Below are 57671 nucleotides of genomic sequence, written 5' to 3'. Positions count from 1 at the left end.
CAACTTGGAGTTGACAAACTTTTCAACCATTTCACTTTTCTTTTTATTCAGCGCCATCTGCTTGATTCTGCTGAAGTCTGTTTCCAGGGTAATCTGGTGAGAAGGAATCACATCTTCCACTTTGATGATCTTGATTTGTTTTCTCTTGTTCTCTTCATCTTCAAAAGCAGTAGTGATATCGCCTTTGTTTAATCCTGCCAATTCGTAGCTGATTGTTCCAGGGATACTTTCTCTTTCAATTTTATCAGAACCATCAGCTCCGGGAATGATCCCCGCGTTGAATTTTGTTCTTTTATCATCTGAGAATTTAAAAGCCGCATCTTTGAATGTTATTTTGCCATCCATAATAAGCCCTCTGATACTGTCTAATTTTGCTTTTGCAGTTTTGATCTCATCATCAGTAGGAACAGCTTTCAACAAGATATGTCTTGCATCATATACTTTACCAGATCTTTTTACCAACTGAATAATGTGGAATCCGAATTCAGATTCAACAGGATCTGAGATTTCATTTTCCTGAAGGTTCAATGCAGCAGCTTCGAATGGCTTCACCATCTGCCCTTTATTGATATTCTTATATAATCCCCCGTTGGCCGCTGATCCTTCATCTTCAGAATAGATTCTTGCCTGGCTTTCAAAAGTTTCCCCTCCGATAATATCCTGCTTGATTTTTTTCAATCTGTTGATAAGGTCTTGCTTGTGAGCTTCTGTAAGTGACGGATAAATCATAATCTGAGCTAAAGTAACCTCATCTTTCACCTGTGGCAGCTGTGTTTTATACATATTGTAGAAATCAGTTACCTCATTTGGGGTTACGTCTGCTTTATCAGTAACTCTCTGGTATTTTGCCTGTCCGTAATACTGGTCTGTATCTATTTTCTCAATAGCATTTTTCAGTTCATAAGCATTTCTGAACTTATAGGCTGCAAGCATTGTTTTTTCATCCGGAAACTGAGAAAGCATCTGACGGTATTTTGCATTAGCCTGTTCTTTGATGGCTGCAGAACGGTTCTCAATTAAGGTGTCCTTTTTTGCTTCGTATACAAGAAGCTTATTGCTGATAAGGTTTTCCAGGAACTCACATTTATCCGTGTTGGCAGCTCCCTGCTGTTTACCATAATTCATCTGCTCGATTACATCAGATTCCAATACAATCTCATCCCCGATAACAGCTGCAATACCATCCACCAAATCTCCTTGTTTTAGCTGGGCATTCATCATATTTGAAGAGAATATCATGATGAAAATCCCAAGAAGAAAAGTGATTTTTAGTTTATTTGTCATTTTACTATTTTAACAAGTTGCAAATTTAGAATTCTTAACGAATTTCCTTCAATTTTTTATTATAAATATTTCTTAAAAAGACTTATTTATTGCAGTTCAACATCAAATGTTGTTAATTCTTTGAATTGTCTCAATCTGCTGAACATATCCGCTTCGTTTACTTCTTCTATTCTTTCTGTTCCGAATTTTTCTACGGTGAATGAAGCCATTGCAGATCCTACGATAAGGGCAGACTTCATCGTTTCGAAATCAATTTTCCCTTTTTTAGCAAGATAGGCCGCGAAACCTCCTGCGAAAGTATCTCCGGCTCCGGTAGGGTCGAAAACATCTTCTAACGGAAGTGCCGGGATAGCAAATACTTTATTGTCATGGAAAAGTAAAGCTCCGTGTTCTCCTTTTTTAATAATTACATATTCAGGACCCATTGTGTGGATCTTTTTCGCCGCTTTTACCAAAGAATATTCTCCTGAAAGCTGTCTTGCTTCTTCATCATTGATGGTAATTACATCTGTTTTTGCAATCATATCCATCAAAATATCCCAAGCAGAATCCATCCAGAAGTTCATGGTATCAAGGATAACCAGTTTAGGACGGTTGTTCATTTTTTCAAGTACAGATAACTGAACTCCAGGGTGTAGGTTTCCAAGTAACAAAATTTCGGCATCCTGCATTGAATCCGGGATTTTCGGATCAAAGTTTTCCAGTACATTTACTTCTGTAGCCAGAGTATCTCTTGTATTCAGATCGTTGTGGTATTTTCCGGACCAGAAGAATGTTTTTCCTTCTTTCACGATTTCAATTCCTTCGATGTTTACACCTCTGTTTGTGAACATGTCAAGATGTTCCTGTGGAAAGTCTCCTCCTACTACAGAAACAATTCCGGATTTAACGCCTAAAATTGATGAAGTGATTCCGATATAAGTGGCTGCACCTCCTAAAATTTTGTCCGTTTTACCAAATGGTGTTTCAATTGCATCAAATGCAACACTTCCTACAACTAAAAGTTTCATATATTTTTCAATGTATATTAAAAGTAATTATTTTTTCCATTCAAAAGTGTCCAGCAGATGTTTCATATCATTTTTGATATAATTTACTGCGGGGGCAAGAGAGTCCGGTTTCGGTCTCGTATTAAAGTATAAATAAGCAGTCACGAAGTGTTTCGTACTGTCTGTAACGTAAAACTGAAGATTGGAAGCGCTTTGCCCTTTCAGCTCATAGAAGTTCCCGTATACTTTTTTTTCAGGGTACTCGAAGGATTTTGTATCTATGGAACTGGCTTTAATGGTATGCTCATATACCATTTTCTCGGCTTCCTTGATATGGTCAGCAAAGTCGTTCTGTATCGGATAATAGGTAACGAATAGCTTAGCTTTCATTTTAGGATAATTCAGATAGAACCAGCAAGGTTTTTTGGCTGGTGCAATTGAAGCAAAGTCCGAATACTCAAAGGTATAGGCGCAATTGTTTTCAAACTTCTGGTATTTCGGTGCAGGATATTCAAGACGCAGTTCTCCATAAGGTTTTGGTGAAGGGTCTTTTCCACATGAAATCAAAAGCAGCGATACAAAAATAAAAATGACTTTTTTAATCATTTTGCAAAAGTACAAATTAGATTTCAGATTTCAGAAGACAAATTTCAGTCTTTCAGAGCGTTTTGAATGTAAATTTCCAAAGGCTTCGGAAAGGATTTTTCATGAGAGCCTTCAAGATCTGTAATCAGGTATTGATTTTCAGCAATAAAATCATTCCATTGTTTTTCTGAAGTAACCTCAACATTCCAAATCTCAATGCTTAAATTCTTATGAGTCAGTTTATGGGTAACCGTTTTTGAACCTGTAATGAAGGATTCCATATCCGAAGGAATAGCTGTCGGAAATTCAAATAATTTCTTCCAGATGAAGTCATCTGCTCTCTGACGGATCAGAAAATGTCCGTTTTTGTGAACAAAATAATAGGTTAAAGCAAGATCTTCTGCTTTTACTTTTTTGGTTTTTACAGGATAATCTGAAATTTTCTGCATAGAAAATGCCAGGCAGTCTTCATTTAAAGGGCATTCTCCACATAATGGATTTTTGGGCTTACAGATTTCCGAGCCGATATCCATCATAGCCTGATTAAAATCTCCTACATTCTCCGGCATCACCAAGGCGGCCAATTCAGAAAAATAGGTAAATGCTCTTGAATTTGAAATATCAAAATCATCCGCAAAAAGACGGCTCAGAACACGGTAGAAATTCCCGTCAACAGCAGGCATTTTTCCACCGAAGCAGATGCTTGAAACAGCTGCAGCTGTATATTTTCCTACTCCTTTCAGTTTTAAAATCTCTTCGTATTGGTGAGGAAAGACACCCTGATAATCATTCATGATCTGTTGGGCGGCTTTATGTATATTAATAGCTCTGGAATAATAACCTAACCCTTTCCAATACAATAAAACTTCGTTTTCTTCAGCCTCTGCCAGCGTTTTTACATCGGGAAATCTTTTAATGAAATTATTATAATGATTCAATCCCTGGTTGATTCTCGTCTGCTGAAATACAATTTCACAGATCCAGATTTTGTACGGATCTTTTGTCTGTCTGAAAGGCAGATCTCTTGCATTATTTTTATACCATTTCAGGATTTTGCTGCCAACGTATAGAAATTCCGAAGCTGTTTTATTTTTTTCCAAAAATCAATCTTATTTTAAATCACTGAAGAGATGATTTTCTCTTCATCCTGAACATTATTTTCAATGCTGCAAAGATAGGTTTATTTTATTTTTTACCTGTTTTGATTTTGAAAGAGATTTTTTGTTTCTGTTACATGAAAAATAGATTTATGGAGAAAATGTTCTGACTATGAATCCGTTATTGTATAAATTTATTTTTTTTACTCTTATCTCTTCCTAATTACTTGAATATATATGATCATAAAGTTAAAAAAGATTCATCAGTTGCTAATCATATTTTATGTATTATAAATTATTTTTTCTTTAGTTCCTGCTGTTCCGAAGAAATATCCCAGGTAGTATTAGAATTAAGCTTATATTTATTTATATTAACATGACAACATCCTATAATACTTTGTGTTGTAATTGTTTTGTTTGTTACATCAATATTTTCTGCTAAAATTCCATGTTGTAAAGGGAAAGATGCTAAAGCAGAAAAATTTCCATTTTTATCTTGAAGATAATATTCATATAACTTTTCGACACCTCCCTGATCCCAAACAATTGCAAAATCTTCTAAACCGTCAAAATTAAAATCTTTTACAAAAAAGTTGTTACACGGCAAATCACTATAAGTTGTCCATGAATTTGGTTCATAATGAATCTCCTGCAATTTTCCATTCTTTTTATTTGTTATAATAATCCACGCGGAAGTTCGATATTTTTGTTCCTTCTCATTTTTATATTCTTCGGCTTCTAAAATAAATTTATACTTATTTGACAGGTTTTTAAACTCACATGATTTAGCGTCTGGCTGACAGGTTTTATTTATGGGTTTTCCTTTTTGTTTTGAAAAATGAATGCTTTTATTATTATTCAGAACATTTTATGAGGCTTGCTGGAACATTATGTTCTTTAATGAAAGGATTTTCGGTTTGTATATTTTTTTTAGCTTTTTTACTATAAAAGCCAAACCATGTTAAGTTTATTTTAGATTCATCAATTATTTGAATATGACCAACGGCCTTTTTATTGTCTAAATTTTCCCAGTTTTGCATTTCATCGGGAAGTGGGATGATTGAAGGAAAGTCGGTAAAGTAAAATTCATATTTATTATTACTCACTTTTTTTAATTGAGCATTCATTGAAAACCTTCCAGGTATTGTAAATTGTATATTGTTAATTTTTGTTTTAATACTAATGAATTTATCAGCTTTGCAGTCAGTTGACCAAATGGAAGATTTAGGAATTGTTATAGAATCTTTTATTACTGTTGATGGTTGATTTTCAATTTGATGAATAAGATCTGGAAAGTTTTTTATGAAAAAATTATTATCTGCAAAAGGTGGTAAAATTGATACTTTCAGACTTTTTAAAAAATCCCATTTCTTTGTTTTTAAATTATAAAGGTATAAGTCAGCAATACTTTCTTCTTTTATATTAATACTTTCTTCTGTGCAGCCCGAAGATGTATCTAAGTATTTTTTTGTTATTTGAAAACAAAAAATATTATATAATTCATACTTACCATTTAAAAGCTTAGAAACAATTTTATTTTCAGTTTCCCAATCATCATATTCATATTTGTTTTCCTTAAAATATTGATCTTTCCAAAAAGAAATGAGTGTTTTATCCTTGGGAATGAAATGAACAGAGAAATAACCTTCTTTTTCACAATCTAAATAATTGTAATGAGGATGGTGAGCTGGTGTTGATTCATCAACAGACATTGAATATCTTTTGAAATATTTCTTATTAAGAAAATCAACCTGAGTGATTTCTTTATTAATGACTTTGGTCGTTATATTTTTTTCTTTTGCATCATTTCTACATGATACTAATAAACATAAAAAACTTATTATTGTTACTATACTATTTAATCGGATTACCATTTTTATCAAATTTTGTTTTCATATAATCTTCTGCTTTTACTCTGTATGAGCCTAGGTCACGGAAATTATGGTATCCATCACCTTTTGTTGCTGCTTCAATGTGACAATGCCAGTATTTCTTGTTAATTCCCGAGCCATTTACTCCATTTAGAAATTCACTGCTTGAAGCATTTCCTGTCGATCCTGATTGGGCTATTTTTTGGCCATGTTTTACTTTTTCCCCTTTTTTAACATATATTTTATTAAGATGACAATATAAGATAAATACAGTTTTCCCATCTTTATCTTTAGATTTTACCATTAAAGTATTACCTAAACTTTTATATCTATATTCGTTCGTCTTAAAAGTATTTACTATAGCTGTAACTTCGCCACACATTAGAGAATGTACATCTTTATATGTTGGACCTGAAAGAATATCTATTCCTTTATGCCCCCTTGCAGAATTATATCCAAATCTATTATTATTTTTTCCTCCATTATCTGAACTTATCTCGGGATTTTCCCATACATCAGCATAATGAAAACATTGTGAACAATCTTCTGGACATTCATTTTTGGATTGAGCTTCTTTATTATCATTTGATTCACAACATCCATATCCAAATTCTTTTAAAAAACCTTTTTTTAAATGTAATTCTTTACTTGGTTCAATTAGTTCTTCTTTAAGGTTTTTCTGGTAAATAGCCTTTACCATATCAAAAGTATATGATGAACTTTGTTGCCCATAGGGGGAGTCTGGTAAACTTGCCCAACATAAACTAGAAATAAGAGCAGCTTTTTCAATATCATTATCAATAATCATTTGGATGATATCTCCTTGTTTTCCTTTAAATCTTCTTCTCCATTCTTTTAATTTTTCTTCTTTTATTGTATCACGAATCTTCTTTTTCTTATCTTTCCATACAACAGGATTATAGAAGCTATCCGAACGGTCCTGGATATAATTGTGCTTCATAATTACTAAGCAGAATTTATCTTGAGATTCTTGATCAAAGCTAGTGATATTATATTTTTTTGAATAGTCCAACTTTTCAGAATAATGCCAGTTTTTATTTTTGTCCTGATAATATCCTGTCAAATTTTTCCATGTATCCGTCATTATTTGATATGCACCTGCAGCTGAAGATGAATATTTACCAGATGTAATTACTTCTTCAGGATGTTTGCTTAGATCTGAGAACTGTTTCCCACTATATTGAGTTGTGTAACCATTTTCTGTATCTGTACCTTCTTTTACTCTTAACATTCTGATAAATGCTCTTACTCTTGCTTCGCATTCACATACTTTTTCGTCTTTTGAATTGTTGGGCTCCGGCTGCTTCTCCACCCCCACCGCACTCTTCACCTTCTCCACCTGCATCAAACCTTCCGAATTTACACCAAATTTCTGAGATTCCGCAGAAAGATCTTTGGAGATAATTTCGATGAAATAATTTTGTTTATCCGAATCCGAATTGCCTATAGGAGAGCCTGTTCCTTTTTGAAAAATATCTTTGGTAATGAAAAATCCTGAAGTGTCGCATATATCTGCGGGTATTTTAATCATTCTGCTTCGGTAAACCTCATCTTGGAATACCGGGTCAGATTCCCAGATGACATATTGGATGTGTTTTCCCACCATGTTTTTGGAGTGAATTCTTACCCTCACTTTATCTCCTACCACTACTTTGGAAAGCTCTTTTCCGGTATCATCTATGAAAACGGCTTCTATAATATTGCCTTTAGGATCAGGTTGTTTGGGCGCGTCTCCTTGTCCGACCGGGAATTTTGGCGTGTGCTTCTCAGGCTGCGGCTTAGGTTGGGGCTGGTTTTGAGGCAGTCCTTTATAATCCGGATTGGCTACATCTACATTCACCTGGCTGGCTCCCTGAATTTTCCCGGAGTAATTGGCCGTAACATAATACTCGTGATTCGCGCCTTCATTTCTGTCATCTTTCATCAGAAACTGATTGGCGATCTGACGAAGGATTTTTTCATCAGACATCAGAGGAATGGAGACTTCCGCAATCCCTTTTTCATTGACGTGAGCCTTATAGCTGCGTGTGTGACGGTTGTTTTTGTTAATATTGGCATCGTGGCCTTTTCCAGGAGCGTCATCTTCCCAAAGGTGAAACTCAATCTCTTTATTAAACATCGCAATACAATGAGCCTGCGCAATAAGAGTATCATAATAACTGGCTTTATTAAAGTCTTTTGCTCCTCTGTTGAAGAGTACTACTTTATCAATCTTCGGGACTTTGTTACTGGCAGGAATAATGGTAAGACTTCCAGCCAGTTCTCTGGTATCAGGAAGTCCCGGTAAAACACCTTTTTTAATCTCATAGACTTTCATTTGAAATTCTATTCCCAGTGCTATTTCTCCAAACTTGTAGGTTACTTTTTCACCAGTTTTAGGTGTCCCGGTGATATCTTTCCAGCTTCTGTTCTTTTGTCTCTTATAAATATACCATTCATATTCACCCTTCAGTCCGAATGAAAGACCGGAAGGTTTAACTTCGTAGGAGTATGTTGTTCCTACCTGAGGATTTTGCTCCCCGGTAATATTTCCTGTCATGGTTACTATAATTTATAAATAACTTCAGGCTGGAAACTATTTTGACAGATATTACTTTTCTGATCTAATTGTAGGAGAGAATGAAGGGATATACCCTCATATAGGATTACATTTTTTTTCATCGTGTTTTTGTGTTGGTTCAAAAACAAAAATAAAAAAAATCATGATAGAGTGATATAAAAAGAATTGAATTTAACGTTAATTTATCTCAACAGAATACACCGGAGCCGCTTTTAACCATTGGTATTTAAGGTTCCTGTCTTTGGCTATAAAACGGTATCCTTCAAGTTTCTTCAGATAAACATACATAGAATCCGTGTTCTTTATTTTTAATTTGTATTGAGATAAAAACAGCATTGGCATTTCTACTGTAGAATCTCTTACCGTTTTCAATACTTTTCCAGATTTTACTTTATAGAGAAAGAATGATTTTCCACGGCCTTTTGAACTGTCTGAAAGTATTACATCTGAACTTGCAATAACGAGTTCACTGCCATCAAAACACTCATCTCTATTCATGATGTATGCTTTTCCTTCCTGGTGTTCGTCAGCAAAAAGATCATTTTCATAATGACCCGGACTTTGGTATTTTTTTTCACAGCTTATCAAAAGGATGATCAACATGATAGGCAATCCAATAATAAGTGTTTTATTCATATTCAATTTCATAGGTGTTGGTTGAAAAAAAACCGATGTAAAATTGCATCGGTTTTTGTTATGTAAAGTGTGTTGATGTTACTCCTGAGTATATTCTGCATCCCATTCGTTGCCATCATCTCCTTTGTGTCCGTCCAATTTAATAACGAAACTTTTTGTAGGGAAATAAGGCGTCATACGGATATCCAGCCATACTCTGTCTTTGTTCACTCTATCCTGCTCAAAACGAACAATTTTGAATTTCTCGATCAATTTGTCCGGCCCTTTGATGTTATCCAGGAATGTTACAATCTGTCTTCTCAAATCATCCTCGTTCTTAGCATTCCAGTTTTCGAAGGCTCTTCTGTTAAGGAAATCAAGCAATACCTTTGTTACATAGTCGAATACACGCACTACGGAATACGTCTGAAGACCAATATTGTCTCCTGTAAATAAGGTCTTCGCAGAGAAAGCCATAATCTTTCCGTATTCGTTGACCATTGGTACAAGGCCCATTTTTTCCAACTGAGAAATCTCACTTTTCTTCAATTCGAATTTTACAGCATCTACTTCATTGATATTACCGTGCTTTTTACCTGCTGCTACCTGAGACATCAGTGTTTTGTGGATTTTCCCTGCTAATGAAGTGGAAGGTGGAAGCTCTACGTTTTCCTCTTCCCCTACTTCTTCTGCTTTACCGCGTCCTACCAGCCAGTTACACGTCATAATCACGTTACTTCTGTGAAGTTCGCCTCCGGTAAGGTTGGCAGAGTGGAATAAATCTACAACATCATCCGGCTTATCAAGGTTGGCGAAGTCTGTAACCATCATTACTTTGTTTTCGTTACAGATTTTTGCCCATTTCTCAATGACCTTGTTTGACCCTAAATATCCTGGAATTGCAAGGATTGAGTAGTTATCTCTAAGGTCAAGGCGGTCATAATAGTTCTTGAACTCTTCTGCAATAGCATCAATGAACAAAGGATTATCCAGATCGGATACCTGTTCAAGGCTTGCATTGACGATGCTTACGTTATCCACCTTATCCAATTCTGTATTTTTGTAGAATTGAGCTACTGTTCTGTAGTTGGTTTCCAGCAGACGAACGGCATCCAGCGTATTTTTTAAGTTTGTTTTTAAGTTCTGATCGGCCTGTTGTGCTTTACTTTTGCACGTATCGGCCATTTTATCTGCAGATTCATTCCCCTCTAAAAGGTTTATCCAAAGATTGATCTTCTGAAGAAGTTCTTTTCTTTCGTCTGCTTTATTACTGTCATTCAGGAAGATTTCTTTTCTTGCCTTTCTTGTTGGGTTCATATTGGCGATACCGTCTACAACGGATTCAACAAAGCCAAAACCTCCTATTTTATTAAGCTCTGCAAGCGGGTTGCCTTTCGGCTGCCCTGAGTGCTGCTGCCCCTGCTGCTGGCTTTCTTGTGCCTGTAATTTGCTATCCATGATTTAATGTAGTCTTTAATTATTTTTCAAGTTCCTGTGCCACTTCTTTCAATACTTCCACGAACGCAGCTCTTGTCTGATCGTTCTCCAGCATGTTGCGTAGAATTTTGTTGGTTTTCAGCTGACGTACTATTTTGTTGTACTGCTCCTGTTCCATGCTCAGCTGCTGCAGATAATCTGATTTCTGAGTAAGGCTTTTAGGGGTAAAGTCTCCAAGGTTTTGAAAACGGAATTCCTCTTCTATCACTCCACCGTCTTCTGCTTCATGCTGTACAGATATTGCAGGCTGAAAATGTTTGAAAACATCTTCCACGGTTTTTAATCCTGTTACAATTTCAGGGGTATAAGACTCTTCTGTTGTAAGTTGGCTTACTATCAGTGATTTATTTTCCTGTATTTCCTGAATAGCTTCATTAGCGTCTACTTTTACCTCGTTTCCGCCAACACCATAATTAAACATTGCCATATTATTGTTATTTTGAGATTTATTAATTTGGTTTGGATTTGTCTTTGAATAATTTACTGATGAATCAAATAAATTACCAATCCAATGTTTAAATTTAAAAAAAAACTGTAACATAAAAAATTTTACTAAGATTTTTCCTGGATCATCAAATTTATTTTGCATTTATTCAACATAAAATCAACACATTACGATATCACTAAGCTATGAAAAAATAAATAAAGTCTTCCAAGAAAAATAAAATAAAATTTTTGTTTGTTTTACTCTTTCACAAACATGCCTAATGAATATTAAAATAAGAATTTCTCTCACTTTGCAAAAAATATTTTTTATATTTAAACAAAGTGAACAGTGTCATGAAAGATGTAAAAATAGCGTTCAGAAAACCCATATTTCCAGTTTCGGAAGCGTTACAGCAGTATTTGGAAAAATATAACAGAACCACCAAGATCAAGTTTCTGTATGAAGACCTTTTAAGGTTTAGTGACAGTGTGAGAATTCTGGATAAAGAAGGCAAAGATACTTTGTGGCTTGGGGTGCTGTATTCTGAATATGAGTTTAAAGAAATAGAGGCCAATTTAAATAAAATTTATACCCTCCTTCATTCTGATGGAGATACGGCTACTTTACCTTATCTGAAAGTTGACACGATCGATTTTTGTACTTTCGGGAATTCTAAACCTTTCCGGATCCGGGTAAGAAATGTACTTAATGATAATTATACTTATTTTTATATTAAACAGGCTGATGCCTCACGAATATTCGGATTGGAGCTTGAAGACCTGCTTTCTCCCAACCGGATTAATTTTCTGGTTTATAAAAACACTTTGATTGAAGAACATATTTTAGGAATTCCCGGAGATGTTTTTATCCAGAAGCACCTTGCCAACTGTACAGAACTGGAAAAAGCACAGATCTCCAAGGAATTTGTGAAGTTTAATGAACGCTGCCTTATCGGGCTTCTTGGTGACATGCGTTCTTATAATTATGTTGTAATTCCCATCCATGATTTCGACCAGGTTATTTACAGAATCCGCCCTATCGATTTTGATCAGCAAACGTATGAGGGAAATCTGAAAGTATATCTTCCCCAATATTTTAAAGAAAACAATCAGATGGTGAATATGGTTTTGGAAAAACTCAAACCAAGTTCTATAGAACAGTACCGTAAGGAAGTACGTTCGCAGATCGTAAAAAGAGTTACAAGCAGCCAAAACAGATTTGATGAACTGATTTCTATTATGAAAAAAGACAATATAGCACCGGAAGCCAATGTTATAGAACTAAGAACTGCTTTACAAAAACTCACCTACGATGTCAATTTCAAGTATTGTAAAACCATGGGAGATATTATGGAAACCGGAATAAAGTTTGTGCTCCGGAATTATAAGAAAGAATATTAAAAAGAGAATCCGCTTCGTATTGAAGCAGATTCTTTCTTTTCTAACAATTTAAGGTAAAATTACCAGATTTTTATTCTGTCCTGAGGAGCTTTATACATTTTGTCTCCCGGTTTGATATCAAATGCTTTGATGAATGAGTCCTGATTTACCAATGGCCCAAAAGCTCTGAACATTCCCGGAGAATGCGGATCGGTCTTCACCTGATTAATCATATACTGATCGGTAGCTTTAGTTCTCCAGACCGTAGCCCAGCTCATAAAGAATCTCTGATCCTGAGTGAATCCGCTGATCTTACCTGGGTTTCCTTTATCTTTTAAATACATCTGAAGGGCATCATAAGCCACCGCTACTCCACCTAAGTCACCAATGTTTTCACCGCTTGTGAATTTACCGTTTACGAAGCTTCCTTTTACAGGTTCGTAAGCACTGTACTGAGCGGCTAACTGACCTACTTTTGCATCGAAGTTTTTACGGTCTGCATCCGTCCACCAGTTATTCAGGTTACCATCTCCATCGAAACGCGAACCGCTGTCGTCAAATCCGTGAGAAATTTCGTGACCGATAACGGCTCCGATTCCTCCGAAGTTCACCGCGGCATCAGCTTTAGGATTGTAGAAAGGCGGCTGAAGAATAGCTGCAGGGAATACAATTTCGTTGTTTGATCCGCTGTAGTATGCATTTACCGTTTGCGGAGACATTCCCCATTCTGTTTTGTCAACAGGTTTTCCAACTTTATCCAAACTTCTCTGATACTGCCATGCTGCAACATTCTGAAGGTTAGAATAAAGGGTAGCCCCTTCTTTTGGAGATTCTACTTTCAATTGGGTATAATCTTTCCATTTATCAGGGTAAGCAATTTTCACCGTAAACTTGGATAGTTTTTCCTGAGCTTTTACTTTCGTTTCAGGAGACATCCAGTCTATATTGGCGATATGTGTTTTGAATGATTTTAAAAGGTAATCAATATACGTTTCCATCTGCTTTTTAGCTTCAGGAGTGAAATATTTGTCTACATACAGTTTTCCGAAAGCTTCTCCAAGAACACCATTGACAAGGGAAAGCCCTCTTTTGTTCATTGGACGCTGTTCTTTCTGACCCTGTAAATATTTAGCATAGAAATCGAATCTGATCTGCTCTAAACTGTCATCAAGATTGCTTGCATTTCCGTTGATGATGTGATATTTCAGATAGTCTTTCAGCAGAGGAAGGTTTTTCTGCGTAATGAACTGATCCATATTCTGGTAATATTTCAGTTCTCCGATAATTACCCTGTCTGTATTTACGCCCGCATCTTTCAGGTATTTGGCAAGATCAACGTTTTTTACAAGCCCTGACAATTCTGATACGTTTTTAGGATTGTATCTTAAATTGGCATCTCTGTTCTGCTCAAGAGTCAATAAATAATTGGCAAGCTGTTTTTCAAAATCTACCACATTCTGTGCAGCCTGAGGAGAATTTTTATATCCCAAAACCCCGAATAGCTTTCCAACGTAGGTTTGATATTCTGCTAATGTTTTAGTATTGGCATCGTTTACTTTTTGATAGTAATCTCTTCCTAATCCCAGATCAGGACCGCCAAGATATACCGCATTCATGTTGGAATTCTTCATATCAGCACCTACTCTCCATCCATAGAAAGAGTTGTCTCCTAATTTTGTAGCATCCAAAAGGTATTTCTGAAGATCACCAAGACTTTTAATAGCATCTACTTTGGCAAGATCAGCTTTGATAGGTGCCAGACCTTCTGCATTTCTCTTATTGGTATCCATAAAAGAAGCATACAGATTCTGGATTTTCTGTCCTTCTGACCCAGCAGGATATGATTCGGTAAGAATTTTGTTTAAGATATCTAATGAAGCATCATCTACATTTTCTCTCAACGCATTGAAAGAACCCCAGCTGGCTTTATCGGAAGGAATCTGAGTAGTTTTCACCCAGTTTCCGTTCACATAGCTAAAAAAGTCATCCTGCGGGCGGACACTGGTATCCATATACGATAAATTAATTCCCTCTTCTTTTGCTTCTTCTTTTACCGGTTCAGCTACTTTTGCTGCAGCTTCAGTTTTATTCTCAGTTCCTGCAGTCTTTGCTGCGCCACACGAGTTAAGAAATACAATACCTGAAAGGGCAAGTATCCCAATATTTAGCTTTTTCATTAAAGATAATTTTTGATTTTACACAAACTTATCAAATATACAAACTTTAATGATATGTAATGAATGATATTTATATATGGGTGGAGGATTTGGATTAAAAGTTTAGAGTTTAGAGTTTATCACCTCGTCAAAAATTCAAAGAATTTTTGACACCCCTCCAGAGGATGGGAATAATGGAAGCCACTACGACAAATATATATCATTCGATTCCCTAATCCCTAATCCCAAAATCCTATCATCTGCTACCCATCACCTGCCACCTAAAAAAAACCGCCCATTGCTGAGCGGTTGTTATTGTTACCAGATTTTAATTCTTTCTTCCGGAGCTTTGTATAATTTGTCTCCTTTTTTCACATCGAATGCTTTATAGAAGGCATCAACGTTGATAAGCGGACCGAAGCTTCTGAAATATCCTGGAGAGTGCGGGTCAGTTTTCACCTGATTCACCATATATTTCTCACTTGATAATGTTCTCCAAACCGTTGCCCAGCTTAGGAAGAATCTCTGATCCTGAGTGAATCCACTGATCTTCCCTGGGTTTCCTTTGTCTTTTAAATACATTTGAAGAGCATCATAAGCGATATTTACACCACCTAAGTCAGCGATATTTTCACCGTTTGTGAAAGTACCGTTTACAAAAGTTCCTTTTACAGGCTCGTATTTGTCATACTGAGAAGCAAGAGCTTTTGTTGCTTTTTCGAAGTTTGCTTTATCTTCCGGAGTCCACCAGTCTACTAAGTTACCGTCTGCATCGAACTGTGCACCTGAATCATCAAATCCGTGGCTCATTTCGTGACCGATAACGGCTCCGATTCCTCCGAAGTTTACCGCAGCATCAGCTTTAGGATTAAAGAATGGCGGCTGAAGGATGGCTGCAGGGAATACAATCTCATTGTTTACCGGATTGTAATATGCATTTACAGTTTGTGGCGTCATTCCCCATTCTGTTTTATCTACCGGCTTCCCAATTTTAGCCAAATCTTTGTTATACTGCCATTCACCGATGTTCTGAAGGTTCTGATATAGATTTCCTCCTTTAGCTTCAGAAACGATATTTAATTTTGAATAATCTTTCCATTTGTCCGGATAAGCTACTTTTACAGTAAACTTGTTCAGTTTCTGCATTGCTTTTTCCTTAGTGGTAGAAGACATCCACGCTAAGTTGTTGATGTGAACAGCGAAACTTTTCTTTAAATAGTCAATCAATTCCACCATCTGAGCTTTTGCTTCAGCAGGGAAATATTTCTCAACATATAGTTTTCCGAAAGCTTCTCCCAAAGTACCGTTGATCAATTCAAATCCTCTCTTGTTAAGAGCTCTTTGTTCCTGCTGTCCTCTCAGATATTTACCATAGAAAGCAAACTTCATGTTTCCTAAGTTTTCGCTTAAGTAAGAAGCACTTCCGTGGATCATGTGAAATTTCAGATAATCCTTGATCACAGGAAGATTCTGAGCGTTTACCAATTTATCAAAGTTCTTATAGAATCCTAATTCACTGATAATTACTTTGTCAGAATTTACGCCTACTTTTTTAAGGTAACCTGGAAGGTCAACATTTTTTACTAAAGCAGAAAGTTCAGCCATCGTTTTAGGATTGTACTGAAGGGTGTTATCACGGCTCTGCTCGTTTGTCAGGTAAGTATTTGCGATGCTTTTTTCATAATTAACAATACCTTTTGCTGCTTCATCAGCATTTTTGTATCCTAATTCTTTTAGCATTGAAGCTACATATTTCTGATATTCAGCAATTGCTTCTGTATTTTTCTCGTTTACTTTCTGATAGTAATCTCTTCCTAAACCTAATGAAGCGTTTCCTAGATAAACGGCATTCATTTTAGAATCTTTAAGGTCTGCATCCACTCCCCATCCGTAGAAAACGTTTTCCCCTTCTTTGGTTACAGAAGTAAGGTAGTTCTGAAGATCGGCCATGTTTTTAATAGCATCAATCTTGTTCAGGTTTTCCTGGATAGGTTTAATGCCGTCTGCATTTCTCTTTTGCATATTCATATAAGTGGCATACAGATCCTGAATTTTCTTTCCTTCACTTCCGTCAGCAAATTTATCTTTCAGAAGAGAGTTCAGGATGGTCATGGAATTGTTATCCGTATCCTCAGCCAGTTTGTTGAAGCTTCCCCATGTTGGTTTGTCAGATGGAATTTTGGCTGTTTTCATCCAGGTTCCACTTACATAGTTGTAAAAATCATCCTGAGGACGCACCGAAGTGTCCATCAAGCTAAGGTCTAAGCCTTTATCTGTGTTATTCACTGCTACTTTAGCAGCTTTAGCTTGTGCGCTCATCGTAGTCTGAGTACAGATCCCTGCTATTAAAAACAAAGAAAGCGTTATTTTTTTCATTATGATAACAATTTTTAGAATAGGTATAATTTATTTCGGATTTGTTACTTTTCAACGAAAAAAATTTAAACAAATAACATGAAAGCATCCTAAATGGGAAGTTGGGAGCAGGAAGCTGGAAGTTATGAAAGTCATAACACAAACTTCAGCTTCCTGAATAATAACATCCAGCCTCATTCTTCCTGCTTCCAGCCTTTATTAGTTATCATGAAGTTGCTATCTCTTTTACATTTCCGGTTCTTTTCAGAAATCCCCAGGACTGCATTTCGCCTTTCAGTGCTTTTCTTAAACTTTTAAACAATACAATATACATCAGCCATCTATACCCGAATCTCTGTGGAATAATATACAGCAGATTAATCAGCTTTTCACGCTGCACGATGAATGCAATTAAAGCTAGTGAAGCATCCACCAAAAGGAAGATCAGATAATAGGTGAATATTTTGTCTCCGTTTCCGGAAAGAATTCCAAAGAACATTATCACGTCTGCCAATGGTGAGAAAAATGGTATAATATATTGGAATAATAAAATATTCGGCATTGCCCAAAGTCCCAATCCTTTATATTTAGGGTTAAGGAAAGTCTGTCTCTGTTTCCAGAACATCTGCATGATTCCGTAGGTCCATCGGAAACGTTGTTTTAAAAACTGTTTCACGGTTTCCGGAGCTTCTGTGACAGCAACGGCTCTGTTTTCATTAGCAACCGTATATCCTGCTTTTAATATTTTTACGGTAATATCACAATCTTCTGCCAAGGTATCGGATGAATAGCCTCCTGCTTCAATGATCACGGATCTTTTAAATGCTCCGATAGCTCCCGGAATAACGGTAATCGCATTGATGTGAGCATATGCCAGCCTGTCAAAATTCTGACTTGTTGTATATTCTATAGCCTGCCATCTGGTAAGCCAGTTGACTCTGTTTCCTACTTTCACATTTCCTGCTACCGCTGCTATTTTTTCTTCCGGATCTGAATTTAAAAATCTTGCAATAAGATATTTCACTGCATCCTGCTGTAATTTGGTATCAGCATCAATACATACTACATATTCAGCATCCGTCTGTGCTATTCCGAAATTTAAAGCGGTTGCTTTTCCACCGTTTCTTTTAGTAAAAATTTTCAGCTTCGGATGTTCAGGAAATGCAGTTTTTGCTTTTTCATAAGTAGAATCCTTACTTCCGTCATCTACCATAATGATATTAAAATTAGGGTAAGTCTGTTTCAGCAAATTCTGCAGGGAAGAAACAATATTCACTTCTTCATTATAAGCAGGAACTATGATGGAAACCTTCGGATAAGATTTCAGAACCGGAAACTCACCCAGTTTTTTTTCTTTGCTTCTTTCTTTAAAAGCCCAGTATGCCATCAGCAATAATCTGATTAATCCTAATAGAATGAAAATAGTAAATAATGCCACGAGAAAATGACTTACTCCATAGATAACGGTAGCCAAAACAAGGTTCAGCTGCATGATGTAATATGATCTCGTTTTAGGAACTTCAGGCATCAACTCGTTTCTGCTTTTGTGCAGAATATTCGTTAGATTGGTAAAATGATAGCCTTGTTTCTGAAGTGTCGGAATCAGAATCTTTAAAGCTTTTACCGTTTCTTCTCTGGTATCTCCTCCTGCATCGTGAAGAAGAATGATATTTCCTCTCTGCTGCTTGATTCCAGCCATTACACGTTTTACAATTTCATCTGCTTTTATCCCTGGCTGCCAGTCTTCAGGATCTATATTTTCTCCGATATCAAGATAATTCTGCTGTCTGGCCAAAGCTACCGGAATAATCTCTTCCGAAGTGGTAGGCTCAGAGTCTGCATTATATGGCGCTCTGAAGAGAATTGTACTATGGCCTGTGATACATTCAATCAGCAGTCTTGTCAGTTTCATTTCCAGCAAAGCCCTTTCCGGGCTTACTTTTGCTACATTCTCGTGGGTAAATGTGTGATTGCCTATCTCATGTCCTTCGCGGTAAATCCTTTTCACAAGCGGAAGGTTTTTTTCGGCATTCAATCCTACCAGAAAGAAGGCTGCCGGAACATGATATTTGGACAATACATCCAAAACCTGCGGCGTATAGGTTTCATCCGGACCGTCATCAAAAGTGAGGACAAGCTCTTTCTGAGGAGCGCTTCCATATTTTTTTACTTCATAAGAACTTGGATAGGTAATATAATTTTCGTCTGTGATAATTTTCTCTTTCGGATCAATTTCCAGTGCAATTTTTCCGTCATGAGGCGTATTCAGAACATCTAATACTTCTCCGTCTCCGATGTAATCCACCATGGTCTGCCCTTTTACATTTTCAAGTGTTTTTAAATTCAGCTTGGAGAGGCCAGCGAACGTAAGGTCTTTATCATAGAAATTCCAGACTCTGCTGTCTTCACTTCCGAGTCTCCAGAGTGCGGTTCCAGCCAAAGGATACTCTGAGGAGAAACGCATTGTATTGAAAATAGAAGCTGCATCATTGAAAAATACGGTGTGGGTTAAATTTTTAGAATCGGTATAAGAATAATTTAAATTAAACGTATTGTCATTAAAATCAATAACGGCTTTACTTGCACTGGCTTTGGTAATCGCCTGCATGTAAGTAACGGAGGTATTGTCATCCTTATTGGAACTCCAGTCATATCCATAAGCTCCCAATCCCAAAATGATCTTTTGCGGAGAAACTTGTTTCACGATTTTTCCAGTCTGTTCTTCAATCCATTTTTGAGAAGAAACCGGACCTGCATCACTTCCTGCAGAATATTCGTCATAAGCCATCAGCACAAAATAATCTACATAAGGATTCAGTCTTGGGATATTGTAATCATCGTTATCCGTCATAATATCCATGGTAACCAGCAACTGATTCTTTTTGAAAGTTTCTGAAAGTTCTTTCATAAAGGCAATCAAATTCTCATCAGAATTCAGATTCATATCTTCAAAGTCGATATTAATTCCTTTGAAGTGATATTTTTTACATTGCTGGGTGATCTTTTGAATCAGGTGAGTTCTTTTCTGTGGATCATTCAGAACTTTTACCAGACCTTCTGAACGGAATTCTCTGTCAGAGTTATTACTCAGCATCGGCATCGCAGCAACACCTGTTCTTTTAATTACTTTGTATCCTTCCGGATCCACATTGGTTTTCAAATCTCCTGTTTTGGGATCAAGGAAAAACCATTCCGGGAAAACAAGATTGACGTGTCTGATATTTCTTTTCAGAGACATCAACGACTGGGGATCCCATGCCACATAAAATGCAGACCGGATTCCCCCCGGAAACTGAGCCCAGTTTCGGTTCTGATTTTTGTATCTTTCAGCTCTTGCTTTCTCAATTTTATCGAGACTGGTATGGATTGTTTTTTCAGAAATAAAGCTTCTGAACCCATTATATTCTTTGGAAATTTTATTCTCCTGAAGATAAGGCTTATTGGCTGTAATAACAGCTTTATAGTCTTCTTTAAAAGGAATTTTAGGACTTCTGTCCAGAGTCATCATCAGACCTAAAGCAAGCAGAAGCAGTATTCCTATAAAGATAAAAACACGGCTTCCCCATTGTACACTTTTCCAGCGTTTTTTGCTGCTGGTCTGAAAAATCTGTTTGGAATTTTCCACGATTTTTGAAATTTATTGTAGGGCTTTCAAAAAGCGTGAAAAACCGTATAAAAATTAATTAAAAAAAAATTAAAAAATATACTCGTATTTAACTGTTTACAAGAAGACTTACCAAATCCTGAATTACCTTTTGGGAAACAAAATCCATAAAGTCTACTCTTTCCAGATGAGGCATGTATAATTTGGAGGTTACTTCCTGATCATTGATTCTGATCGTGTAATAAACCGTTCCTATATCTTTACCATCTTCTCCTTTTCCTGGGCCTGCAACGCCTGTTGTAGAAAGGGAAATATGAGTTTCAAACAATTGCTGGCAGCCTTTGGCCATTTCCTTTGCCACCTGTTCGCTTACTACGGTAAACTCATCCACGGTTTCTTGGGAAACATTTAAAATTTTAATCTTTTTCTCTGTGGCATACGCTACCATTCCACCCAGAAAATATTTTGAACTGCCGGAAACTGAAGTGATCATTTTTGCCAGTTCACCTCCGGTACAACTCTCTGCCGTTGAAATCGTCAGATTCCTTTCGGTAAGCATTTCGGCCAGAATATTTTCAATTTTATCTTCAGTTACAGCAATAACGTGGCCTTCTACCAGAGGAAGCAGTTTTTGTATTTCTTCTTCTGTTCTTTGTTTCAGCTGTTCTTCATTATCACCGGAAGCAGTCAGACGAAGCTTCACCCGTGTTCCTACCGGAAGATAAGACAGTGCAATATTTTCAGGAAGTGCCAGTTCCCAGTCTTCAATTTTGTCTGCAAGAATACTCTCAGGAATTCCCACTACAGAAACAATTCTGGTGTGAATATAATGTAGGCTGAACCTTTGCTGCAAATAAGGAATAATCTGATCTTTGATGAGCGGTTTTACTTCGTAAGGAACCCCCGGAAGGCTGTAACACAATTTTCCGTCCTGCTCCATCATCATGCATGGTGCGGTTCCGTAATGGTTTTGAAAAACAATAGATTTCGTAGGGACAAAAGCCTGTTCTTTGTTTCTTTCGAGAATATCAGCTCGTCCTCTTCTTTCCATGTAGCCTTTAAGGTGGTTGAAAGTCGCCTCATCCAAAGCAATTTCATCATTAAAATACTCTGCAAGCGCCTTTTTGGTTTTATCATCTCTGGTTGGCCCCAGCCCTCCTGTTGTAATGACTAAATCCCCGATTTCAAAGGCTGTGCTTAATGCATTCTTAATGGTTTCAATTTCATCTGAGATCGTAAGAATCTGAATAACTTTTATTCCAATATTTTTAAGTTCAGTTGCAATAAAATTAGAATTGGTATCTACCGTATTTCCGGAAAGAATTTCATCCCCGATAGTAATCAGAACAGCTTTTTCCATATGTTTTTTTGTTGAAAAAAATTCTATGCAAATGACGGAAAATTCTGTGGCAGCGGCAATATAAATTGATTTTTTCTATTTTTGACGAAATTATCTAAAACTACAAGAAGAATTATGTCTAAATATGATGATGCTTCATGGCATTATGGCGGTGATTTTCCGGAAGGACTTCCTCAGAAAAACGGGGCTACACATACAGGAATGTTCCTGAACTGGTGTATTCATAACAATCTGATCTCCGATGAACTTAAAGAAGATGCTGCAGAAGAAATAGAAAAGGTAAAACGAAGAGAAATTACCGGTGCAGAATTTGTTATGGATTCCTGCGATGGAAAATTTTCCGAATATGATCTGAATGAACTGGGGAATCTTTTTGCAAAAGATTATTATGCTGATGATACCGATTTTGGAAACAGATACAGTTCATTTGCTGATGATTACGTGAATATTTTTGATGCCAAAGCAGAGGAAAGCAACTATGAATACGAAACATTCTATCACATAGAGGATACCTACGAAAACTATGATCTGATGAAACAGGTTATTGATCATCGTTTTGAGGAATGGAAGGAATATATAAACAGCTAAAAACTTAGAATGAAGAAAACAGAGAGCAAATTAGTTGATGAACCTCATCTGTTTTCTTCGTTTTTTTATTGGTTATGCTTCACCCAGATCAGTTCATCGGTATTATAGCCGATTTTTTTTGCTTTCTGAATGAAACGCTGGCGGATACTTTCCGGAATGCTGGTGGTACGGGAAAGTATCCATAAATATTTTAAGCTGCTTCCTGCTACCAGCGCATACTGATAGTCTTCATCAATATCTATCACATTATAACCAGCCCATATCGGTTTAAAAAATGAAACTTTGAGGCGGGCTTCTGTCGGGTCTTTTACAAATTTTGCTTCTCCGATGGATTCATTCCATACTTTTTTACTATAATCGTAACCTTTATTTTTTACCTGTACTGTTCCATCCGGATTCTCCGTGTACTCTGCGGTAACATTATCCATATTTTTTTCGAACCTGTAATCAAAACGGGCTATTTCATACCATCTGCCAAGGTATTTTTTAAGATCAAAATTCTTTACTGCAGCTGCTCCTCTTGGAATTCTTACAGAATAGGAATTGAAAACGATAAGCCCCAATGCTCCTAACGAAACGGGAAGTATAATTTTATGAATAGTTTTCATGACAGAAATATTTTGTGTGGTTGTTATAAAAACGTCAAAAATAATGCCTTAAGTCTGTTAAAGGTACAATAAATTCTATGAAAATACCTTCAGGAAATTATCTTTAAAGCTTCCTGAAACCTCAATTTCCGTATCATCAGACAACATAACCGTTCCGCTTTTATGATAGGATTTTACGAAACCTGTATTGATAATATGAGAACGGTGAACCCTTACAAACGGATTTTCCAAAAGGTCATCAAAGTGTTTCAGAAAACGGCATACCATCTTCTTCGAGCCGTCTGTAAGATATACCTGAGTAAAATTTCCATCCGCCTGAAGCCTGACAATATCTTCGGTCTTTACAACATCAAATCCTTGTAAAGTTGGTAAAATCAACTGCTGCTTTTCAGATTTTAATTTCAGGTTTTCAAGAAGAATCTTATTCCGGTTGAGCTCATCTTTTTTCTCAAGGCTCTCCGCCACTTTATTGACGGCCAGAATCAGTTCCTGAATATCAATGGGTTTTAAAATATAATAGCTTGCCGATTTATTTAAAGCCTGTAAAGAATATTGTGAAAATGCGGTAATGAAAATGGTTTCGTAGGAGAAATCTCTGGTGGCTTCCAGAACATCAAAGGCATTTCCAAAAGGCATTTCTACATCCAGAAAGACCAGCTGTGGCTGTTTTTCAGCAATTAACGGAACAGCTTCTTTGATATTTTCAGCTTCACCCAAAATTTCTACCTGCGGACAGTATTTGGTAAGATAGCTTCGTAAAACTTCCCTTGCTATGAGTTCATCATCTACAATGACTGCTTTTATTTTCATTTGAACAGATTTTAGGTGGCTGATAATAGGTTGCAGATGCAAATTAGTGATATTTAACCAATCATACAATCCGCCTTAATTCCGGTTAGGCAAGATTCATTCGGATGGTTACCAAAACACCATTGTTGTTTTCCTTATCCTTTACCGAGCAGGTGATGTCTTTTTTGTACAGATCATTCAGCAGCTGGATTCTTTCCAGTGTATTTTTCATTCCTCTGCCCTCTCTGGTCTTTTGGTGCTGGGTTTTCTGCTTCTTACTTTCTTCAATCCCAATTCCGTTGTCTTCAATAATGATTTTCAGATGAGATCCACTTTTCTCAAAGCTCAATTTTAGAAATCCCTTGTCTGCTCTGTAACGGAGTCCGTGCCATACGGCATTTTCCAGAAATGGCTGTATCAGCATTCCCGGAACCTGCAGGTTTTGCATATTCAGGCTTTCATCTACATCAATTTCATAATCGAACTTATCTGCAAAACGTGTTTTTTCTAAAGCAAGATAATTTTGAAGAAGATCCAGCTCCTGCTGAAAAGGAATAAAATCTTCAGTAGAGTTTTCCATTACACCGCGCATCAGTTTGGAAAATTTTGTAAGATACTGATTCGCTTCCAGCTCATTGTTGGTTGCGATGAAGTGATTGACACTATTTAAACTGTTAAAGATAAAATGCGGATTCATTTCTCTACGCAAAGATTGCAAGGCAATTTTCTTATTTTTGATCTGAACTTTTTTAAGCGTTCTGAAAATAAAAACAATCAATCCGGTTAAAAGAATTAAAGCTCCAATCAGACCATAATTAAAGAGATTTTTCTTTCTGATAAGCTCGTCTTTCAGCTCTTTTTCTTTTTCCAGCTGTGAGATTCGCTGTTCTGTATCTTCGAGAATCTTATTATCAACAAGGCTTCTGTCTTTGGAAACGAGATTCGGAAGTTTTCCCAAAAAGTCTCTGTAAAGCTGAACGGAAGCATCTAGATTTCCTGAAATGGCATAAAGGCTGTCCAGTTTTTTCACACTTCTCTGTGCTTCCAGCGTATGACCTTTGTCTAAAGCAATTCCATAGGCATTTTTCAACAGGTCCACCGCTTCTTTAGGATCATTTTTCTTAATATAGATATCTGCCAGCTCCTGAATCTGATTGACTTTTTCCTGTGAGTTCTCTTTCACGAAATCTTCCTTCAGCACTTTCTTTTTAGCTTCAATAGCTTTATCATAGTTTTTGTTTTCCACATAAAGATCTGCCAGTTTCTGATTGATTGCCAATGCCTGTTGAGGAGCTTCTTTTTTAGAAATTTGATAGGCGGTATTCAGATTTTCTTCAGCACTGGATACGTCTTTCTGTCTGAGATTAACATCTGCCAGCTGACTGTAGCTTTCTGCAAGATCGCCTTGCTCATTTTCTTTTTTAGTAAGATTGATATTATTCTGAATAGCCTCTGCTTTAAGCTCCGGTGTAGGAGAAGAAAGCCTTGCCACATCATTAGAATTGACAGCTTTACTTTTTTCGCTGTAACTCATCTGTGCAGCCATGCTGTAATTGCTGATGGCAGGCGTTATTTTATTCTGTTTTTCCTGTGACTGGGCTAATCTCCGGGTAGCTTTTTCAATATTGGGTTTGTCATTGAGTTTTTCATACAGTTTTTTGGCTTTTGTATAATATTCTTCACTTTTCGGAAAGTTTCCGCCATTGAAAAATGTTTCCCCGATATTATAATAAGAATCTGCCTGGGCAGGTTCGTTTTTACTGTCCATTGCTTTTTTCAGCTTCTTCGTTTCTACCTGCACTTCTTCTACAGCGGTACTACTGTTATTGGTGGTTTGGGAAGATATTGTATTTCCCCAAAGCATCAGTAAAAAGAAAGTAAAAAGTGTAAGCATTTTCATAAAACAAAGATATACATATATATAGTGCACTCAAAAATTATTCACCAAGTGAAAGCTCCATTTCACCAAGTCTCCCGGATTCAGGTTTCTGATCTGAGTAATTTTACATCAGAATTAAAAATTTAAAAACAGGAAATTATGAAATTGAAACATTTTTTATTAATCGGAATTTTAACCCTTGGAAGCTTTGTAAATGCTCAGGAAGTAAAGAAAAACGTCATTGAAGTAACAGGCGTTGCCGAAATGGAAGTAGAACCGGATGAAATTATCTTCAGCATAGGGATCAAAGCTGATAATAAAAACGATCTGGCAGATAATGAAAAGAAGCTATTTGATATTTTAAAAAACGCAGGAGTAAAGAACGAGGATATCAAGTTCAAAGCCATGTACCAGAATATCTATTCTAAAACAGCCAGGTTTTCCAAAAATTATCAGTTCAAAGCCGGCACAAAATCAAGCCTTAGCAAGATCTTTGAAGATCTGAACCAAAAGTGGGTAAGCAGCCTGAACATTGCAGAGGTAAAGAATACCAAAATTGCGGATTTCAGAAAAGCCGTTAAGATCAATGCTCTAAAGGCAGCCAAAGAAAAAGCTGACTACTTATTGGAAAGCATGGGTAAAAAAACAGGAAACGCTCTTGAAATTGTAGAAATAGAAGATTACACCAGCGATATGATTATGCCAGTAGCTTACAAAGGAAGAGCAAGCAATATTCAGTTGGAAATGGCGGATTCTCCGATAGATTTTTCATTTGATAATATTGAAAACATCAAGCTGAAATACAGCATTAAAACAAAATACGAGATCCTTTAAAAATAACAGATTTGAAAAGACAGTTCCTCCTGAGCTGTCTTTATTTTTTGCTTGTTGCCAGGTTCACCAAGTCAAACTACTCATTCACCAAGTCTCGTAATTCCAAATCTTAAATAGGGATAATTTTACTTTAGAAATTCAAAATAATAAACGACGAAACGCTATTTCCTAATTATAACTTATAAAAAAATAACAATATGACAACTTTAAAAATCTTAGCACTTGCAGCAGGTACGGCTTTATTAAGCTCCGGAAATCTTCCTGATAACCGTTATGCAAAAAGTAATGAAAATCATAATTTTCAGGTTCAAAATAACGTACTGATTCCCGTAAACTCCATCACAAAAGAAAACAAAATTCAGGTTGCTCTTCTTCTGGATACTTCCAATAGTATGGACGGACTGATTGATCAGGCAAAATCCAGATTATGGAATATCGTAAATACACTGACTACTCTTAGATACAACGGAAAAGCTCCCGAGATAGAAATTGCACTGTATGAATACGGTAATGACGGAATCCGTGATGAAAATTACATCCGTCAGGTTACTCCTCTCACTCAGGATCTTGATCTGGTTTCTGAAAAATTATTTGCATTAAGAACCAATGGCGGCAGTGAATACTGTGGCGCTGTGATTCGTGACGCTTCAGCCAATCTGAACTGGGACAGCAATGAAAAAAGCATGAAACTGATTTATATTGCTGGTAACGAATCATTTGATCAGGGAAAAATAAATTATAAAGAGGTTGTTTCAAAATCAAAAGGTAAAAATATTTACACCAATACCATTTTCTGTGGAAGCCGGGAAGAAGGAATCCAGACTTTCTGGCAAAACGGAGCTTTATTAGGAGGTGGAAAGTATTTCAATATTGATAGCGACAGAAAAGTACTCTATATTGAAACACCTTATGACATCAGAATTTCTGAATGCAATGCAAAGTTGAATGATACATATATCTATTACGGAAATCATGGCTCAGAATACAGGCTTAAGCAGATCACACAGGATAAAAATGCAGAAGCCCAATCGGCATCCAACTTAGTGGAAAGAGCGGTTGCCAAATCTAAAAAGAATGCTTATAAAAATGATCACTGGGATCTTGTGGATAAAGCTGAAAAAGATGCAGGATTTATCGCCAATGTAAAAGAAAGTGAACTTCCTGCAGAATTGAAAGGAAAAAGCAAGGAAGAAATTCAAAAGACAATTGCTATAAAATCAGCAGCTCGGGAAAAAATTCAAAAGGAAATTGAGGAACTTTCCAGAAAACGTCAGACTTATATAGATTCCGAAATGAAAAAACGGGGTACTGATGATTCTGACGATTTGGGAAAAGCGATTGAGAGTTCTATTCTTGAACTGGCTAAGAAGAATGGGTATAGTTTGTAGTGTAAGCGGGTTGAGGCCCGCTTTTTTGATGCTGGATAATGAATAAAACCACCCCGTCAAAAATTCTTTGAATTTTCGACACCCCTCCGGAGGAGGGGAATTAAGGTCTTTCTATCGGGCTATTTGTCAAAGCATCATCTTCCAAACTTAAAATACCTTGATAACGGATGCTTTTTACCTTTCATAAACAAAGAAGCCATTTTCATTCCCGTTACCGAAAAAGTAATTCCATTTCCACCGAAACCTAGCACAAAATAGGAGTTCTTAAATTTCTCATGTTCGCTGATGTAAGGTAAACCATCTTTAGTTTCACCAAAAGTACCAGCCCATACAAAATCAGGATAAAAGTGGTAATCCGGCTTTATTTTCTTTAGATTTTTCAGAATCTCTTTTTCTTTTTTATGGAGTATGGCGTCACGCTTTTCTGCGTCATAAAAATCTTCATCTCCTCCTCCAATCAGAAGCCTTCCGTCATCAGTAGTTCTCATATAGAGATACGGGTCGTCGGTATTCCATACTAAAGTGCTGCTTATGTTTTTAAACTTGTCTTTATCTATTTCGGAAACTACCGCATAGGTACTTTTCAGGTTAACAAAATTTTCTTTTAACAGGTTTTTACTTTCGTAACCAATACAGTAAATGATTTTTTTTGCTTTGATCTCAAATCCACTGTCAACGGTAACCAGATTAAACCCTTTGTGTTCTTTTACTTTTACCATTTCAGTCTTATCAAATATCTTAAGCCCTTTCTTTACATTATGTATACATAACTCATGAGCAAACTGAAAAGCATCAATACTTGCTCCTTGTTTTGATAAAATTCCGCCATAGGTATTGTCATATTCAAATTGTTCTAAAACCTGTTCTGCTTCCAGCCATTGTACTTCAAATCCGTTTTGTTTCCGCGCCTGGTATTCTTTCTTCAGCCATTGGAGGTCTTTCTTTTTTGAAGCAAAATACAGTGATTTTTTTCTTTTGAAACCTGCATTTGACTTGGTTAATTTTGAAAGCTTTTCTATCCTATCAATAGCATCACTACAAGCTTTATAACTTAAGATCGCGCCCTTTTCTCCTATTTTTTCTATCAGTTCATAGAGTGGAACATCTATTTCGTACTGGAGCATTGAAGTTGTAGCAGAAGTACTTCCGTTACAAAGTTCTCTCTTATCAATAAGAATCGTACTATATCCGTCTTCTATCATCTGATGGGCAATCAGACTTCCCGTAATACCTCCGCCCACGATGAGAACATCACATTCTTCGTTTGATTTTAAAGATGGGTAAGATGCTAATAATCCGTTTTTTAAAAGCCAGAAAGGTTCATTTGATTTTAAATCCATATTGATATTTTACATTTAAAATATCAATATTTATACCTTTTTTAACAATTATACATCAAATAATGGTGTAATTATTGTTATTTTTTTAAACTAAACCACCAAAAAATATTTATTATGATAACAATTATTCCAGAAGCTCCGGAGAATGTTGCAGCATTTAATGCAACGGGAGAAGTAACGAAAGAGGATTTTGAAAGACTGGTAATTCCGCGTGTTAAAGAGAAGGTAGAGCAATTCGGTGAACTCAACTATTTATTGTATTTGGATACCGATCTGGATAATTTTACCGTAGGAGCATGGCTTGAAGATTTGCTGTTAGGGTTCAAGAACCTTGCCCATTGGAATCGTGCAGCCATTGTAACAGACAAAGCAGGAATACAGAATTTCACCAGTATTTTCAGTGTCCTGATGCCGGGAGAATTTAAATCCTTTCCTAAAGAAAATTTATATAATGCTCTGTATTGGTGTAAAAACGGAGATGAAGTAGAGGCATAAAACTTATCTTATAAAAAATCGCCTGTTTCTCACTGAAACAGGCGATTTTATTTTTAACTATAACTCTTTATTTATCACATGATACACATTCCGCAGCCACTTCTTCTTCATTTTGAGTTTTTGAGCCGTACAGATACATATACCTTATACTTATAACTACTCCAATCAATGTCATTCCCACTCCTACCAATGACGGATAATTGAATGAATAGCCATATTCCAAAGGAATACCACCAAGAAAAGCACCCATTGCATTGGCAATATTAAAACCAGCCTGCATAAAAGCGGCAGCCATCATTTCACTTTTCGGGGCCGCTTTCATCATCATAATATTGATAGGCGATGCAATAGACATGGACAAAGCACCACACATAAATGTCAATACCAGAGCAATATTTTTATATTCCGCAAGGAAGAAAACACCACCAAGAGAAATCATCATCAGGAAGATCAAAAGAGAACAGGTTTTTTCCGGACCCAATTTATCTGAAACAATACCTCCAACCAGATTTCCTACTACCATTCCTGCTCCGGCAAGAACCATTACATAAGCCATCTGGCTGCTTTTGATTCCGGCAACAATGGTCATTAAAGGGGTGATATAGCTTAACCATGTGAACAATCCTCCAAATCCTATCGCTGTAATGGCCAATACCAGCCAAGACTGTTTATTTTTAAGGAATTTCAACTCTTCCATGAAATGAGTATTCTGGTTGGATTCCATTGCGGGAAGCCAGAGTTTTAAAAATAAGATAGCAAAAAGTCCAATAACTGCTACAATAGCAAAGTACAGTCTCCAGTGGAAAGTGTGTCCTATATAGGTGACCAGAGGTACCATTGCCAGATTGGCGACCGTAAGACCTGTAAACATCATGGATATATAAAAGGCTTCTTTTCCTTTTCCTGCCATTCTTGAAGCCACCACTGTTCCTACTCCGAAGAATGCTCCATGAGGAAGTCCGGACATAAAACGGATAACCAGCATACTGTTGTATCCAGGAGCAACAGCCGAAAGACCATTAAATAATGTAAAAAGGATCATGAAAGCCATCAGAACTTTTTTGGGTGGAAATTTCACAGAATATCCAATCAAAATCGGAGCTCCGATAACTACACCCATGGCGTAAGCTGAAATCAAATGTCCGGCTTGCGGAATGGTGATCTGCAATGTTTTGGCAATATCCGGCAAAAGTCCCATGACCGTAAATTCTGTAGTTCCTATCCCTAAACCACCTATGGCCAGTGGTATTATTCTTTTATCAATCTTCATTGTATCTAAATCTTTTTCTGAATTAATTCTTTTCAAATTAAATGACTCACTGAGTATCTTTATTTTGAAAGTGCAAAAATCGACAGAAAGTTTGAATTTCACACCTCTTTGAATGATAAAAATTTGCTCCATATTAACCTTTTTATTTAAATTTAAATTCAGAAACAATCAAATCAGAACAAAATGAAAATCCAGAAAGAAATTATTGAGTTTGAAAAAGGAAAATCATTCAAGCTGTTTGCTCCTTCTCTGAAAAACTGTTTTTTCTGGCATTATCATCCGGAAATTGAACTGGTATATGTAGAAGCTATGAATGGAATCCGTCACGTTGGAAAAAATATTTCAGGCTTTACAGACAGTGATCTTTTACTGATTGGTTCCAATGTACCTCATCTTAATTTTGATTACGGTATTCAGACCGAATGTAAACAGCTTGTACTGCAGATGAGAGAAAGCTTCCTTCAGGATATTATTCTTCCTGTTCCTGAATTTGAAAATATTAAAAACCTTTTAGAACGGTCATACCTCGGACTATCATTTTCCGGAGAAACGAAAAATACAGTTGTTGAAAAACTGCAGATTATTAAAGATAAAAACTCTTTTGAATCTTTAGTTGGGTTAATTGAAATTCTGCAAATCCTCGCCGATTCTACTGAAGTAAAGGAACTCAATAAAGAAGATACAAGAATCAAATGGTTTCTGAATGATAAAATCAGAATGGGAACTATCTATGATTACATTCATGAAAATTACGACCGAAAGCCTAATGTGAATGAAGTGGCCAAGGTAGTGAGCCTGAGCACTCCTGCTTTCTGCCGGTATTTCAAAAAGCAGACAAATATGACCTTTACAGATTTTGTCAACAATTACAGAATCAATCAGGCTAAAATATTCCTGCTGAAAGATCATTCTGTGACGGAGGTTTGTTTTCAGGTGGGCTTTGAAAGCCTTTCTTATTTTAATAAATTATTCAAGCAGCATACAGGAGAAACGCCTTCGGAATTTAAGAAAAAACATTTCAGACCTATTGAAATCAATGGAAGAATTGGAGTGATTAAGAAGGATACGACTTGTTAAGTAATTTTTAACTAAAGTCCGCTGCTGTGGATGCTTTTGTGAGTTTTGTATGAACCACCCCGTCAAAAATTCTTTGAATTTTTGCCACCCCTCCAAAGGATGGGAATGATGGCAGCCATTATTGTAAAGATTGCCACATTCATTAGCTAATCCGTAACACCTGATACCTGCAACCTATCACCAATAATCTGCTACCTGATCCCTGCTACCTAAAAAAACAAAAAAACCGTTCATTGCTGAACGGTCTGTATTTTAATGAATATGTTTTTCTGCGTGGTAAGAACTTCTTACAAGAGGAGAACTTTCAACGTGTCTGAAACCTAAGCTTCTTGCAAAATCTCCGAACTCATCAAATTCTTCAGGCGTGATAAATTTCTTTACCGGAAGATGTTTTTTAGTTGGCTGCAGATATTGTCCAAGAGTGATTACGTCTACGTTGGCGTTTCTGATATCTTCGATCGTCTGGAAAACCTCATCTTTAGTTTCCCCTAATCCAAGCATAACCCCTGTTTTTGTTCTTCTTTGGCCGGCCTCTTTCAGATATCTTAATACTTCAAGGCTTCTTTCATATTTTGCCTGGATTCTTACTTCTCTGGTCAGACGTTTTACCGTTTCCATGTTGTGAGAGATCACTTCAGGAGCTACATCTACCAATCTGTCCAGGTGTTTTGTAATTCCCTGGAAATCCGGAATAAGTGTTTCCATTGTAGTTCCCGGAGAAATTCTTCTTACAGCATTCACTGTTTCTCCCCAAAGAATAGATCCCATATCTTTCAGATCATCGCGGTCTACAGAAGTAAGAACGGCATGTTTGATCTTCATTAATTTGATGGATCTTGCTACTTTTTCAGGCTCATCCCAGTTTACATCAAGCGGTTTTCCTGTTTTTACGCCACAGAATCCACAGCTTCTTGTACAGATATTTCCTAAAATCATGAAAGTAGCTGTACCTTCGCCCCAACATTCTCCCATGTTCGGGCAGCTTCCGCTTTGGCAAATGGTATTTAATTTATATTTATCAACCAAAGTTCTCAGCTCTCTGTAATTCTTTCCGGTAGGAAGTTTTACGCGGATCCATTTTGGTTTTTGAACGGTAGTGTCTTGAACTGAATTTTCCATTTCTAAAATTGAAGTTCAAAGTTAAGGATTTTTTAATGGAAACCATCAACCGGATCTATTGATGAAATTGATCATTCAAATTTCATTTGTATATTTATCTCTCCAAAATATTCTTATGAAAAAATATTCTTCCTTCTTTTTCTTCCTAAAACAAAAGAAGAGGTTTATTTCTAAATAAAAGTTGTGATATTTAAGTTTTGGCTAAATCCAATTTTGAATTTATATTTTTAGTAAACAGGCTTCTATTGAATAGATTGATTTTTCTGAGCTTAATGATCATCAAACTCATTATTTTTCAATAGCTCGGCTAAGACTTTTTTGGCACGCATTACCCTTACCTTAGTATTGGCAACTGAAATTCCCAGTTCTTCAGCAATTTCCTTGATGCTTTTTTCTTCAAAAAATCTCAGCTTGATAATGTCCTGGTAGTTCGCATCCAGAGATTCTATGGTTTTGATGATTTTCTTTTGTTCTTCTTCAGAAATGAGAAGTTCTTCCGGTGATTTGGCATATTGATTTTTTACCTCTTCAAGATTTTCAACGGCGTCTTCGTTATCCCGGTTCTTTTTTCTCCAAAAATCGATTACCGTATTCTGGGCAATAGTTAATATCCAGGTTTTAAACTGAAAATGGGGATCGAACATATCCAGTTTCGACAATACTTTTGAAAAAACATTTACGGTAATTTCATCGGCATCATTTTCATCTCTCACCTTTTTCATGACAAAAGAGAAAACGTCCACCCAAAAAACATTGATGAGCTTAGTCTGGGCCTTCTGGTCTTTATCTTTGGCCTTCTGTATGAGCAGGAATAGCTGTTCGTCGTTCATTAATAACAAATATAGATTATTTAGGGTGAAAAAACAAAGGGATAAAAAGGTTAAGCCATTCTATTATTAAAGTGGCCGACCAGAAAGTTTTGTTATATTTTTATTTTACATTCCTACCCTATTGCTCTTTTGCTTTTTTACCCTTAATACTTCTGAATTTACTATCTTTGCATCTTAAAATTTTAAAGTTAAAAATCAATGAATTCCTTTATAGAAGAACTGAAATGGCGTGGTCTGTTTGCCGATATGATGCCAGGAACCGATGAACAACTGAATAAAGAGGTAACTACTGCATATATTGGTTTTGATCCTACTGCCGATTCTTTACATATCGGAAGTCTTATCCAGATAAAAATTTTAGCGCACTTCCAGCTGCATGGCCACAAGCCGATTGCGTTGGTAGGAGGTGCAACAGGGATGATCGGTGATCCATCCGGAAAATCTGCTGAAAGAAATCTCTTGGATGAGGAAACTCTTTTACATTATGTAGACTGTTTAAAGAATCAGCTTTCAAAGTTCCTTAATTTTGAAGGAAACGAACCTAACAAAGCTGAGCTTGTGAACAACTACGACTGGATGAAAAATATTTCTTTCCTTGATTTTGCTAAAAATGTCGGAAAGAATATCACGGTCAACTATATGATGGCAAAAGATTCTGTGAAGAAAAGATTCTCAGGAGAATCCGGTGCAGACGGAATGAGTTTTACAGAATTCACTTACCAGCTCATCCAGGGATATGATTTCCTTCACTTATATCAAAACAATAATGTAAAGCTGCAGATGGGAGGTTCTGACCAGTGGGGAAATATTACTACAGGAACAGAATTGATCCGTAGAAAAGCTCAGGGTGAAGCGTTTGCATTAACAGTTCCTTTGATTACCAAAGCCGATGGTTCCAAATTCGGGAAGTCTGAAAGCGGTGAAAATTACTGGCTGGATAAAAAGAAAACTTCTCCTTACAAATTCTACCAGTTCTGGCTGAATGCTACTGATGAAGATGCTGAAAGATTTATCAGGTTCTACACTTTCTTAGGAAAAGAAGAAATTGAGGGTTTAATTGAAGAGCATACAACAGCTCCACACGAAAGAAAGCTACAGAAAAAACTGGCTGAAGAAGTTACCGTTTGGGTACATGGAAGAGAAGAATATGAAAAGGCACTGAAAGCTTCTGAAATTCTTTTCGGACGTTCTACTGCTGAAGATCTTGTAAGCCTTGATGAGGAAACTTTCCTTGAAGTTTTTGATGGTGTTCCTCAAAAAGAAATGGCAAAAGCTGATGTTTTGGGAGTAAATATTATTGATCTTCTTTCTGAAAAATCAGGATTTTTGAAATCCAAGAGTGAAGCACAAAGAGAGATTAAAGGAAACTCAATCTCTGTCAACAAGCAAAAAGTAAATGATACTTTTACAGCTAATGAAACGGACCTTATCGATGGTAAATTCTTATTATTACAAAAAGGTAAGAAAAGCTATTTTATTGTAAAGGTAGACTAATCTTAAAACAACATATAAAAAGAATCCGTCTCACAACCAATTTGTGAGACGGATTCTTTTTATAATGTTAAAGTAATTTAAGGCTCTAAGAAACTGTAATCAATAGAAGCAACCAACACACCTTTCCCTTTCTTCTTCACTGTTCTTGCTACCTCACCATCAATGTAAAGAGTGATTGTCAATTCAGAATTATCATCCGGCATTGAAGCGTTAGCATCAAGATTAAGCTGTGCCTGGCTGGAATTTACAAAAAACTCTCCACTTGTCCAGGGTGAAGTTACAGGAGACTGCGGAGTGTTAAATATATCTGTTTTAGTTGTACCTACCTGTGTTACAACACTTATAATGTTTCCTCCGGCAGTTGTCTTCACTTCGAACTGCACCACATGATCCTGAAATTCTTCATCATCATCTTTTTTACAAGAATTGACAACGGTGATTACAGAAAATAATAAAACGAATAAAAAAGAAAGTCTAAGTAAACTTTTTGAATTGTAAAATTGCTTCATTTCTCCAAATAGATTTTTTAATGTTTCAAATATAAGTTTTTTATTAATATAAAAATAACTTTTATGAAAAATTTCCAATAAAGATTTCCAAATAATATCAAATCAATAAAAATAAAAATTCTCCTGAAAATTCAAAAATATACTCTAAATAATTAATCATTACACATAAATCATCATGCAGCAGAAGTTCATTGTATGAATAACAAAAGTTAAGATTCTGTGGGTAAATTAATTATCTTTGCTGTATGAATTTAGATTATCTAGTAAGAGAGCCGGAAAATATTACTTCCCAAACTCCCATTCTTTTTATGCTTCATGGCTACGGCAGCAATGAGCAGGATCTTTTCAGTTTTAGAGAAACGCTACCCAATGACTGGATTATTGTAAGTTTCAGAGCTCCGCGTGATACTCAGTTTGAAGGATATTCATGGTATGATATCAATTTTAATGATCCCGAAAATTTCATTGATGTTCACCAGGCGAATGAATCTTTACATGCTGTTCTGGAAAGTATGCTGAAGATTATCAACCACTATGGACTTACGGAAAGCAAAGCTCATCTTTGCGGCTTCAGCCAGGGAGGAATATTATGTTATGCTTTGGCTTTAAAACATCCTGAGCTTTTCAATCGTGTTGCCTGTATGAGCAGTTATCCTGAAGAAAAAATCCTGGACAGTATTGTAAAAGATAAAAAGAAACTGGAAGGACTTCGTTTCTTCATTTCTCATGGTACGGATGATGCTGTAATCCCACTTGAATGGGGAAGAAAAGCAGCAGATCTACTTTATGATCTCAGCTGTTACTTTACATTCAGAGAGTATATGAGCGGACATGGTGTTAATCAGAAGAATTACATGGATTTGATGGACTTCTTTTCAAAGTAAAAAGACTTCTTTAAAATAAATTCAACAAAAAACACTACTTTATTGTAGTTTATATAAACATTTCAGGTTTTGGAATGTTTTTTTATTATGATATAGATAAATTCACTAAATTCAGTAAATGAAATTTAAATTGCTTTTACTGGGACTATTTCTAAGCATTTTTGTAAATGCCCAGAATACTTTTGAACTGATCAATACTAAAAAAGCAGTTATTCCTTTTAAGTTTATCAACAATCTTATCTTTATTCCTATTAATATTAATGGTGCAGAACTTACCTTTCTTCTGGATACGGGAGTTTCTGAAACCATTCTTTTTAGCCTGGAAAATAAAGAAGTGAAGCTAAGCAATGTTGAAAAAGTAAAATTTTCCGGACTTGGGGGAAGTTTAAGTATTGATGGGCTGAAGTCTGAACGTAATCTGGGCAGAATAGGTGATGGAATAATCAATACCACTATGTCTCTTTACATCATTATTGATGAAGAATTTAATATTTCGCCTCACGTAGGAATTCCCGTAAATGGAGTGATTGGCTATCATTTCTTCAAAAACCATCCTATTTATATCGACTATTCTTCCAAGAAAATAACGGTATTTGAAGATGCATCTCTTTTAGAAAAGAAAATCAGAAAATTTGAAGAATTTCCCATTACTATTGAAAGAGATAAGCCTTATATGTATGCAGGGGTAGAAATGACGAATGAAAAGAAAGACTCAAAATTACTGATTGATCTTGGAAACAGTGATGCCATATGGCTCTTCCCCACGCTTATTAAAAATTTTGTTTATAACAGACCTAATATTGATGATTTTCTTGGCCGCGGTTTCAATGGAGATATTTATGGTAAAAGAAGTCGTATCCATAATTTTTACCTCGGAAATTTTAAGTTTGAAAAGCCTCTTACTTCTATGCCTGATGAATTCTCTATACAACACGTCAATTTAGTAGAAAACAGGAAAGGATCTGTAGGCAATGAAATTATGCGCAGATTTACAGTAATTTTTGATTATCCCAATAAAAAGTTATATTTGAAAAGAAACAGATACTTTAAGGATCCTTTTCATTTTAATATGAGCGGATTGGACTTCAAGCAGGACGGGCTGGAATGGCAGCAAGACAGAATAAATATTGAAACTCAAAAATCAGCTAAAGTAGTTAATGAAGTTTATAAAGAAGCTTTTCGTTATAAATTCAGTCTGAAGCCTATATTCTCTATTGCAGGAGTAAGAAAAGACTCTCCTGCATATGAAGCAGGCCTGAAAAAGGAAGACAGAATTCTAAGTATTAATGGAGACCCTACTTCTGAGATGACACTGGAGAAAATTGTAGAGCTTATGAAATCTAATGAAGGCCGAAATATTACTATGGTTATTCAAAGGAAAAATGAAAAACTCATATTAAGTTTCACCCTTCAAGACCCTATTCCTTATCAAGAATAAAAATATGAATACCGAAGAAACCACCTTAGACAGAATAAGAACGAGACCCAGATTTAAAATGTTTACTCACCTTACCAAAGAAGAGTATGCTGAAAATCTGAAAAAATATATGGAAGTGCATAAAGATGAGTTTTCAGGCAACATCAATAAAGAAGTGGCTACCATCTGGGTAAAAACAGAATATGATAATTACTGGAAACCCCGTCTTGCCTTACGAATAGAAATGGAAGATGAGCATACGGTAATACGAGGCGTGTTTGGCCCGAGTTCTGCGGTGTGGACATTCTTTATGTTCCTTTATTTTTCTTTTTCTATTCTCTGGATGACCTTTTTCACCATGTATTACGTTGAAAAGCAAATAAAAAGCGCCGAATACCCTTGGGCATTGAGCGCTTCTTTTATCATGTTATTTTTTATTATTCTTACTTATATTGCTGCAAGATTCGGGCAATATAAGGGTAAAGAGGAAATGCTTAATCTTAGAAAATTTGCGGAAGAATCTACTTTACAGTTTGAAAAGAAAATTAATTAGACAGAGATTCTACAGGCTTTTCATTCTGAACAGGTACAGCTGATGCTTTTGCCGCTTTGATAGAATCCGCCACTTTTTCTCTGTTGCTTTGTTCTTTAAGCATTTTCGGGACATCCGGTTCTAAGAGTTTTGTAAGTTCTTCAACAGAAATATTGTTGGCATTAGGATCGTCCAGAAGCTTTCTCCATGGTTTTCTTCCGCCCCATTTATAATCTCCGAATACCATTACTGCTGTACCTCTGGCTTTAGTGGTAGCACCTCCGGGATTCAGAATCCAGGTATCTGCATAGGAATACAGCCATTGGGCATCTTTTCTCAGCAATCGTAAACATGAGTGCGAAGCAGGATATCCGGGAAGCGTATATTCATGCCATCCGATTCCTCCTATATTATGAATATTAAAGTTGTAAGGAAGTTTCCATTCACTGCTCACGGTGGAAATAGCCAGTTTCTTTTTCCAGTTGGCAAAAGTAAGTCCCCTTGTGGTCTGAGCTGCTTTTTTACCCATACTTGTAGGTCCCCATTTCACGAGACTTCCATTAGAATATACAGCAAAAGCCTGTATAGGATATGAGAAGATAACAAACTTTTTCACTCCGCTCAACACATCCAGCTGCATGGGAAAAGGTGAATATGCCATCAATGTTGTATCTATTTTCGCAGGAACAACCAATGTGTCTGCATTCCATTTACTTTTAGAATCTAATCGGTTTAAGGCTAAAATAGCAGTTCTTTCCTCTACACTATATTTTTTACTGAATTCTGCATAAATAGAATCACGCATTTTTTTATCCTTGGGAAGAACAAAAGCGTTATAAAAACCATTCTCCTGCATAACAGGTGGAACGGATTCTTTTTTTACTACAGGAACAGAATCTTTCTTTATAGAATCTTTTTCAACCTCCGGAACTTCTGAAGAAGAAACGGTATCTTTAAAAGTATCACTTATTTTTTCTATTTCCTTTTTACAGGAAACAAGCGAAAAAGCGCATAAGCAGACATAAAAAAAGGATTTTTTCACAGATATGTTTTTCATAAATAAATCGGCCATTTAGTTTGGCTACCCAGTACAAATATCAGACCTAAATTTGAATCCTAAAAGACATTCTTAAAAATACCGTAAAAAAACGGATGCTTTATCACTGTAAATGAGGAGTTATAGTTGACAAACCGAAAGAAAACATAGATTTTAAAGGTATTCCCCGATATTGAAAAGAAACATTATTCATCAGTCTTTTCTCTTGTAGAAATCCATTCTAGATTTCTCTTTTGTCAAAACCGTTAAGCATCCTGATGCCATCCTGCCCCACCTCGGCATCCTGTTATTAAAAGTTTCTTATCTTTTTCTACACTGACATCACATAAACATGAACAGCTTGAGTGCGAAGAGTCCGGTTCTTTAAGCTTTTCAAAACGTTTGCTTCGGATTATACAAATAAATTTCAAACATCCCGTACACTCCCATTCCATCATCAGGGACAGAAAATGCTATATCACCATTCCCGTCAAAATTATAATCTTCGATAATACGGATCAGTCTCAAAAGTTGGGGTAAAAATAAAAAAGTCTTCTATTTCTAGAAGACTTTTTGCGATCCGGACGGGACTCGAACCCGCGACCTCCGCCGTGACAGGGCGGCATTCTAACCAGCTGAACTACCGGATCAATAAGGTAGCATTTGCTTTTTAACTGGTGCAAATATATAGCTTTTTTTAGCTTCTTCAAAGAAACCTATTTCTTTTCTTTCACAGTGATTGTTAAGGTACAGATTGTCAAACACAAAAAAGCGGATATCCTTACTTAAAGAGTAACTTTGTAAAAAATCATATTTAAACTTTGAAGAAAAATTTCTGATCAAGCTTTACCATCAACATTAGTGTTACTTTACAAATATATGATCACTATAAATTTTATCTTCGAAAACCTTTTTCTTTTATTAATTTGTTATATTCACTTAATATAGCATTCCAAATCACTGACTGCTCGAATCGATCTTCAATCATTGGTCGGGCATTCATCTTTAAAGCCTGATAATAATCCTTATTCATGATCATTTTCTCCATTTCTTCTGTAAGTCTTTCACTGTCTTTTACAGGAACAATTACCCCATTTTGATTTTCTATTATGATTTCATTACATCCATTGATATCAGAAACGATACTTGGCAGCTCCATTGCTCCAGCCTGCATTACTACGTTAGGAAATCCTTCACGATAACTAGGAAAAACCAACGCATTAGAAATCGCAAAATAAGGACGCACATCCTTCTGAAAACCTACAGAAATAATATTTGGATTATTTTCAATCTCTTTTAATGTATCAGAATATAAAGGATCCAGCTCCTGTTCCAGACAACCTACCAGTAATAATTTTGAACGCTGCTGATTTTCTTGATTATTTAAAGCAGAAAATGCTTTTATCAATTCATTAATTCCTTTGTCTCCCACCAAACGCCCTACAAACACAAAAACAAAATCAGTATCTTTTATTTTCAATTGCTCTTTGAGAAGAATTTTATGATCTTCCGAAACTTGTTGAGGCGAAAAGAATGAAGTATCAATTCCGTTTGATGATCCATTCCCGATTACTTTAAGCTTATACTTGTTCGTATATTTGTGCTTAATAATATAATCAGACAGTCCTTTTGAATTTGGGTACACCTGGGTTGCAGAAGCATAGGTAAGTTTTTCAACAAGATCTAAAACATGACGTTTCATGCCTTTTACCTCCATCAATGGTAAACCTGCTACTGTATGCAGCCGATGAGGAACTCCTGCCATTCTTGCAGCCAGCATTCCTACAATACCAGCTTTAGGGGTATGGGTATGAACAATTTGGGGGTTTTCTCTTTTTAAAAATTTGTAAGTACTCCATAAAGATTTAATGTCTTTTATTGGGGTAATCTTACGAGACATATCAATCGATATTACATCAATCCCTTCATCATTTTTCACTTCATCCAGTTCCTTACCAGGTGATGAAACACCTATTACATCAAAATGTTCTGACATAAATCGGTGCTGCCCTTTCAATAGAATTTTTAAAGAAAGTGGTACTGTTGTAATCCGTATTAATTTAGCTTTCAACTTCTTTTTATTTTTTTATTATTCCTGTAAAATCTGGAACTAATGAATAAATTTCTAGCAAATCTTTTTTTGTGTTGTAAAATATTATCAAAAACACTATAATTCACATATTTTTGATAAAAAAAGATAATATATAATCCCGCCCTAAAACAGGTCCAATTTCAAACAGAATTAGTTCTGAATTAAAACTGCATCATTACTGCTTTGGAAAATCATTTATTTTCCAATTTGGTTAAGTGTTTTTTGAGTTTAATAGCTTTTTGGTAGTTACAAATTGTGTATAATCATCGATTATTGCTAGCTATTTTTGGTATTGAATACCTTTGATCTCATCTATTCTACATACTATTACTTTAGCTCAGATGAATTGTTTAATATTTTAATTTACTATTATTTTTAACATCATTAAAGAAAGTAGAATTTTTGTTTATTATACAGAATATTTCAGTTTTCAAGTTTCATAAGCAATTTCATTACATTTTTAATATTTATAGGTATATTAAAAATTTTCATTTCAATTTTTATGCATTTTTTCTACCTATAATACAACAAGCAAAAATCTTTCCATTATCACATTTTTGGGGAAAACAATACTTACAATTTCTTTATTATTTTAGCAGGCACACCACCTATTATTGAATTTTCTTCAAAAGTTTTATTAACAACAGCCCCTGCTGCTACAATTGATCTTCGTTTAATTATTACGCCAGACAAAATCCTCACTCCACAACCTACCCACACATCATCCTCAATGACAATTGGTTTCAGAACTTCTTTATTATATTTTATGGGAGTTGTAAGATCTTCCCAAGTATGATTTGTAGAAATAAGCGTTGTTGCATGTGCTATTGATACATCATTACCTATCTTAATTCCTCCCGCACCTTCTAGATAACACATTGGATGAATACTAATATTATTTCCAAATTCTATATAATTCAAATTAAATATAAATACCCCTGGTTGTACAGATACATTATCCCCAACCTTCTTGGCCAAATTTTTTATAAATATATATCTTAAAACAAGCCCTAATTTACCATTTGTATTTCTAACTCTTCTTAGTAAAAATTCATTTCCGTTTTTACCTAAAAAACTAAAAATTTTAACAAATAAATCAATAATCTTTTTAAACTTTTTAAACTGATCTCTACCTTTCATTATTCAATTTCTTAATATTGATATCATTAGAGAAGCTATCTCTTAAATAAAGTCCAAAGCCAAATGGCAGGAAAATAAGAGATAATGGAAATACTCCCACCTCTTTCAATAATTTAAATATACTTTCATTTTTACAAAAAGCGAATCTCCAATAATTAATTATAGATTTTATTTTAAGTTTTAAAGGACTTTTTGAATTATTGGCCAATTCTTTATATAGTAATGTCGCATATTTAGCATTCTTTCTTCTGTTACGAATGCTATTATAGCTCAATCCCCCTTCTAAATATTCTGTTATATAAATAGCCTCATTAAAGTACCTAAATTTATATTTCATAGCCATTCTATTCCATACTATTGATTCTGCAACGAATTTTTCGCCATCAATATCAGGGAAGTGAAACTCTCTGAACTTTTCGGTTATTAAAACTTTTGCCATGTCGGCTATAACCCCAAACTTCTCTCTTCTTTCTATTAAATTTGAATCTGTTATAAAGGTAGGGAATTGTTTGTTTCCAATAATATTCCCTTTAGGTGAAGCTCTATAGCCTACAACTCCAATAAAAGAATCATCCCCTTTTATACTTTTATACTGATCTTCAATAATTTCCAAACTATTATCTGGTAAATAATCATCACTATCTACAATGAAAAATAATTCCCCTTCTGCTAAATCCAGGCCTTTATTAATAGCTCGGTGCTTACCCCCATTATTTGTTTTATGATATTTTATACTTATCTTTCCGTCATCAATACATTGTTTAATCAATAACGATGTATCATCTGTACTACCGTCATCTACAATTAACCATTCAAAATCACTAAATGTTTGCCTTAATAAGCTTTCATAAAGTTTTGATAATTCTTTTTCCCTATTATAAGTAGGTGTAAAGACTGTTATTAATTTCATTTCTAAATATTTATATTAAAATATTTCTAACTTGGAAATTCTCGCGTTTTCAATTAGCAATCATCAATCTTTCTTTTGAATCTGAGGGTATAAGTCAAATAATTTTCCATTACTAAAAGGCTTAACAACATTTTTCGTGGATAATTTATCTACTTTAAAATAACCTCCTATTTTTCTGATATCAGGCTTGGCCTTAAAACCAGCAATATAAATTCCTCCATTAGCGTTCTCCACCGATATATTGGAACAAAAAATAGTAGTCGATTTCGGTGCAACCTGACTACCATAATTACCTAAATGCAGATCTATACCTACATTTACATTATTTATTTTTATGTTACTTAAATTAATATTTTCTAATATATTAATGTTATCATTAGGTTCTATATCAATAGCTGCCATCGGATTTGTACCATTAATATTTGCAATTAATAAATCTTTAATAATTAAATCTTTACCTCCTTCAATTGAAATACCATTTCTTCTAACATTATTTATTACACCTCCTATTATTTTTATTTTTTCTACCTCAAATAGTTTTGCTCTAGCAATACCCGATCTCATACTATTCATTGTTTTCACTATCATAATTCCGTCGCCCCAGCAATTTGAAATATTTATATTATAAATTTCAATATTTCTAGCCCCCCTAATATCAATACCCATCCCCCATTCACCTTTAGAGTCCAAGTGCTTGTCCCGATCACCTATTAATCTCGGATTATAAATTTTGACGTTTTCAATAGCATGTAAACCAATAATTTGATATCTTACATCAGCAGTTGGTTTTAATATTAATGCTGAGTTTTTTTGAAAGTATATTTGTGAATTTGATTGTGCAAAAATTCCTGTAGTCATTAATGGGAAGTCTGGCATTATAACATTTTTATTAGCATCAATAGCTTTTTGAATATAATTTGTATAATCCACACTTCCATCTTTTACATATCCTTTTGGAAGTACTGTTTCAATTTTAAAAAAATCAGCCGTCTGTATATTAATATCCTGAGTTATTATTGATGAATAATCAATCAATATTTCCTTCCTTTTTTGAGAGCAACAAATACTTGAAAACAGTAAGAAGTTAAACAGAAAAAAAACGCTTATAGTTCTCATAATAAATTATTTATATTATTTTAAATTAAATATTAGGAACAAGAAAAAACATAGTAAAAATATGCCAAACATGTTGATTAATCCCATTTTATTTCTAGTTTGTGTATAAGGATACATTAAAAATGGTATAAAAATCCAAGACAATACACCAAACCTATCACTAAAAGCAGCCGAAAACATAAGAAAGAAAAAAGCAGAGGTAAGCATATACGTTACATAAAACCTTTTATACTTTAAATGCTCCTCAATATCTTCAATACTTTTAAGAGTATAATATCCAATCACTGCAAAAATGGTGTTGAATATAAAGAAGTTTGCCCTAAAACCCGTTTTGTAAGCAACTTTAGCTCCCTTGGAATAATATTGATCTAATCTCTCTTCTACTAAAATATTTATAATAGGTATTTTACCTAACAGCTCATTAAGGTTAAAACTCACTAACGAAAGTACTGTAGCTGCAATATAAATAGAAAATATAACCTTGAGGTTATTAATTTTGGTAGACATAAAAAAAACCACAATAGGAATGATGATAGAAGCATGATTAAAAAAAGCAATAGTGAAAAATACAAGAGACAACCATCTTTTTTTATTATAGAAAGTCATAGCTAAAAAGAAAAAAGAAAAAGCAATTCCTTGTTTTGTTGTATTAATTCCCATTGCTTTAAAGAAAAACATACTTATCACAATGAAGAAAACAAGAAATCTATTTTTTCCTGTTAAGTTCCGTATACCTATCACAATAGGTGTTATATACAACATGGCATTTATTGTAAAAAATACTTTATAGTTATCACTCAATTTACGAGCAAGTAATGATATAAAATAAGTTCCTACATCTTTTAATTCGCTTAAAGATTTAATAACTCGGGAACCATTAAAATAAACCAATGTTCTTGCTGAATCAGCCCCTACAACTTTATCTCTTGTTCCTATTATAACAATCATTACCAATGCATAAAACAATAATAAGAAATTCTGAACATCATCAGAATTCTTTCTTCTATAGACATATTCATTAATCAGAATGACAGCAAAAAGAGCCACACTCATATAAATAAGTGTAAATCTTAAGTCAAATGCATGTATAATAGGATCCATTTTTCTCTTTCTACAAATTCTGCATGATACGGTCTAATTCAAGATCATAATTATAACTGCTATAAAATGATTTTGCATTTCTTGAATATTCTGTATAATTTTCCAAGATACTCTGTAGGGTTTCAGCCACTTTATCTTCTTTTCGGAAATCAATACATTCTCCCATTTTATTGGTTACAATTGTATTAATAAGTCCTGGAATATCATTTCCAATCATAGGTATTGCAAAGTTAGAAAACTCCCATAATTTGTTGGGCGCACAAAATATATTATTCAAAGAAGAATGATCGTATGTTAATATACCAATATCCGCATGGCTGGTTACATGCAAATGATAAGGCGGTGCAACAAACGGAATATGGATAATGGAAGGACATATAGTCTGTAATTTCTTCAAATACTCTGTTTCCTTACCCATTATAATCAATGCAAAATCTTCTGACTGATTGATGTAACGGCAGATTCCTTCCAATTCTCTTTCAGGAAAAATAACTCCCTGGTAGATAATTTTCTTTTTCCCTTTTGCGGATTCCAAGAGGTTTGACAATTCATCAGTTAGAGGGAGATTTCTTTCAGACAACTCTGAATAAGGCTTATTAAGAATCACCTCCGGGGTTTTATTGAGCTTCCACCAAACCCGAAGTATATTGGCTCTGTCTAAATTTGAACAGATGACCATTTTTGCATTTTTTGCAAATTTTTCAAGACCTTTTATATACCTTGGTGCATAATCGAACAGCTCATATAAATTAAGCACATAGTTAAGTGACAGTAGCTTTTTTCCTAGAGCCAGTGTAGTATCTGCAGCCGGAATCCAGATCAGTTTATCCTGATAATGGTTTTCATGCATAATTTTCCAAAAGGTTGTTCTGATCTTAAACCAGTATAAAATCTTGTTGGATGAAGGTTTTATCTCGGTTAAATGAACTTTATAACAAAGACGGTTCAGCTCATCTATTAAGTTTCCTTTCTCAAAGCCTAAAACAAGATGTATTTTATAACCATTTTTATTCAGATACTTTATAAAAGCCAGTAAAGGAGGGTAATCTGAAACGCAGGTTTTATGAACAATTACAATTTCTTTATTCTCCATTAAATGTACTGTTATATTTTTTTATAAATTGATTCAACATATCATCTGCTTTTGTTCTCAGCTCCGAAATAGACTTCTCATGATTATTTTCTAACTCAGAATTGAGTAAATCACCAAGTGTCACAATATCGAAACGATCATCCCATAAAGCAAATGAAGGAATCTGCTCTGTAAGAATTCTTAATTTAGGCTCTATTTCAACACAGATTACTTTTTTTCCCAACAACCCGGCAATGATTGCACCGTGGTAACGGGCAGTAATAAATGTAGAAAATGAGTTTAAAATTTCTATAAAATCATTGATTTGCATTGTTTCAGGATGCCAGACGATACTTTTATAATTCTGTATTCTTTTGATCCATTTCGGATCTTTATCTTTTGCAAATACAATAAATGTAACGTCCAGATGCGGATTGGAATTAACAAAGTGGATCAGTTGGTCCTGATAATCAGCCGGACTGTTCTTCCAGTCCCAGTCTCTCACGATAATTCCTATTTTATTGGTATCTTCTGCCTTTGGAACATTTTGAATATGTTTATAAAAATAGGATGAAAATACTACATCAGCTCCTAAGAATGATTCAATATTCCAGTCGTTACAGTAATTATAAGAAACCCGATCTCTGACCCCAGTGAACAATGAATCTTTTAATTGATTCTTTGCAAATTCTATAGCCTGTATATTATTATTAAAAGGTCCTAAACCAAAACCTAGAAAAGCCTTTTCAAAACCAGACACTTCTGCATGATCAGCAGAACTGATTTTCCGAAGTAATTTTTTTAATATTTTAACCGGATTTTTAGAAATATTATTCTTTATTTTGGTTGCAAGCGTAGATTTTTCTATAAAAGAAAAAAACTGTGTTCCACCACCATACACCAATAAATCATCTTTCTGATTATTATTATATGATGAACCGCTTAAAAATTTTAGCACATAATTATTTTCAGCTCCAATAAAGTTCAGTGATTTGTTTTTAATATTGGCCTTGATAAAATCCTCAAATACAATCATTAATAAATCATCACCAAAATTACTATCACCATATGCTCCTTTTATTGATATATTCATGAAATATAATATTTTATAAAATAATTTATTATTATAACAATAACTACTACAGATGTAATCAAACAAAGCTTTCGGATTCTTACTTGTATTTTTTCAGATTTCAATATATCCCAATATCTAAAAATAAACATAAAATAAAACCCAATTAAAAATGAAATCGAAATACCTTGTAATCCCAATATTTGTATTAGGACTATACTAGATACAATTGAAATAATTGCTCCTAGCAAAGAGGTGATTGTAATTTTTAATGTATTCTTTTCTTTCTGATATTTTAACCCCAGAAAACCTGCGATGGCATTGAAGCCTACTCCTAAATATAGAAATGGCATATATTGCCAAGCTTCAAAATATTCTTTGGAAACTAGTATTTTAGTCATTACAGGAGACACCATTCCCAGGAAGAAAGCTAAAGTTATTTCAAACATAATAAACTTATCTAGCAATCTATTAAAGGTGATATCATCTTTTTCTTTTAAAATACGATCCTGTAATGGCAACAGTAAAACAGAATTGATCACTAAAAGCAATGCAGGAAAACGACTGGCTACCGCATACAAACCATTTCCTTCAGCTCCCATATAATGCAGTATAATAAATTTACTGGCAGAAGATATAGCCCACCAGCTCATTAAGTTGGGGATCAAAGGCAAAGAATAAGATGCCATTGATTTTATAAGCTTAAGATCCCAATACTTAAATTTGAAATACCGGATTATCCTTACTTTATATAAAACCAGAATACATGCAACAGTATAAGCTACAATATTGGCAATGAATACGCCTTCAACATTTAACTTTAACAGGTAAATGAATATGACATTAAAAACAACAATTAAAAAAGTAGTTAAAATCCCGTTGATAGCAAACTGTCTGGTATTCCCCTGCCCTCTTAAAATACTCTGCAGTAAGGGCAGTAAGCAATTAAGAAAAATCAGTACTATGAAATATCCCTGATACTGAAAGCTGTTAAAAAAAATATAAACAGAAAAGCCAAGACAAAAGAGAAGATATCCTATACATAATGTTATGATAGAATTGGTCATAATTTTTGCCTTCTCGGTTTCACTGATATATTCTTTATCAATTAGCCATCTGTAGGTAGCATCAGAAATCTGTAAAGACACCAATGGTGCAAAAAGACTTATTGTTGTGAGCAGTAAGTCATATTCTCCCAATTCTTTTTTAGTGAGAAAATAGGTATAAAAAGGGACTAATAAAAATGAAAGAATCTTTGATCCAAAGCTTCCTATGGAATATGTTAAAGTTTCTTTAAACATCTTCTTTTTGATCAGAGAAGATATATTCATTTATTTACTTTTTATAAAATTTACAATGCGCTTACAAGCAGTTCCATCTCCATAAGGATTATGCAGTTCTCTCATGGATTGATAGCGTACCGGATCATTTAATAAACTTTGCGCTTCTGAGACAATTTTATTTTTATCTGTACCTACAAGAATTACAGTTCCTGCATTCACAGCTTCGGGTCTTTCTGTAGTATCACGCATTACCAGCACCGGTTTCCCAAGACTTGGAGCTTCCTCCTGTATACCTCCGGAATCGGTAATGATCAGATAAGACTGGTTCATAAGCCATACAAAAGCCGGATATGCCAGGGGCGCTATCAGGATTACATTTTTAACATCAGATAAAATTTCATATACCGGCCCTTTTACATTAGGATTCAGATGTACAGGATAAATAATCTGAATATCAGGGTTTGTTACAGCTATTTCTTTTAAAGCTTCACAAATATTGATAAATCCCTGCCCATGATTTTCCCTTCTGTGGCCTGTCACCAGTATTATTTTTTTAGAAAGATCTATATTGGCCTTAAGGGTTTCTATTTCTGTGTTATCTATATGTTCTACTTTTGCAGAGCTAAAAAATAATGCATCGATCACTGTATTTCCTGTAATCAGTATATTTTCTTCTTTGGTGTTCTCAGCTAATAAGTTCTGCTTAGACTGTTCTGTCGGAGCAAAATGATAATCTGCAATACGTCCTGCTACCTGTCTGTTAATTTCTTCCGGAAATGGAGATCTTTTATCATGGGTTCTTAACCCGGCTTCTACATGGCATACTTGAGCACCGGAATAAAAACTTGCAATGCTGGTAGCCATTGTAGTAGTGGTATCTCCATGTACATACACATAATCTGGATTAAAATCTTCCAAAACAGATTTCATTCCTGTAAGAATATCAGCAGTCAGATTATACAAATTCTGGCCAGGCTTCATGAGATTTAAATCGTAGTCTGGCTTGATATCAAAAAAACTTAAAACCTGATCCAACATCTCTCTATGCTGAGCTGTGACACAAACTTTAGTCTCAAATGATGATTCTTTTTGAAATTCCTTTACCAGAGGAGCCATTTTTATAGCTTCGGGTCTTGTTCCAAAAACAATCAGATGTCTTTTTTTCATAATTTTAAGCAAATAAATATTTACAGCCTGGAATCACATTCTTCCAGAACGCCCTTTACATCATAAATAATTCCTCCTTCCTTCAGATAATCATTCAGATTGATTCCCATAAATTCTTTATGAGCAACTGTAAGGATAATTGCATCAAATTTTTCTTGTGGAATTTCATTCACAACATCTAACCCATACTCATGTTTTACTTCTTCAGGTTTAGCCCATGGATCAAAAGTAGTAACATGTAAAGAATAATCTTCAAGCGCCTGAATAACATCTACCGCTTTGGTATTACGTACATCCGGACAGTTTTCTTTAAACGTTATTCCTAAGTTTAATATTTGAGCTCCATTGATGCTGATCTTCTTTTTGATCATTGTTTTTACCAACTGGGAAGCCACATATTGTCCCATGGAATCATTAAGCCGGCGTCCTGCCAATATGATTTCAGGATGATAGCCATTTTCCTGAGCTTTCTGAGCCAGATAGTAAGGATCTACTCCGATACAATGCCCACCAACCAATCCTGGTTTGAATGGTAAGAAGTTCCATTTGGTTCCTGCTGCTTCCAATACAGCATGTGTATCAATTTCCAAAAGATTGAAAATTTTAGCCAGCTCATTCACAAAAGCAATATTAATATCTCTCTGTGAATTTTCAATTACCTTAGCTGCTTCCGCAATCTTTATCGTTGGAGCCAGGTGAGTTCCTGCTACAATTACAGATTTATATAAAGTATCTACTACTTTTCCAATTTCCGGTGTAGAACCTGAGGTAACTTTAAGAATTTTTTCTACAGTGTGTTCTTTATCACCGGGATTAATCCTTTCAGGTGAGTAACCTCCAAAGAAATTCTGATTGAATTTAAGTCCTGAAACTTTTTCCAGAACAGGGATACATTCTTCTTCTGTAGCTCCCGGATATACGGTTGACTCATAGATAACAATATCTCCTTCTGATAATACTTTACCTACAGTTTCTGAAGATTTATATAATGGAGTCAGATCCGGACGGTTATGTTTGTCTACAGGGGTAGGAACGGTAACGATATAGATGTTTGCATCTTTAATATCATGGATGTCTGCTGAACAGTACAATCCGTTTTCAGCAGCCTGACTAAAAGGACTTTCGTACTTTAAGACCGCTTTTAGCACATCATCCTCCACTTCAAGAGTACTATCAGTTCCTGTATTTAATTCTTCAATCCTTTTCTGATTGATATCGAACCCTACAACCGGATATTTTGTTGCAAATAATCTTGCTAAAGGCAACCCTACATATCCTAACCCAATTACGGCAATTTTATATTGTTTTTCCACAAAGAATCAATTTAATCTTATTTATTTTAAATTTTCCCAATACCAGCTGATAGCTTCTTTTAATCCTTTTTCTATCGTATGGCTTGGCTTATAACCTAGTAATTTTTCTGCTTTCTCAACAGATGCCAGAGAGTGAGGAATATCTCCTACACGGTGCGGACCGTGAATAACTTCAACTTCACAAATCTTCTCGTCGAATTCACTTAAATACTTTTTAAGATATCCTACCAGATCATTCAATGTGGTACGATCTCCTACAGCGGTATTATAAACGGTATTCACAGCTTCATCACTTTCAGTAAGCATAGCCAGTTCATTCATCTGAATAACGTTGTCTATGTATGTAAAATCACGTGAATAATCTCCTGTTCCGTTTATTGTGGGAGATTCGTGGTTGATTAGCTGTTTTACAAATAAAGGAATTACCGCAGCATAAGCTCCGTTCGGATCCTGTCTGCGTCCAAATACATTGAAGTATCTAAGTCCGATACACTTCATCCCATATGTTTTTCCAAATACATCAGCATATAATTCATTGACATACTTAGTGATGGCATAAGGTGATAATGGTTTTCCGATGACATCCTCCACTTTAGGTAATGACTCTGAGTCTCCGTAAGTAGAAGATGAAGCAGCATATACAAAACGTTTTACGTTGGCATCACGAGCTGCGATCAACATGTTCAGAAATCCTGATATATTTACATCGTTACTGGTGATAGGGTCTTTAATAGATCTTGGAACTGAGCCTAGTGCAGCCTGATGAAGAATATAATCTACATTTTCCACTGCCTTCTGACAAACCTCCAAATCACGGATATCTCCCTCAATGAGTTTATAGTTTGGATTCTCAAGAAAAGGCTGAACATTATGGCGGTGTCCTGTTGCAAAATTGTCTAAGCACACTACACTATAACCTTTACTCAAAAAATACTCCGTTAAGTTAGAGCCTATAAAACCCGCTCCACCTGTAATTAAAATTCTATTCATTTTTATGATTTGAAAATTTTGCTCCACCAACTTTTCCTGTCCTTCGTTTGGCTATAACCATACCCATAGCTATAGTTGTAACCATATCCGCCGGCACGTCTCGATACATCATTAATCACAAACGATACATTAGAAAGTTTTGAATCTTTCACCATATCATTGGCGAAATCTACCAGTATATTTTTTGATACTCCTGATCTTACGACATACAATGTTGCATCTGCTGTATCTGCAATACTTAAAGTATCAGAAACCAGCATCAGGGGTGCAGAGTCAATAATAATATAGGCATATCTGGAAGACATCTGTTCAATAAGCTTTTGGTAACGTCCGTTGGAAAGCAGTTCCTGAGGGTTAGGAGGAATAGCACCGGCATAAATAACGTCACAAGAATGATTGGTAGTGGATGTATGCACAAGCTCGTCTACATTCACAGACTCATCATATAAAAACTCCGTCAGACCTTTTCTTTTAACAGGTTCATCATCATATCTCTGAATCTGTGGATTACGAATATCTGACCCAATAAGAAGGGCTCTCGTATTTTTATTAGCAATGGTAAGTGCAAGGTTCACAGATACCAGAGTTTTCCCTTCTCCTTTTACAGAAGAAGTAACCATGATAACTTTAGCTGAATCCTTTACCGGTAAAACAAATTTCAGGTTGGAAACTAATACTCTGAAGGCTTCTGCCAGCTCTGAGAAGTCGTTCTTCTGAACCAGGTGATTTTCATTGTCTGAAAGTGAAGGAATATCCACGAGTATACCGAGACCTGAACGTTCTTTAATATCTTCTCTACTGTAAATTTTATCATCCAGAAGGAACAACAGATATAAAACAGCGAAAGGAATTAATAATCCTAGTAGTAAAGCACCGGGAAGAATAATTTCTTTTTTAGGTGATACCGGAATATCTTCAGTGAATGCAGGGTTTACAATTTTTGCTTTCGGAACGTCCACTGAAAGATTGATTGCATTTTCTTCTCTTTTTTGAAGAAGAAACAGGAATAACTGTTCTTTAAGATTTTGCTGGCGTTCAATACCTCTATATACTTTAGACTGTCCAGGAACCTTTTCAATTACATTATTGCTGGTCTTAATCTGGCTCTGAAGCTGAGAAATACCTGTCTGTACAGTTTGTTTCTGCTCACGAATATTGTCACGGATAACTTCCTTTAAAGAAGCGATCTCCTTGTTCATTTCTATAATAGCAGGGTTTTCGTTGGTAGCCTGTTTAAGAGTCTTATTCCTACTGATAATCAAAGAATTATATTGAGAAATAGTTTGTTCCAGTGAAGGATTCAACCCAAGATTAGATGGCATAAGCTGATTGTTACCTTTGGAGGCCTCCCCTGAAAGGGAATTCAAAAGATCCAACTGAGCTTGCTGCTGAAGAAGAGCTTTTGTATTTTCACTGGTATTCTGAAGAGCCAGCTCAGCCTGTGCCTGCAGGTCGACAATACGGTTACGGTTTTGGAAATCTTCTTTTTGATTCTCTACTCCTGAAAGGTCTTTGGTAATCACTTCCAGTCTTTTATCAATGAATTCCTGGGTATTCTGAGCCTGTAAATTTTTATCTCTCTGACCATCCAGATTATACTGTCTGGTTACCTCATTAAGAATAGCTTCAGATTTTTCGGGAAGAGACCCTATAAGACTGATATCCATCAGCATTGCTTTCTCATCCGGAATATTGATCTGAATTGTTTTCTCAAGTTTTTTTACTCTCTCTATTGGACTCCAAAAAATAATTTTATACTTTGATCCTAAAGCTAGATCAGAATTACTTTGTAATAATATTGTTCCGAAATCCAGTTTTATAGGAGTATTAAATCTCCCTGCAATTTCTTTTTTATTTGCATTGTGAAGAATAAACTGATCTCCCTTTAAATCTGTTAGTGTATATTCAAATTTGACAAATTTTTCTTTAGTATAACTCAGTACTTTAGCGGTAATAGGAGTTTTACCAAATAGCTGGGAATCTTTAATGTCTCCTGCACTGAAATATTCTACATTAAGGTTAAGATTCTGTACCACCTGCATCAATAACGGTCGCGAATTAACAATGGCCGCTTCCCCTTTCAGTTCATCAGAGTTCCCCAGTCCTATTCCAAGATTATCAAGATCAGAAAGAGCTGAAGTAAGGTCATTTTGCTTTTTATCAAATTTAAGAGTAGTTTTTGACTGATATTGAGGAATGCTATACCTTAGATAAATAAAAGCTACTGCTAAGCAGATTATAATGGAGGCTATAAACCATGGCCATTTATAAAGATATTTGGCAATGACTTTTTTTAAGTTTAATTTTTCCTCCTTTGGTTGAAGTTCTATCTGCTGCATATTTTATCGTCGTGTTAAAGCAATAATAAGTGTACCCGCTGTTAATAATGCACCAATAATCTGGAATGTAAGGGCTCTGTTTGGGTTAGAGTTGGCTTGAACCTGTTTATTTTTGTCCGGCTGTACATATAATATATCATTCTGCTTCATATAATAGTATGGCGAACTCACAATATCAGATCTGGTAAGGTCAATGTGAACAATTTGGTCTGTACCGTCGTCTCCTGTACGGATAAGCTTCACGTTTGTACGGTCTCCGAAATCTGTCATGTCACCTGCAAGACCCAGAGCCTGAAAAATATTAATTTTTTGCGAAACACTTTCTTTTTGCCCCGGCATCTTTACTTCACCTAAAATGCTTACATTGAAATTTTTCAGAGTAATGGTTACCAGTGGATCTGTAAGATATCTTTTCAACCGGGATTCCAAATCCTGTTTCAATTGTACCTGTGTCATTCCTTTAGTATACACACTCCCTAAAACCGGGAAAGATATATATCCTTCTTCATTCACAAGATATTCACTTGGTTGCGAATACTGATTTGTACCGGTGTTTGATACACTTCCGACTTTATTTACGGTATTAAGATTAAAAGGTTTTACAGCAATTTCATCAAGTGCAGAAACAAGAATTAAAAGTACATCTCCTTCCTGAATATGCAAGCCTTGAAATTTTGCTTTAGCAACTTCCTCTTCCATATTATGTTTTGACATATATACCATATTCTGCTTTGGCCGGCATGATAATAAAATAACCGACAAAAGTGTTATATATGTAATAATCTTTTTATTCATATGCTATTTATTCTAAGTCTACTTGTGTTATTATTTAATAATTTATCTGGGTTAAATTTAAGATACTTATTGTAAGAAAGCTAACCACACATAATTTATTATATTAATCAGGATATTCACTTATGCGAAGCGTATTTTAATCTGTATATTTAAATTAATTCATTCTCTAGCAATTTTCATTCCGTTTGGAATTAAAATTGCTAAATTATTATTTTATACTTTTTTTGTGGCTTTTATGCTTTAATTTCCGTCATACACTTTTACCCGGATACGCAGTCAAGAATTTCAAACTCCGAATTATTGCTTATAAATTCAGGAACAATAATTTTTAATATTCTCACAATCTGTAAACTATCTTTATTCATTGCTGACAGAATAATTTGTGTACTCAAATTTTCTATATCTTCAAACTTCATTAATGGATCTCTTGATATCATAATTTTCTCATGGTGCGTTGGAATTGTTGTAGCATTATCTGTTAAAAGTTCTTCATACAGCTTTTCACCAGGTCTTAACCCAATAAAATCAATTTTAATATCAATACCCGGAGTATATCCTGATAATTTTATCATTCTTTCCGCCAAATCCAGAATTTTAACCGGTTTCCCCATATCAAAAACATAAATTTCACCTCCCTGCCCCATCGTTCCGGCCTGAAGTACCAATTCGCAGGCCTCCGGAATCGTCATAAAATAACGAATAATATCGGGATGGGTAATCGTTACCGGACCTCCTTTTTCAATTTGTTTTTTGAAATGTGGTATTACTGAGCCATTGGAACCTAATACATTTCCAAAACGTGTTGTTATAAATTTTGTTGTATTATCTGAAGAATTTTGTAAAGACTGCACAAAAAGTTCAGCAGCTCTTTTGGAAGCCCCCATTACGTTAGTAGGATTTACAGCTTTATCCGTAGATACCATCACGAAACGATTGACATCATATTTTTTTGATAAGAGCGCAACATTCTTAGTTCCTCCGATATTTACAAAAATAGCTTCATGCGGATTATCTTCTATCAAAGGTACGTGTTTGTATGCTGCTGCATGATACACTATTGAAAACTGATAATCATCAAACAATTTTTCCATTCTGGAATAATTTGAAATATCCGCCAGTATAAATTTAAACCTTTGATTGGGAAATTTTTCTAATAAATCAAGCTGCAATTCATATAAAGGAGATTCAGCCTGATCTACAACTACAATAAGTGACGAATTTAGCTGAGCAACCTGTCTTACAATTTCGCTTCCTATAGATCCTGCTCCTCCGGTTACCAGAATATTTTTATTAACATGATAAGATTTTACCTCATCATTCTCTATTTTAATTGCCGGACGGTTCAGTAAATCCTCAATCTGAAGAGGACGAATGTCTTCCACTTTATGATTT

At 35.2% G+C, this 57671-nt stretch carries 47 protein-coding genes and 1 tRNA gene (2 of these 48 cut by a window edge); 10 read left to right on the top strand and 38 right to left on the bottom strand.

Annotation, left to right across the window (positions count from 1 at the left end; all coding sequences use genetic code 11):
* The 10 genes from BW946_RS14250 to BW946_RS14205 form a co-directional block, all read right to left on the bottom strand.
* Positions 1–1284, bottom strand: the 5' portion of a protein-coding gene (locus tag BW946_RS14250; RefSeq protein WP_076596813.1) for a peptidylprolyl isomerase. It extends 84 nt beyond the left edge of the window; the window shows 1284 of its 1368 coding nt (coding positions 1–1284); the start codon lies at positions 1282–1284; its stop codon lies off the left edge, out of view.
* An 86-nt stretch (positions 1285–1370) separates the two neighbouring features.
* Positions 1371–2294: a PfkB family carbohydrate kinase gene (locus BW946_RS14245; RefSeq protein ID WP_076596812.1), complete on the bottom strand. Its 924-nt coding sequence runs from the start codon at positions 2292–2294 to the stop codon at positions 1371–1373.
* Between the two features lie 27 nt (positions 2295–2321).
* Positions 2322–2879 (bottom strand): gliding motility lipoprotein GldD, encoded by a 558-nt coding sequence (gene gldD / locus BW946_RS14240; RefSeq protein ID WP_076596811.1) that lies wholly within the window; start codon positions 2877–2879, stop codon positions 2322–2324.
* Between the two features lie 44 nt (positions 2880–2923).
* On the bottom strand, positions 2924–3958 hold the full coding sequence (gene mutY / locus BW946_RS14235) for an A/G-specific adenine glycosylase (RefSeq protein WP_076596810.1): 1035 nt from the start codon (positions 3956–3958) through the stop codon (positions 2924–2926).
* Positions 3959–4250: 292 nt separating this feature from the next.
* On the bottom strand, positions 4251–4610 hold the full coding sequence (locus BW946_RS14230; RefSeq protein ID WP_076596809.1) for an XAC2610-related protein: 360 nt from the start codon (positions 4608–4610) through the stop codon (positions 4251–4253).
* 199 nt (positions 4611–4809) lie between these two features.
* On the bottom strand, positions 4810–5829 hold the full coding sequence (locus BW946_RS14225) for a hypothetical protein (RefSeq protein WP_076596808.1): 1020 nt from the start codon (positions 5827–5829) through the stop codon (positions 4810–4812).
* Positions 5810–8386 (bottom strand): peptidoglycan DD-metalloendopeptidase family protein, encoded by a 2577-nt coding sequence (locus BW946_RS14220; protein ID WP_076596807.1) that lies wholly within the window; start codon positions 8384–8386, stop codon positions 5810–5812. The genes BW946_RS14225 and BW946_RS14220 overlap by 20 nt, the downstream gene beginning before the upstream one ends.
* Before the next feature lie 198 nt (positions 8387–8584).
* A complete protein-coding gene (locus tag BW946_RS14215) occupies positions 8585–9043 on the bottom strand; it encodes a hypothetical protein (protein WP_228402589.1) in 459 nt (152 codons plus the stop codon).
* A 78-nt stretch (positions 9044–9121) separates the two neighbouring features.
* Positions 9122–10480 carry a DUF5458 family protein gene (locus tag BW946_RS14210; protein WP_076596805.1) on the bottom strand — a complete coding sequence of 453 codons (1359 nt, stop codon included), beginning with the start codon at positions 10478–10480 and terminating at the stop codon, positions 9122–9124.
* Between the two features lie 19 nt (positions 10481–10499).
* Positions 10500–10946 (bottom strand): type VI secretion system contractile sheath small subunit, encoded by a 447-nt coding sequence (locus tag BW946_RS14205; RefSeq protein ID WP_076596830.1) that lies wholly within the window; start codon positions 10944–10946, stop codon positions 10500–10502.
* Between the two features lie 353 nt (positions 10947–11299).
* Between BW946_RS14205 and BW946_RS14200 the strand changes: the two genes are divergently transcribed.
* Entirely contained in the window at positions 11300–12346 is a 1047-nt protein-coding gene (locus BW946_RS14200; RefSeq protein ID WP_076596804.1) for a hypothetical protein, read from the top strand.
* A gap of 59 nt (positions 12347–12405) precedes the next feature.
* Here the strand turns inward: BW946_RS14200 and BW946_RS14195 are convergent, their stop codons facing one another.
* The 4 genes from BW946_RS14195 to BW946_RS14180 form a co-directional block, all read right to left on the bottom strand.
* Positions 12406–14502 (bottom strand): M13 family metallopeptidase, encoded by a 2097-nt coding sequence (locus BW946_RS14195; protein WP_076596803.1) that lies wholly within the window; start codon positions 14500–14502, stop codon positions 12406–12408.
* 297 nt (positions 14503–14799) lie between these two features.
* Entirely contained in the window at positions 14800–16857 is a 2058-nt protein-coding gene (locus BW946_RS14190) for a M13 family metallopeptidase (RefSeq protein ID WP_076596802.1), read from the bottom strand.
* A 205-nt stretch (positions 16858–17062) separates the two neighbouring features.
* Positions 17063–20461 carry a polysaccharide deacetylase family protein gene (locus BW946_RS14185; protein WP_076596801.1) on the bottom strand — a complete coding sequence of 1133 codons (3399 nt, stop codon included), beginning with the start codon at positions 20459–20461 and terminating at the stop codon, positions 17063–17065.
* Between the two features lie 88 nt (positions 20462–20549).
* Positions 20550–21800: a CinA family nicotinamide mononucleotide deamidase-related protein gene (locus BW946_RS14180; RefSeq protein WP_076596800.1), complete on the bottom strand. Its 1251-nt coding sequence runs from the start codon at positions 21798–21800 to the stop codon at positions 20550–20552.
* A gap of 114 nt (positions 21801–21914) precedes the next feature.
* Between BW946_RS14180 and BW946_RS14175 the strand changes: the two genes are divergently transcribed.
* Positions 21915–22388, top strand: coding sequence for a DUF7832 domain-containing protein (locus BW946_RS14175; RefSeq protein WP_076596799.1), 474 nt, complete (start codon positions 21915–21917; stop codon positions 22386–22388).
* Positions 22389–22453: 65 nt separating this feature from the next.
* Here the strand turns inward: BW946_RS14175 and BW946_RS14170 are convergent, their stop codons facing one another.
* From BW946_RS14170 to BW946_RS14160, 3 genes are all read right to left on the bottom strand, one after another.
* Positions 22454–22996: a lipocalin family protein gene (locus tag BW946_RS14170; protein ID WP_076596798.1), complete on the bottom strand. Its 543-nt coding sequence runs from the start codon at positions 22994–22996 to the stop codon at positions 22454–22456.
* A 75-nt stretch (positions 22997–23071) separates the two neighbouring features.
* Positions 23072–23806: a LytR/AlgR family response regulator transcription factor gene (locus BW946_RS14165; protein WP_076596797.1), complete on the bottom strand. Its 735-nt coding sequence runs from the start codon at positions 23804–23806 to the stop codon at positions 23072–23074.
* 85 nt (positions 23807–23891) lie between these two features.
* Positions 23892–25685, bottom strand: coding sequence for a tetratricopeptide repeat-containing sensor histidine kinase (locus tag BW946_RS14160; RefSeq protein ID WP_076596796.1), 1794 nt, complete (start codon positions 25683–25685; stop codon positions 23892–23894).
* Positions 25686–25823: 138 nt separating this feature from the next.
* Between BW946_RS14160 and BW946_RS14155 the strand changes: the two genes are divergently transcribed.
* Positions 25824–26498 carry an SIMPL domain-containing protein gene (locus BW946_RS14155; protein ID WP_076596795.1) on the top strand — a complete coding sequence of 225 codons (675 nt, stop codon included), beginning with the start codon at positions 25824–25826 and terminating at the stop codon, positions 26496–26498.
* Between the two features lie 197 nt (positions 26499–26695).
* On the top strand, positions 26696–27886 hold the full coding sequence (locus BW946_RS14150) for a VWA domain-containing protein (RefSeq protein WP_076596794.1): 1191 nt from the start codon (positions 26696–26698) through the stop codon (positions 27884–27886).
* 134 nt (positions 27887–28020) lie between these two features.
* Here BW946_RS14150 and BW946_RS14145 read toward each other — a convergent pair whose 3' ends face one another.
* A complete protein-coding gene (locus BW946_RS14145; RefSeq protein ID WP_076596793.1) occupies positions 28021–29226 on the bottom strand; it encodes an NAD(P)/FAD-dependent oxidoreductase in 1206 nt (401 codons plus the stop codon).
* A 114-nt stretch (positions 29227–29340) separates the two neighbouring features.
* Between BW946_RS14145 and BW946_RS14140 the strand changes: the two genes are divergently transcribed.
* On the top strand, positions 29341–29721 hold the full coding sequence (locus tag BW946_RS14140; RefSeq protein WP_076596792.1) for a SpoIIAA family protein: 381 nt from the start codon (positions 29341–29343) through the stop codon (positions 29719–29721).
* Between the two features lie 67 nt (positions 29722–29788).
* Here BW946_RS14140 and BW946_RS14135 read toward each other — a convergent pair whose 3' ends face one another.
* On the bottom strand, positions 29789–30991 hold the full coding sequence (locus BW946_RS14135) for an MFS transporter (RefSeq protein WP_076596829.1): 1203 nt from the start codon (positions 30989–30991) through the stop codon (positions 29789–29791).
* Between the two features lie 183 nt (positions 30992–31174).
* Here BW946_RS14135 and BW946_RS14130 point away from each other — a divergent pair, with 183 nt between their 5' ends.
* A complete protein-coding gene (locus BW946_RS14130) occupies positions 31175–32068 on the top strand; it encodes an AraC family transcriptional regulator (protein WP_076596791.1) in 894 nt (297 codons plus the stop codon).
* A gap of 252 nt (positions 32069–32320) precedes the next feature.
* Here the strand turns inward: BW946_RS14130 and lipA are convergent, their stop codons facing one another.
* Both lipA and BW946_RS14120 read right to left on the bottom strand, forming a co-directional pair.
* Complete coding sequence (gene lipA, locus BW946_RS14125) at positions 32321–33187, bottom strand: lipoyl synthase (protein WP_076596790.1); 867 nt, start codon at positions 33185–33187, stop codon at positions 32321–32323.
* A 269-nt stretch (positions 33188–33456) separates the two neighbouring features.
* Complete coding sequence (locus BW946_RS14120) at positions 33457–34017, bottom strand: RNA polymerase sigma factor (protein ID WP_076596789.1); 561 nt, start codon at positions 34015–34017, stop codon at positions 33457–33459.
* A 198-nt stretch (positions 34018–34215) separates the two neighbouring features.
* On the opposite strand from BW946_RS14120, the gene tyrS reads away from it, so the two are divergent.
* The gene (gene tyrS / locus BW946_RS14115; protein WP_076596788.1) at positions 34216–35511 is read left to right on the top strand and encodes a tyrosine--tRNA ligase; all 1296 of its coding nucleotides are present in this window, start codon (positions 34216–34218) and stop codon (positions 35509–35511) included.
* Between the two features lie 77 nt (positions 35512–35588).
* Here tyrS and BW946_RS14110 read toward each other — a convergent pair whose 3' ends face one another.
* On the bottom strand, positions 35589–36020 hold the full coding sequence (locus tag BW946_RS14110; protein ID WP_228402587.1) for a hypothetical protein: 432 nt from the start codon (positions 36018–36020) through the stop codon (positions 35589–35591).
* A gap of 245 nt (positions 36021–36265) precedes the next feature.
* On the opposite strand from BW946_RS14110, the gene BW946_RS14105 reads away from it, so the two are divergent.
* The 3 genes from BW946_RS14105 (at position 36266) to BW946_RS14095 (ending at position 38874) form a co-directional block, all read left to right on the top strand.
* Positions 36266–36904, top strand: coding sequence for an alpha/beta hydrolase (locus BW946_RS14105; RefSeq protein WP_076596786.1), 639 nt, complete (start codon positions 36266–36268; stop codon positions 36902–36904).
* A gap of 118 nt (positions 36905–37022) precedes the next feature.
* Complete coding sequence (locus tag BW946_RS14100) at positions 37023–38342, top strand: PDZ domain-containing protein (protein WP_076596785.1); 1320 nt, start codon at positions 37023–37025, stop codon at positions 38340–38342.
* A gap of 4 nt (positions 38343–38346) precedes the next feature.
* On the top strand, positions 38347–38874 hold the full coding sequence (locus tag BW946_RS14095) for a hypothetical protein (RefSeq protein ID WP_076596784.1): 528 nt from the start codon (positions 38347–38349) through the stop codon (positions 38872–38874).
* Here BW946_RS14095 and BW946_RS14090 read toward each other — a convergent pair.
* From BW946_RS14090 to BW946_RS14010, 16 genes are all read right to left on the bottom strand, one after another.
* A complete protein-coding gene (locus BW946_RS14090; protein ID WP_076596828.1) occupies positions 38867–39895 on the bottom strand; it encodes a L,D-transpeptidase in 1029 nt (342 codons plus the stop codon). The two genes, BW946_RS14095 and BW946_RS14090, sit on opposite strands and share 8 nt — an antisense overlap.
* Before the next feature lie 570 nt (positions 39896–40465).
* A tRNA-Asp gene (locus BW946_RS14085) sits at positions 40466–40539 on the bottom strand.
* Between the two features lie 245 nt (positions 40540–40784).
* Positions 40785–41885, bottom strand: a complete 1101-nt coding sequence (locus tag BW946_RS14075) for a glycosyltransferase family 4 protein (protein WP_076596782.1) — start codon at positions 41883–41885, stop codon at positions 40785–40787.
* 669 nt (positions 41886–42554) lie between these two features.
* Positions 42555–43121, bottom strand: coding sequence for an acyltransferase (locus tag BW946_RS14070; protein WP_076596781.1), 567 nt, complete (start codon positions 43119–43121; stop codon positions 42555–42557).
* On the bottom strand, positions 43111–44031 hold the full coding sequence (locus BW946_RS14065) for a glycosyltransferase family 2 protein (protein ID WP_076596780.1): 921 nt from the start codon (positions 44029–44031) through the stop codon (positions 43111–43113). Before BW946_RS14065 ends, BW946_RS14070 begins: the two co-directional genes overlap by 11 nt.
* Positions 44032–44094: 63 nt before the next feature.
* The gene (locus BW946_RS14060; protein WP_139326011.1) at positions 44095–45147 is read right to left on the bottom strand and encodes a glycoside hydrolase family protein; all 1053 of its coding nucleotides are present in this window, start codon (positions 45145–45147) and stop codon (positions 44095–44097) included.
* Between the two features lie 15 nt (positions 45148–45162).
* Positions 45163–46248: an EpsG family protein gene (locus BW946_RS14055; protein WP_076596778.1), complete on the bottom strand. Its 1086-nt coding sequence runs from the start codon at positions 46246–46248 to the stop codon at positions 45163–45165.
* Positions 46249–46258: 10 nt separating this feature from the next.
* Entirely contained in the window at positions 46259–47341 is a 1083-nt protein-coding gene (locus BW946_RS14050; protein WP_076596777.1) for a glycosyltransferase family protein, read from the bottom strand.
* Entirely contained in the window at positions 47331–48413 is a 1083-nt protein-coding gene (locus tag BW946_RS14045; protein ID WP_076596776.1) for a polysaccharide pyruvyl transferase family protein, read from the bottom strand. Before BW946_RS14045 ends, BW946_RS14050 begins: the two co-directional genes overlap by 11 nt.
* A complete protein-coding gene (locus tag BW946_RS14040) occupies positions 48410–49723 on the bottom strand; it encodes a lipopolysaccharide biosynthesis protein (protein WP_076596775.1) in 1314 nt (437 codons plus the stop codon). The genes BW946_RS14045 and BW946_RS14040 overlap by 4 nt, the downstream gene beginning before the upstream one ends.
* Positions 49724–50842 carry a non-hydrolyzing UDP-N-acetylglucosamine 2-epimerase gene (gene wecB, locus BW946_RS14035; RefSeq protein ID WP_076596774.1) on the bottom strand — a complete coding sequence of 373 codons (1119 nt, stop codon included), beginning with the start codon at positions 50840–50842 and terminating at the stop codon, positions 49724–49726. It abuts the gene before it with no gap.
* Between the two features lie 20 nt (positions 50843–50862).
* Positions 50863–52155 carry a nucleotide sugar dehydrogenase gene (locus tag BW946_RS14030; protein ID WP_076596773.1) on the bottom strand — a complete coding sequence of 431 codons (1293 nt, stop codon included), beginning with the start codon at positions 52153–52155 and terminating at the stop codon, positions 50863–50865.
* Positions 52156–52176: 21 nt separating this feature from the next.
* The gene (locus tag BW946_RS14025) at positions 52177–53145 is read right to left on the bottom strand and encodes an SDR family oxidoreductase (protein ID WP_076596772.1); all 969 of its coding nucleotides are present in this window, start codon (positions 53143–53145) and stop codon (positions 52177–52179) included.
* Positions 53146–53147: 2 nt separating this feature from the next.
* Positions 53148–55484, bottom strand: coding sequence for a GumC family protein (locus BW946_RS14020; RefSeq protein ID WP_076596771.1), 2337 nt, complete (start codon positions 55482–55484; stop codon positions 53148–53150).
* Between the two features lie 3 nt (positions 55485–55487).
* On the bottom strand, positions 55488–56198 hold the full coding sequence (locus BW946_RS14015; protein ID WP_228402585.1) for a polysaccharide biosynthesis/export family protein: 711 nt from the start codon (positions 56196–56198) through the stop codon (positions 55488–55490).
* A gap of 341 nt (positions 56199–56539) precedes the next feature.
* Positions 56540–57671, bottom strand: the 3' portion of a protein-coding gene (locus BW946_RS14010) for a polysaccharide biosynthesis protein (protein WP_076596769.1). 764 nt of this gene lie beyond the right edge of the window; only the last 1132 of its 1896 coding nucleotides appear in the window; its start codon lies off the right edge, out of view; its stop codon occupies positions 56540–56542.

This window comes from Chryseobacterium sp. RU33C (assembly GCF_900156015.1).
Classification (GTDB): Bacteria; Bacteroidota; Bacteroidia; order Flavobacteriales; family Weeksellaceae; genus Chryseobacterium; species Chryseobacterium candidae.
Note: the sequence above shows the minus strand (reverse complement) of the source record. Positions and strands in the feature narration are given on the sequence as shown.

What these genes read in the sequence shown, in the direction of transcription:
- BW946_RS14245 (WP_076596812.1), bottom strand. Translation starts at nt 2,294, where the DNA reads ATGAAACTTTTAGTTGTAGGAAGTGTTGCATTTGATGCAATTGAAACA.
- gldD (WP_076596811.1), bottom strand. Translation starts at nt 2,879, where the DNA reads ATGATTAAAAAAGTCATTTTTATTTTTGTATCGCTGCTTTTGATTTCA.
- BW946_RS14225 (WP_076596808.1), bottom strand. Translation starts at nt 5,829, where the DNA reads ATGGTAATCCGATTAAATAGTATAGTAACAATAATAAGTTTTTTATGT.
- BW946_RS14220 (WP_076596807.1), bottom strand. Translation starts at nt 8,386, where the DNA reads ATGACAGGAAATATTACCGGGGAGCAAAATCCTCAGGTAGGAACAACA.
- BW946_RS14215 (WP_228402589.1), bottom strand. Translation starts at nt 9,043, where the DNA reads ATGAATAAAACACTTATTATTGGATTGCCTATCATGTTGATCATCCTT.
- BW946_RS14210 (WP_076596805.1), bottom strand. Translation starts at nt 10,480, where the DNA reads ATGGATAGCAAATTACAGGCACAAGAAAGCCAGCAGCAGGGGCAGCAG.
- BW946_RS14205 (WP_076596830.1), bottom strand. Translation starts at nt 10,946, where the DNA reads ATGGCAATGTTTAATTATGGTGTTGGCGGAAACGAGGTAAAAGTAGAC.
- BW946_RS14200 (WP_076596804.1), top strand. Translation starts at nt 11,300, where the DNA reads ATGAAAGATGTAAAAATAGCGTTCAGAAAACCCATATTTCCAGTTTCG.
- BW946_RS14195 (WP_076596803.1), bottom strand. Translation starts at nt 14,502, where the DNA reads ATGAAAAAGCTAAATATTGGGATACTTGCCCTTTCAGGTATTGTATTT.
- BW946_RS14190 (WP_076596802.1), bottom strand. Translation starts at nt 16,857, where the DNA reads ATGAAAAAAATAACGCTTTCTTTGTTTTTAATAGCAGGGATCTGTACT.
- BW946_RS14180 (WP_076596800.1), bottom strand. Translation starts at nt 21,800, where the DNA reads ATGGAAAAAGCTGTTCTGATTACTATCGGGGATGAAATTCTTTCCGGA.
- BW946_RS14175 (WP_076596799.1), top strand. Translation starts at nt 21,915, where the DNA reads ATGTCTAAATATGATGATGCTTCATGGCATTATGGCGGTGATTTTCCG.
- BW946_RS14170 (WP_076596798.1), bottom strand. Translation starts at nt 22,996, where the DNA reads ATGAAAACTATTCATAAAATTATACTTCCCGTTTCGTTAGGAGCATTG.
- BW946_RS14165 (WP_076596797.1), bottom strand. Translation starts at nt 23,806, where the DNA reads ATGAAAATAAAAGCAGTCATTGTAGATGATGAACTCATAGCAAGGGAA.
- BW946_RS14160 (WP_076596796.1), bottom strand. Translation starts at nt 25,685, where the DNA reads ATGAAAATGCTTACACTTTTTACTTTCTTTTTACTGATGCTTTGGGGA.
- BW946_RS14155 (WP_076596795.1), top strand. Translation starts at nt 25,824, where the DNA reads ATGAAATTGAAACATTTTTTATTAATCGGAATTTTAACCCTTGGAAGC.
- BW946_RS14150 (WP_076596794.1), top strand. Translation starts at nt 26,696, where the DNA reads ATGACAACTTTAAAAATCTTAGCACTTGCAGCAGGTACGGCTTTATTA.
- BW946_RS14145 (WP_076596793.1), bottom strand. Translation starts at nt 29,226, where the DNA reads ATGGATTTAAAATCAAATGAACCTTTCTGGCTTTTAAAAAACGGATTA.
- BW946_RS14140 (WP_076596792.1), top strand. Translation starts at nt 29,341, where the DNA reads ATGATAACAATTATTCCAGAAGCTCCGGAGAATGTTGCAGCATTTAAT.
- BW946_RS14135 (WP_076596829.1), bottom strand. Translation starts at nt 30,991, where the DNA reads ATGAAGATTGATAAAAGAATAATACCACTGGCCATAGGTGGTTTAGGG.
- BW946_RS14130 (WP_076596791.1), top strand. Translation starts at nt 31,175, where the DNA reads ATGAAAATCCAGAAAGAAATTATTGAGTTTGAAAAAGGAAAATCATTC.
- lipA (WP_076596790.1), bottom strand. Translation starts at nt 33,187, where the DNA reads ATGGAAAATTCAGTTCAAGACACTACCGTTCAAAAACCAAAATGGATC.
- BW946_RS14120 (WP_076596789.1), bottom strand. Translation starts at nt 34,017, where the DNA reads ATGAACGACGAACAGCTATTCCTGCTCATACAGAAGGCCAAAGATAAA.
- tyrS (WP_076596788.1), top strand. Translation starts at nt 34,216, where the DNA reads ATGAATTCCTTTATAGAAGAACTGAAATGGCGTGGTCTGTTTGCCGAT.
- BW946_RS14110 (WP_228402587.1), bottom strand. Translation starts at nt 36,020, where the DNA reads ATGAAGCAATTTTACAATTCAAAAAGTTTACTTAGACTTTCTTTTTTA.
- BW946_RS14105 (WP_076596786.1), top strand. Translation starts at nt 36,266, where the DNA reads ATGAATTTAGATTATCTAGTAAGAGAGCCGGAAAATATTACTTCCCAA.
- BW946_RS14100 (WP_076596785.1), top strand. Translation starts at nt 37,023, where the DNA reads ATGAAATTTAAATTGCTTTTACTGGGACTATTTCTAAGCATTTTTGTA.
- BW946_RS14095 (WP_076596784.1), top strand. Translation starts at nt 38,347, where the DNA reads ATGAATACCGAAGAAACCACCTTAGACAGAATAAGAACGAGACCCAGA.
- BW946_RS14075 (WP_076596782.1), bottom strand. Translation starts at nt 41,885, where the DNA reads ATGTCAGAACATTTTGATGTAATAGGTGTTTCATCACCTGGTAAGGAA.
- BW946_RS14070 (WP_076596781.1), bottom strand. Translation starts at nt 43,121, where the DNA reads ATGAAAGGTAGAGATCAGTTTAAAAAGTTTAAAAAGATTATTGATTTA.
- BW946_RS14065 (WP_076596780.1), bottom strand. Translation starts at nt 44,031, where the DNA reads ATGAAATTAATAACAGTCTTTACACCTACTTATAATAGGGAAAAAGAA.
- BW946_RS14060 (WP_139326011.1), bottom strand. Translation starts at nt 45,147, where the DNA reads ATGAGAACTATAAGCGTTTTTTTTCTGTTTAACTTCTTACTGTTTTCA.
- BW946_RS14055 (WP_076596778.1), bottom strand. Translation starts at nt 46,248, where the DNA reads ATGGATCCTATTATACATGCATTTGACTTAAGATTTACACTTATTTAT.
- BW946_RS14050 (WP_076596777.1), bottom strand. Translation starts at nt 47,341, where the DNA reads ATGGAGAATAAAGAAATTGTAATTGTTCATAAAACCTGCGTTTCAGAT.
- BW946_RS14045 (WP_076596776.1), bottom strand. Translation starts at nt 48,413, where the DNA reads ATGAATATATCAATAAAAGGAGCATATGGTGATAGTAATTTTGGTGAT.
- BW946_RS14040 (WP_076596775.1), bottom strand. Translation starts at nt 49,723, where the DNA reads ATGAATATATCTTCTCTGATCAAAAAGAAGATGTTTAAAGAAACTTTA.
- wecB (WP_076596774.1), bottom strand. Translation starts at nt 50,842, where the DNA reads ATGAAAAAAAGACATCTGATTGTTTTTGGAACAAGACCCGAAGCTATA.
- BW946_RS14025 (WP_076596772.1), bottom strand. Translation starts at nt 53,145, where the DNA reads ATGAATAGAATTTTAATTACAGGTGGAGCGGGTTTTATAGGCTCTAAC.
- BW946_RS14020 (WP_076596771.1), bottom strand. Translation starts at nt 55,484, where the DNA reads ATGCAGCAGATAGAACTTCAACCAAAGGAGGAAAAATTAAACTTAAAA.
- BW946_RS14015 (WP_228402585.1), bottom strand. Translation starts at nt 56,198, where the DNA reads ATGTCAAAACATAATATGGAAGAGGAAGTTGCTAAAGCAAAATTTCAA.